Annotated in this window: 51 protein-coding genes and 1 pseudogene (1 of these 52 running past the window's edge); 23 read left to right on the top strand and 29 right to left on the bottom strand. The window is 54.3% G+C overall.

All coding sequences use genetic code 11. The features are described 5' to 3' along the window. Positions 1-3,131, bottom strand: partial view of a reductive dehalogenase gene (locus tag GOW93_RS17030; RefSeq protein ID WP_170386971.1) — the 5' portion only. 82 nt of this gene lie to the left of the window's left edge; only the first 3,131 of its 3,213 coding nucleotides appear in the window; it begins with the start codon at positions 3,129-3,131; its stop codon lies off the left edge, out of view. 75 nt (positions 3,132-3,206) lie between these two features. Between GOW93_RS17030 and GOW93_RS17025 the strand changes: the two genes are divergently transcribed. Further along, entirely contained in the window at positions 3,207-4,103 is an 897-nt protein-coding gene (locus GOW93_RS17025; protein ID WP_170386969.1) for a LysR family transcriptional regulator, read from the top strand. On the opposite strand, the gene GOW93_RS17020 is transcribed toward GOW93_RS17025, so the two are convergent. Further along, a complete protein-coding gene (locus tag GOW93_RS17020; protein WP_170386967.1) occupies positions 4,100-4,951 on the bottom strand; it encodes a LysR substrate-binding domain-containing protein in 852 nt (283 codons plus the stop codon). The genes GOW93_RS17025 and GOW93_RS17020 overlap by 4 nt on opposite strands. Before the next feature lie 103 nt (positions 4,952-5,054). Here GOW93_RS17020 and GOW93_RS17015 point away from each other — a divergent pair, with 103 nt between their 5' ends. Continuing rightward, the gene (locus tag GOW93_RS17015) at positions 5,055-5,756 is read left to right on the top strand and encodes an SDR family oxidoreductase (protein WP_170386965.1); all 702 of its coding nucleotides are present in this window, start codon (positions 5,055-5,057) and stop codon (positions 5,754-5,756) included. A gap of 3 nt (positions 5,757-5,759) precedes the next feature. On the opposite strand, the gene GOW93_RS17010 is transcribed toward GOW93_RS17015, so the two are convergent. The 3 genes from GOW93_RS17010 to GOW93_RS17000 are packed head-to-tail and all read right to left on the bottom strand — an operon-like array spanning position 5,760 to position 10,294. Beyond that, positions 5,760-7,031 carry an NAD(P)/FAD-dependent oxidoreductase gene (locus GOW93_RS17010; RefSeq protein WP_170386963.1) on the bottom strand — a complete coding sequence of 424 codons (1,272 nt, stop codon included), beginning with the start codon at positions 7,029-7,031 and terminating at the stop codon, positions 5,760-5,762. A gap of 39 nt (positions 7,032-7,070) precedes the next feature. Then, entirely contained in the window at positions 7,071-8,105 is a 1,035-nt protein-coding gene (locus GOW93_RS17005) for an ACP S-malonyltransferase (protein WP_170386961.1), read from the bottom strand. Then, on the bottom strand, positions 8,102-10,294 hold the full coding sequence (locus GOW93_RS17000) for a dehydrogenase E1 component subunit alpha/beta (RefSeq protein ID WP_170386959.1): 2,193 nt from the start codon (positions 10,292-10,294) through the stop codon (positions 8,102-8,104). The genes GOW93_RS17005 and GOW93_RS17000 overlap by 4 nt, the downstream gene beginning before the upstream one ends. A 188-nt stretch (positions 10,295-10,482) precedes the next feature. Between GOW93_RS17000 and GOW93_RS16995 the strand changes: the two genes are divergently transcribed. Next, entirely contained in the window at positions 10,483-11,364 is an 882-nt protein-coding gene (locus GOW93_RS16995) for a LysR substrate-binding domain-containing protein (protein ID WP_170386957.1), read from the top strand. 100 nt (positions 11,365-11,464) lie between these two features. Here GOW93_RS16995 and GOW93_RS16990 read toward each other — a convergent pair whose 3' ends face one another. Both GOW93_RS16990 and GOW93_RS16985 read right to left on the bottom strand, forming a co-directional pair. Continuing rightward, entirely contained in the window at positions 11,465-12,622 is a 1,158-nt protein-coding gene (locus GOW93_RS16990) for an acyl-CoA dehydrogenase family protein (RefSeq protein WP_170386955.1), read from the bottom strand. A 106-nt stretch (positions 12,623-12,728) separates the two neighbouring features. Then, on the bottom strand, positions 12,729-13,292 hold the full coding sequence (locus GOW93_RS16985; protein WP_170386953.1) for a TetR/AcrR family transcriptional regulator: 564 nt from the start codon (positions 13,290-13,292) through the stop codon (positions 12,729-12,731). Between the two features lie 258 nt (positions 13,293-13,550). Between GOW93_RS16985 and GOW93_RS16980 the strand changes: the two genes are divergently transcribed. The 6 genes from GOW93_RS16980 to GOW93_RS16955 all read left to right on the top strand — a co-directional run bounded on the left by GOW93_RS16980 (position 13,551) and on the right by GOW93_RS16955 (position 21,966). Further along, positions 13,551-14,015 (top strand): DUF1348 family protein, encoded by a 465-nt coding sequence (locus tag GOW93_RS16980; RefSeq protein WP_170386951.1) that lies wholly within the window; start codon positions 13,551-13,553, stop codon positions 14,013-14,015. 11 nt (positions 14,016-14,026) lie between these two features. Further along, a complete protein-coding gene (locus GOW93_RS16975) occupies positions 14,027-14,647 on the top strand; it encodes a pyridoxamine 5'-phosphate oxidase family protein (RefSeq protein WP_170386949.1) in 621 nt (206 codons plus the stop codon). A 310-nt stretch (positions 14,648-14,957) separates the two neighbouring features. Continuing rightward, on the top strand, positions 14,958-17,438 hold the full coding sequence (locus tag GOW93_RS16970; RefSeq protein WP_170386947.1) for a heavy metal translocating P-type ATPase: 2,481 nt from the start codon (positions 14,958-14,960) through the stop codon (positions 17,436-17,438). Then, on the top strand, positions 17,435-17,824 hold the full coding sequence (gene cueR, locus GOW93_RS16965) for a Cu(I)-responsive transcriptional regulator (RefSeq protein WP_170386945.1): 390 nt from the start codon (positions 17,435-17,437) through the stop codon (positions 17,822-17,824). Before GOW93_RS16970 ends, cueR begins: the two co-directional genes overlap by 4 nt. Positions 17,825-17,919: 95 nt before the next feature. Next, positions 17,920-18,792 (top strand): NAD(P)-dependent oxidoreductase, encoded by an 873-nt coding sequence (locus tag GOW93_RS16960; protein ID WP_170386943.1) that lies wholly within the window; start codon positions 17,920-17,922, stop codon positions 18,790-18,792. A gap of 108 nt (positions 18,793-18,900) precedes the next feature. After that, a complete protein-coding gene (locus GOW93_RS16955; protein WP_170386941.1) occupies positions 18,901-21,966 on the top strand; it encodes an aminotransferase class III-fold pyridoxal phosphate-dependent enzyme in 3,066 nt (1,021 codons plus the stop codon). A gap of 55 nt (positions 21,967-22,021) precedes the next feature. On the opposite strand, the gene GOW93_RS16950 is transcribed toward GOW93_RS16955, so the two are convergent. Both GOW93_RS16950 and hemP read right to left on the bottom strand, forming a co-directional pair. Beyond that, positions 22,022-22,498 (bottom strand): hypothetical protein, encoded by a 477-nt coding sequence (locus GOW93_RS16950; RefSeq protein WP_170386939.1) that lies wholly within the window; start codon positions 22,496-22,498, stop codon positions 22,022-22,024. Beyond that, positions 22,495-22,662, bottom strand: a complete 168-nt coding sequence (gene hemP, locus GOW93_RS16945; protein ID WP_170386936.1) for a hemin uptake protein HemP — start codon at positions 22,660-22,662, stop codon at positions 22,495-22,497. Before hemP ends, GOW93_RS16950 begins: the two co-directional genes overlap by 4 nt. Before the next feature lie 225 nt (positions 22,663-22,887). On the opposite strand from hemP, the gene gph reads away from it, so the two are divergent. Then, a complete protein-coding gene (gph, locus tag GOW93_RS16940) occupies positions 22,888-23,562 on the top strand; it encodes a phosphoglycolate phosphatase (protein WP_170386934.1) in 675 nt (224 codons plus the stop codon). A 418-nt stretch (positions 23,563-23,980) separates the two neighbouring features. Here gph and GOW93_RS16935 read toward each other — a convergent pair whose 3' ends face one another. Next, positions 23,981-24,808 (bottom strand): cysteine hydrolase, encoded by an 828-nt coding sequence (locus GOW93_RS16935; protein WP_170386932.1) that lies wholly within the window; start codon positions 24,806-24,808, stop codon positions 23,981-23,983. A 106-nt stretch (positions 24,809-24,914) separates the two neighbouring features. Between GOW93_RS16935 and GOW93_RS16930 the strand changes: the two genes are divergently transcribed. Beyond that, positions 24,915-25,820: an AraC family transcriptional regulator gene (locus tag GOW93_RS16930; RefSeq protein WP_170386930.1), complete on the top strand. Its 906-nt coding sequence runs from the start codon at positions 24,915-24,917 to the stop codon at positions 25,818-25,820. Positions 25,821-26,141: 321 nt separating this feature from the next. On the opposite strand, the gene GOW93_RS16925 is transcribed toward GOW93_RS16930, so the two are convergent. After that, positions 26,142-26,360: a hypothetical protein gene (locus GOW93_RS16925; protein ID WP_170386928.1), complete on the bottom strand. Its 219-nt coding sequence runs from the start codon at positions 26,358-26,360 to the stop codon at positions 26,142-26,144. On the opposite strand from GOW93_RS16925, the gene GOW93_RS20960 reads away from it, so the two are divergent. Next, entirely contained in the window at positions 26,349-26,621 is a 273-nt protein-coding gene (locus GOW93_RS20960; protein WP_368039683.1) for a lipocalin-like domain-containing protein, read from the top strand. The two genes, GOW93_RS16925 and GOW93_RS20960, sit on opposite strands and share 12 nt — an antisense overlap. Positions 26,622-27,136: 515 nt before the next feature. Here GOW93_RS20960 and GOW93_RS16915 read toward each other — a convergent pair. The 6 genes from GOW93_RS16915 to GOW93_RS16890 all read right to left on the bottom strand — a co-directional run bounded on the left by GOW93_RS16915 (position 27,137) and on the right by GOW93_RS16890 (position 33,948). Further along, positions 27,137-28,429, bottom strand: coding sequence for a TRAP transporter large permease (locus GOW93_RS16915; protein WP_170386926.1), 1,293 nt, complete (start codon positions 28,427-28,429; stop codon positions 27,137-27,139). After that, positions 28,426-29,040 carry a TRAP transporter small permease subunit gene (locus tag GOW93_RS16910; RefSeq protein ID WP_170386924.1) on the bottom strand — a complete coding sequence of 205 codons (615 nt, stop codon included), beginning with the start codon at positions 29,038-29,040 and terminating at the stop codon, positions 28,426-28,428. Before GOW93_RS16910 ends, GOW93_RS16915 begins: the two co-directional genes overlap by 4 nt. Positions 29,041-29,124: 84 nt before the next feature. Beyond that, entirely contained in the window at positions 29,125-30,129 is a 1,005-nt protein-coding gene (gene dctP, locus GOW93_RS16905; protein WP_170386922.1) for a TRAP transporter substrate-binding protein DctP, read from the bottom strand. A gap of 561 nt (positions 30,130-30,690) precedes the next feature. Further along, entirely contained in the window at positions 30,691-31,722 is a 1,032-nt protein-coding gene (locus tag GOW93_RS16900) for a histone deacetylase family protein (protein ID WP_170386920.1), read from the bottom strand. Between the two features lie 3 nt (positions 31,723-31,725). Continuing rightward, entirely contained in the window at positions 31,726-32,655 is a 930-nt protein-coding gene (locus GOW93_RS16895) for a 3-keto-5-aminohexanoate cleavage protein (protein WP_170386918.1), read from the bottom strand. A 3-nt stretch (positions 32,656-32,658) separates the two neighbouring features. Next, positions 32,659-33,948 (bottom strand): aminotransferase family protein, encoded by a 1,290-nt coding sequence (locus GOW93_RS16890; RefSeq protein ID WP_170387056.1) that lies wholly within the window; start codon positions 33,946-33,948, stop codon positions 32,659-32,661. Between the two features lie 154 nt (positions 33,949-34,102). Here GOW93_RS16890 and GOW93_RS16885 point away from each other — a divergent pair, with 154 nt between their 5' ends. Then, a complete protein-coding gene (locus tag GOW93_RS16885; protein WP_170386915.1) occupies positions 34,103-35,077 on the top strand; it encodes a LysR family transcriptional regulator in 975 nt (324 codons plus the stop codon). Positions 35,078-35,335: 258 nt separating this feature from the next. Further along, the gene (locus GOW93_RS16880) at positions 35,336-35,815 is read left to right on the top strand and encodes a GNAT family N-acetyltransferase (protein ID WP_170386913.1); all 480 of its coding nucleotides are present in this window, start codon (positions 35,336-35,338) and stop codon (positions 35,813-35,815) included. Positions 35,816-35,918: 103 nt separating this feature from the next. Here GOW93_RS16880 and GOW93_RS20955 read toward each other — a convergent pair whose 3' ends face one another. From GOW93_RS20955 to GOW93_RS16865, 5 genes and pseudogenes are all read right to left on the bottom strand, one after another. After that, complete coding sequence (locus tag GOW93_RS20955; RefSeq protein ID WP_438826200.1) at positions 35,919-36,149, bottom strand: transposase; 231 nt, start codon at positions 36,147-36,149, stop codon at positions 35,919-35,921. Then, positions 36,131-36,307 (bottom strand): annotated as a pseudogene (locus GOW93_RS20950) (IS5/IS1182 family transposase); the annotation flags it as partial. The pseudogene GOW93_RS20950 and the gene GOW93_RS20955, both read right to left, overlap by 19 nt. Continuing rightward, positions 36,304-36,450: a hypothetical protein gene (locus GOW93_RS20945; protein WP_368039682.1), complete on the bottom strand. Its 147-nt coding sequence runs from the start codon at positions 36,448-36,450 to the stop codon at positions 36,304-36,306. The pseudogene GOW93_RS20950 and the gene GOW93_RS20945, both read right to left, overlap by 4 nt. Positions 36,451-37,055: 605 nt before the next feature. Continuing rightward, positions 37,056-37,418 (bottom strand): DUF3299 domain-containing protein, encoded by a 363-nt coding sequence (locus tag GOW93_RS16870; protein ID WP_170386911.1) that lies wholly within the window; start codon positions 37,416-37,418, stop codon positions 37,056-37,058. A 160-nt stretch (positions 37,419-37,578) separates the two neighbouring features. After that, positions 37,579-38,847 carry an agmatinase family protein gene (locus GOW93_RS16865; RefSeq protein ID WP_217354811.1) on the bottom strand — a complete coding sequence of 423 codons (1,269 nt, stop codon included), beginning with the start codon at positions 38,845-38,847 and terminating at the stop codon, positions 37,579-37,581. Between the two features lie 345 nt (positions 38,848-39,192). Between GOW93_RS16865 and GOW93_RS16860 the strand changes: the two genes are divergently transcribed. Then, on the top strand, positions 39,193-39,858 hold the full coding sequence (locus GOW93_RS16860) for a YrbL family protein (protein WP_170386909.1): 666 nt from the start codon (positions 39,193-39,195) through the stop codon (positions 39,856-39,858). Positions 39,859-40,143: 285 nt separating this feature from the next. On the opposite strand, the gene GOW93_RS16855 is transcribed toward GOW93_RS16860, so the two are convergent. Together GOW93_RS16855 and GOW93_RS16850 are read right to left on the bottom strand one after the other, a co-directional pair. Further along, entirely contained in the window at positions 40,144-40,791 is a 648-nt protein-coding gene (locus GOW93_RS16855) for a sulfotransferase family 2 domain-containing protein (protein ID WP_170386907.1), read from the bottom strand. Positions 40,792-41,012: 221 nt separating this feature from the next. Further along, positions 41,013-41,603: an outer membrane protein gene (locus GOW93_RS16850; RefSeq protein ID WP_170386905.1), complete on the bottom strand. Its 591-nt coding sequence runs from the start codon at positions 41,601-41,603 to the stop codon at positions 41,013-41,015. A 543-nt stretch (positions 41,604-42,146) separates the two neighbouring features. Here GOW93_RS16850 and GOW93_RS16845 point away from each other — a divergent pair. Next, on the top strand, positions 42,147-43,694 hold the full coding sequence (locus GOW93_RS16845; protein ID WP_170386903.1) for a hypothetical protein: 1,548 nt from the start codon (positions 42,147-42,149) through the stop codon (positions 43,692-43,694). A gap of 188 nt (positions 43,695-43,882) precedes the next feature. Here the strand turns inward: GOW93_RS16845 and GOW93_RS16840 are convergent, their stop codons facing one another. Then, positions 43,883-45,553, bottom strand: a complete 1,671-nt coding sequence (locus GOW93_RS16840) for a phospholipase D family protein (protein WP_170386901.1) — start codon at positions 45,551-45,553, stop codon at positions 43,883-43,885. A gap of 142 nt (positions 45,554-45,695) precedes the next feature. Between GOW93_RS16840 and GOW93_RS16835 the strand changes: the two genes are divergently transcribed. From GOW93_RS16835 to GOW93_RS16820, 4 genes are all read left to right on the top strand, one after another. Then, positions 45,696-46,631 (top strand): DUF3794 domain-containing protein, encoded by a 936-nt coding sequence (locus GOW93_RS16835; RefSeq protein ID WP_170386899.1) that lies wholly within the window; start codon positions 45,696-45,698, stop codon positions 46,629-46,631. Next, positions 46,628-47,392, top strand: coding sequence for a hypothetical protein (locus GOW93_RS16830; protein ID WP_170386897.1), 765 nt, complete (start codon positions 46,628-46,630; stop codon positions 47,390-47,392). Before GOW93_RS16835 ends, GOW93_RS16830 begins: the two co-directional genes overlap by 4 nt. Before the next feature lie 404 nt (positions 47,393-47,796). Then, positions 47,797-49,137: a mechanosensitive ion channel family protein gene (locus tag GOW93_RS16825; RefSeq protein ID WP_170386895.1), complete on the top strand. Its 1,341-nt coding sequence runs from the start codon at positions 47,797-47,799 to the stop codon at positions 49,135-49,137. A 109-nt stretch (positions 49,138-49,246) separates the two neighbouring features. Continuing rightward, on the top strand, positions 49,247-49,690 hold the full coding sequence (locus tag GOW93_RS16820) for a hypothetical protein (protein WP_170386893.1): 444 nt from the start codon (positions 49,247-49,249) through the stop codon (positions 49,688-49,690). A gap of 171 nt (positions 49,691-49,861) precedes the next feature. On the opposite strand, the gene GOW93_RS16815 is transcribed toward GOW93_RS16820, so the two are convergent. Beyond that, positions 49,862-50,296, bottom strand: a complete 435-nt coding sequence (locus GOW93_RS16815; RefSeq protein WP_170386891.1) for a hypothetical protein — start codon at positions 50,294-50,296, stop codon at positions 49,862-49,864. 467 nt (positions 50,297-50,763) lie between these two features. Here GOW93_RS16815 and GOW93_RS16810 point away from each other — a divergent pair, with 467 nt between their 5' ends. The 3 genes from GOW93_RS16810 (at position 50,764) to GOW93_RS16800 (ending at position 53,331) form a co-directional block, all read left to right on the top strand. Further along, positions 50,764-51,462: a GAP family protein gene (locus GOW93_RS16810; protein WP_170386889.1), complete on the top strand. Its 699-nt coding sequence runs from the start codon at positions 50,764-50,766 to the stop codon at positions 51,460-51,462. A 189-nt stretch (positions 51,463-51,651) separates the two neighbouring features. Further along, positions 51,652-52,584, top strand: coding sequence for a hypothetical protein (locus GOW93_RS16805; RefSeq protein ID WP_170386887.1), 933 nt, complete (start codon positions 51,652-51,654; stop codon positions 52,582-52,584). 231 nt (positions 52,585-52,815) lie between these two features. Beyond that, entirely contained in the window at positions 52,816-53,331 is a 516-nt protein-coding gene (locus tag GOW93_RS16800; protein WP_170386883.1) for a hypothetical protein, read from the top strand. Positions 53,332-53,396: 65 nt separating this feature from the next. Here the strand turns inward: GOW93_RS16800 and GOW93_RS16795 are convergent, their stop codons facing one another. The 3 genes from GOW93_RS16795 to GOW93_RS16785 all read right to left on the bottom strand — a co-directional run bounded on the left by GOW93_RS16795 (position 53,397) and on the right by GOW93_RS16785 (position 57,068). Continuing rightward, positions 53,397-54,398, bottom strand: a complete 1,002-nt coding sequence (locus tag GOW93_RS16795; protein WP_170386880.1) for a helix-turn-helix domain-containing protein — start codon at positions 54,396-54,398, stop codon at positions 53,397-53,399. A 341-nt stretch (positions 54,399-54,739) separates the two neighbouring features. Then, on the bottom strand, positions 54,740-55,297 hold the full coding sequence (locus GOW93_RS16790; RefSeq protein WP_170386878.1) for a hypothetical protein: 558 nt from the start codon (positions 55,295-55,297) through the stop codon (positions 54,740-54,742). 43 nt (positions 55,298-55,340) lie between these two features. After that, positions 55,341-57,068: an amidohydrolase gene (locus GOW93_RS16785; RefSeq protein WP_170386876.1), complete on the bottom strand. Its 1,728-nt coding sequence runs from the start codon at positions 57,066-57,068 to the stop codon at positions 55,341-55,343. Positions 57,069-57,671 lie beyond the last annotated feature (603 nt).

Here is a 57,671-nt window from a genome sequence, read left to right as displayed (position 1 = left end):
GAAAGAACGAAATCGCGATGGTCGACTTCGCCTGATATCACGCCACATTTACAGACCCCACAGATACCATCGGAGCATTTCACATCCACCTGAATTCCGGCCTCTGTCAGCACCTGTGCAGCGTCCTTATCTGCAGGAACGGTCAACTCACGACCGGAGTTTGCCAGCCTTAACGTGAACGGATGGTTCTCATACTCGGGCTGCTCGGGAACCGAGAAATACTCCAGATGCCGCGCCTCTTCGGGGAATCCCTGCCGTAATGCGGCCTGCATCACGCCGTCCATATAACGATCCGGCCCGCAGGTATAAATGTGCCAGCCGTCCTGATAACCCTTTAGAATATTGTCCAAATCTGCTCGCGTGCCCTCGTCCGAGAAATGGTAGTGTACGTGATCCGTCCAAGGCGCTGACGCCAGATCGGCCAAATACCCAGCACTGGCGCGGGTGCTGGCAGAATAATGCAGCTCAAACTGTTTTCCCAGCGTGTGCAGGCGGTGGGCAAAAGCGATCATCGGAGTGATGCCGATCCCGCCACCCATCAAGAAGGTCTTGGTCGCAGTCTCATCCAGCTCGAAATGATTGATGGGTTTCGAGATGAATACCTTGCGCCCTTCATTAAAGATGCGGTGCAAAAGCGCCGAACCCCCGCGCCCCTCATCCTCGCGCAGTACCCCGATCTGATAGGTCGCCCGATCCGACGGATCGCCGGACATGGAATACTGACGCAGGAATTCCGGTGCGACCAGCACATCCAGATGGGCCCCTGCCGTCCAGTCCGGCAAAGGCGCACCGTCGAGGGCCGAGAATTCGTATTTGGTCACATCAGCCGCCATCTTATCTACTTTGGTCACCTCAACCCGTATCACTGGCGCATCGCCCGCGATGTAGTAACGGTGGATCACCGACATATCACCGGCAGTTTTGCGGGCCTTGTATTCCTCGGCCGTCACCATCGTCTGATAGGCCTCGATACCGGCCTCGCGGTCCATGGCAAAAGGATAGGGCCACGGATGCGGGGCCAGGTATGCAGGGTAGACCGCCAGTGTCTGGTCTTCGTATTTCAGATTCAGATCGGTTTGCAGGCCGCGCCGATTCAAAGGGTGTGCGGTGGGTCTGTAGGCTCCGTCCGCCTGCAACTCGAGATCCCACCACCATTTCTTGGTCTCGTTCAACCCACCATTCCCGACAGCATCATCCAGCCGGGCCAAAGCAGGTGCAGCGGACGGAATGTTCATCGCCGCCCAACGGAACGGGCGCTCCTTGAAGATACCTTCAAGGTTCCACGGGCAGGTTTTCATGCACCGCCCACACATTGCGCCTCCGGGTGTCGTTACCCGATACGTCGCGCATTTCTGGCTGTCCGATTTCCAAATCTCATAGCCGTTGAACATCAGCTTCGGCCCGGCTGTGATCGCCCCCGAGGGGCATTCGCGCGCGCATTTGTTGCAGCTTTCGCAAAAGCTCTGCAGACCAAAATCAATCGGCTTGTCGTGCGCAATCGGCATATCCGTCGTCACCGCACCGGATTTCAGACGCGGGCCGAGATAGGGGTTCAGGATCACCTCGCCGATCCGGCTGACCTCACCCAGCCCGGACAACAGCAACAGCGGGGGCTGCAGCACTTCGCCATCCATCACCGTATGCGCCTTGGCCTTGTAGCCGAGATTGCGGATCTGCTGCGCGATCACCCCGCCCAGTAGGGAAAAGCGCAGATAGGCGCGCATCGACTGGGCGACGCTGATCCAGTCGTCGCCGCTGGCGCCCTCCATCGTTTCATAACCCTGATCGATGATCATGCTGATGGCTTGGTCATGAGGCGGCGTGATCTCTTCTCCCGTCGCATCGTGAGAATACCATGCCCATTCAGGACAACGGCTGAGCCCCACCGCATCGACACCCAAAAAATAGCTCGCGGCCTTGATACTCGCGGCATTGCGCGCCGCATCGGACTGCGGCGCAACATTCGCACTCTCGCCATCCTGCAGCAGCACAAACGCGCCCAGCGCGCGACGCTGCGCACAGCTAGGGGCAGCCTTGCGCACGTAATACCCACCCTTGGCTGCGTCCTGCAGTGATTTACCCATGTCCCCGAACTGAGCCCGTGCAAACATATCTGCCCGCTTCGGAACCCGGGCGACGTTTTCTTCGTCGATATACGTGGTTGGATCCTCGACGCGCTTAAGCTTTTCGAACGGGTGCGCCCCATCCACGTAACGGCGCTTGGCATAGGGGTCGCGGTTCAGCGCATTTTTGGCAAAGCCCGTACCCAGCCACCATGCCGGGCCGCGCGTACGGAACCACGGTTGTTGCGCCATGGGGCGCAGGGGTCGGTCATGCGCGATTTCCAACTCGGTCGTCACTGCCGCCAGACCAAATCGTTTACCCAGCCACGGAGCCACCAAGTCGTCGCCCTCGACCGAGGCCAGCCCTGCAGCAACAGCCAGCCGCCCTAGATCAACTTCGGAAGACATCGCCGTATGTGCCCGCGCATCGAAACCCAACAAGCGGATATAGTTGGCAATTACCACCGCATTCTCTGTGGCCAGCAAACAGACGCGGTGATCCTGCGCGCCCATGATCCAATCCGCACCTGGTTCACCCGGCTCGGGGTCGCGGTTGTGTTCGTACAGAAAGACAATGGCATGGCGATGCGTGCCCATTGGTTTGGGCGCGGCCTCCATGCTTTCTTTCAGGTCGGCCATGATCAGGTCTATCCCCGAAGCCAACGTCTTGGTCTGGCGCGTTTTCAACGCGTGGGCCAGACGGTCGATATCGGGATTACGACGAGGCTCAGGCAACAGCGCCTCAATCGGTAAAGAGCCACAGCCCATCATCGACGCATCATTGAAATATCCAAATGCCTTCAGATGATTGGCGCGCTCCAAAGGGTCTGCAGGAATTTCCGAGACCGCAGGATTCACGAATCCATCGCGGATAGTGTCCATCATCGCCTGAAACTCACCCATCGCATTGACGATGCTTTCGGGGTGTTTGGGGCGTCGGAAACTTAGTTCAGGCATCGGCACGACCGAGGACAAGTCCGGCATATCGGGTTGCCGCGCCAACCGCTCCAGAGGATATCGGCCCATGTGAACCGGCCGGTTTTTGTCCGAGAAAAAGCGGATTCCCATCGCGTGCCTCCTGATGATGAATATCACCTAATGCGTCGTGGACAGTAAATCCATTCATGACTAGTCATAGTTGATATGAGAAAAACTGATTTCACTGACATGGACGGCAAAGTCCTGCGCACCTTTCTGACGATCCTCGAGGAAAACTCGGTCTCAAAGGCCGCCGACCGGCTGGGCGTGACCCAATCGGCGATCAGCCACACCCTTGCCAAGCTACGACAGGTGCTGGGTGACCCGTTGTTTGTGCGTTCGGGCCAGGGGCTAACACCGACCGAGCGCGCCTTGTCGCTAAAAGAACCGGTCCAGCGCGTTTTGGACGGGATGCGAGCGCTGACCGATGACCGCCCGTTTGACCCGCAAGCCGAAGAGATCAGCGTCCAGATCGCTACCAACGACATGCCGCGTGAATTGATCTTTCCACCGTTGCTGCATGCGCTGCGGAGCGAAGGCGTGCGATTGCGGCTGGGCTTTATTCCATCAGGTGTCCCAGACCCTGATCTGTTGCGCAGCGATCGGTGCCAGCTGATGCTGACCCCACTGCCACCGGACGGGCCGGACATCTTCCAGAAACGTATACTGGTCAGTCCGCTGATGATTTTTTACGACGCCGACCAGCGCAAGCCGCCGGACAGTTGGCAGAGCTATTGCCAGACCGAACATGTCGAGGTGCGTTTCACCGACGGGCGCAGCTCTCGTGCAGTGATGCGAGGGGTGGATCAGAACCAGATCCGGCCACCCACCGTCACCCTGCCGCATTTCAACGCCATCCCGTCCTTTGTGAAAGGAAGCGACTTGATCTCAACCGATACGGCGCTGATGAAACAAGGTCCGCTGGCGGCCCTGGATTGCACACCACTGCCATTCGAGTGTGAGCCGGTCTCAATCTACATGGTCTGGCATCAGCGTTCAGCAAACGACCCGGCCCATCGCTGGTTGCGCGAACGGATCGAAGGCATTGCTGCTACGCTTTAGACTTGAGACAGCAGCCAATCCCTCATCAGAGTTACAAGTTGCGGCTGGCGTGGAGGTTTCGGCATGACAACATAAAACCCGAGATCTTCGACCAAAACGTCGGAAAGCGGCTGAACCAATTTGCCTGACGCAAGTTCGGACGAAACCAAAGGCGCATTGGCCAAAGCAATCCCCTGCCCCGACACTGCGGCATCAATGGCAAGGCTGGTCTGGCTGAAGTTCATCATTCTCGGCTTGCCGGTGACACCCAAGCGTTCAAGGAATAACGGCCACAACCCGTGAGTATCGTTCAGAAGGGTTTGGCCAGACAGATCCGAAGGTCGTGAGATGCAGTGCGCAGTCCGCGGACAGCACACAAGAATAAATTCAGTTGAAAATAGAGGCTCTGCCACAAGGTTTGCGCCAAATGGCGCCCGCCCCTGCCGCACCGCAATATCCACACCGTCGCCTTCGAAATCCGCAAGACGCTCGCGCGCGTCCACCTGAACAGAGATGTCGGGATGCTGGGAGGTGAAATCATTCAAACGCGGAACCAACCATTTTGACGCAAAACTTGGTGTGACTGAAATCGTTATTTGCAGGTCGTCCGAAAGGTCATCGACCGCCTCTTCAATCAGGCGGAATGCCCGGCGCAACGGCGTGTGAAATCGCCGGCCGGCCTCGGTCAGCGCAAGGCCTCGCGGCAGTCGGTCGAACAGTTTCTTGGCCAATCGCGCTTCGAGCCCGCGCACCTGTTGGGCAACGGCGCCTTGTGTCACACCCAATTCTTCGGCTGCCAATCGGAAGTTCAGATGCCGAGCGGCAGCTTCAAAAGCCCGGAGGGCGTTTAAGGGGGGCAATGCAGCCATAGGTTTATCCTGTAGATTTTCTACAGCATAGAAACAGAAGAACTGATTAGTCAAACTCACCTGGCAAGCGCATCTTTTGGGGAGAGCAAAACGGAGATATCACATGACTAAAGTAGCGCTTATCACGGCAGGCGGCAGTGGCATGGGCGCAGATTCCGCCCGACGTCTGGCCGCTGACGGGTTCAAAGTTGGCATTCTTTCGTCCTCGGGCAAGGGCCAGATATTGGCACAAGAATTGGGCGGCGTCGGCGTAACCGGCTCAAACCAGTCGACCGACGATCTGCAGAAACTGGTCGATGTGGCGCTGGACCATTGGGGGCGCATTGATGTGCTGGTCAATTCGGCTGGGCATGGCCCTCGCGCACCGGTGCTGGAACTGACGGACGAAGACTGGCACACAGGCATGGATGTCTATTTCATGAATGTCGTGCGCCCCACCCGCCTGGTCACGCCGATCATGCAGGCGCAGGGCGGCGGTTCGATTATCAATATTTCTACCTTTGCCGCCTTCGAGCCTGACCCGGTCTTTCCGACCTCGGGCGTGTTCCGCGCCGGGCTGGCGGCATTCACCAAACTGTTCTCGGACCAGTATGCAGCAGACAACATTCGCATGAACAACGTCCTGCCCGGTTTTATCGACAGCCTACCCGAGAAAGAAGAATTCCGCGCACGCATCCCGATGGGCCGGTATGGACGCAGCTATGATGAGATCGCCTCGGTCGTCGCCATGCTGGCATCTGAGGGCGGCGGATATATCACTGGCCAGAACATCCGTGTCGATGGCGGCATCACCCGGTCTGTCTGAGGTTCAGAACCGCGCCTTGATAAGGTGCGTCAGCGCCGCGCCGGTTTCGAAATAGGCGCGGCGCAGGCTGGTCCAGCTCTCGCGATGCTCAGGCACTGCGGGCACCGGCAGCAGCGAGGGTTCGTTCTGCAACAGACTCTCGGCCATCAGACGGCCAAAAACGGTACCCGGTCCAATACCCCGGCCGGAAAACCCGTGCGCTGACAAAGCATTGGGGCCAATTTGCGTGATCTTTGGAAGGTGGTCCGAAGTCATGGCAATCCGCCCGTGCCATCCGTCGTTCAGCGACTGACCGGCAAGCTGCGGAAAAAGCTCGGTAAGTTTGCGCCTAATCCAGGCAGTGTGAGCAACGCGGCCTGCCTGCGCAAGATCACCCATTGCACCGATGACAAGCCGCCCCTCGGCATCCATCCGGAATGAGGTCATGATCAGCCCGGTATCCCAGCACCCCTCACCACCCGGTAGAATAGTTGCACGCAAATTGTCTGACAGCGGAGCGGTTGAAAACTGAAAGTAATAAACCGGCACATAAGCCGGAGCCGAAGCCTGAAGACCCTGATGGTAGGCGTTGGTGGCTTGTATCACCGACTTCGCGCGCACCACGCCCTGACGCGTTTCCAATGTCCATACGCCATTGGCGTGCTGCATTTTTTCAACGGGGCAATGAGAGATAATTCTCGCCCCGGCCTCAGCAGCGGCCCGGGCCAGACCCCGGACATAACCCAGCGGCTGGATCGTCCCCGCGCGCGGATCGAATAGAGCACCGTGGAACGCCGCGCTTCCGGTACGGCGCGCGGCCTGTTCGCCCGATAACATTTTAACCGGCGCCCCCGTGCCGGCCAACTGTTCGTGACGCGCCTGCAAATCGCGCAATCCCGACGCAGAATGCGCGCAATGCAATGTCCCGTTGCGCACTGGATCACAGTCGATACCGTGCCGCTCGATCAAATCGAACACATCTGCAGGCGCCTCTGCCAAAAGAGAGATCAGCCGGTCCCCCGCGTCTTGACCCAGACAGGCGCGGATTTCGTCGGGCGGCACCCAAAGCCCTGCATTCGCCAGTCCGACATTGCGGCCTGACCCTCCATGCCCGATCTCTTGCGCCTCGAGCAGGCAAACAGACGCCCCGGCCTGCGCCGCAGTCAACGCAGCGGAACACCCAGTATAGCCACCGCCAATCACCGCAAGATCAACGGTTGCCCCCTCGGTCAAAGGGCGAGTCTCGGCCTTTTCGCGACATGTTTTTAGCCAAAGGGTTTTGTTGTGGTCGCTCAATGGGGGCTCCTTGCAACTTCGCGGATCATCTGGGTTGGGTCAGCCAGTTGCAAGCGCCCTTTGATCCTCGCGACCCATGGCAATCAGGAAGGGCTCGGTCTCTTGCCGCGCTTGAAACGCCGCCTTGTCCTCCATGCCTTTCCAATCCGCCAGAACAAGTGATTGTGCCACAGCACCGCCCAACGTCGCGCCCGGGCCGGTAACGATGAACAGATCAGGCGCGAATTCGCGCGCGGCGGTCTGGACGGCGCGGGTAAAGTCGTAAGCCTCGGTCACCTGATGGCCCAGCGTGTAATCCCACAACGCTTGTGTATCCGTCGCCCCCGGCCACCAGATTTTACCGCGCCCGTCAATTAGCGGACACTCTGGCTGGCCAAACAGGTCTGGCCTCAGCCTCGCTTGCCCTTCTGCAGCGACCGGGGCCTGCAAGGCTGTGTGAAACGCCGCGTGGTTTGCCAGCCGCATCGGAAACCGATCTTGAACAACGGGTTGAGAGGCTTCAAACGCCGCCAACCCTGGCTCATTCCCGGCTAGGACCAGCATTCCCCCAAGATCGATAGACAGCGCCAGATCACAACCGTCCATCCCGTTGATGTGCGCAACGTCGGCCAGAAGGTCAGCTTTGCGTGTGGCGTCATAATTCCAGTTGTCATCGACAAACGGGTAAACCAGCTGACCACCAATAAGCTGCTCCTGCATCAATGTGCCCATCGTGTTCACCACACGAAACCCGTTTTGCGAGGACAACGCACCCCCAGCGGCCAGGGCAATGTACCAGCCCATCGAGTTCCCCGTGACAGCAACCACCTCAATATCTTCGGCCAGAGCCTGTGCATCCGCCAGCGCCGCAGCATAGATCAGCGGAGAGGCGACGTCGCCACGCGAATACTTGCTCATCGTATACCGGCTCGTTCCGTCCAGCGCGGTCACGGCCTCTTGCCCCATCTCGGCGCGGATTGCGTCGAAGCTGCGGAACAGGTCCATCTGCTGTCGGTGATGACGGTGCAGATACCCCAACTCAGGCTTATTGTACGTGCCCCGACCGGGGCAAATCAGAACGGCTGTGCGGGTCATGAACGACCTCCGGTCAGCTTCAACGCGGCCGCAACTATTCCGTCCTTGGACGGCAGCGGCGCTGCATAGGCCGGGCCGGTGGCAATAAAGCTGTCTTCGGCCACGACGCGCGCTGTTGGGGTTGAGGGGAGTTCTTCGGCAAAGAACGTCATCAGTGCCTCGGACTGGCTGCCTGTGCGGCGGCATTCGTCCACGACCAGAACATGCGCGCAGGGTTTAGTCGCCTCGCGCAGGGCATCGACTGGCAGAGGCGCCAGCCAGCGCATGTCGATGATACGGGTCTTCACGCCTGCGGCTGCCAACTCGGGCAGCGCCTGTTGCGACAGATAGTGTCCATTTCCATAAGTGACGATGGCCAGATCGGTGCCATCTCCGTCCATTCCGATCTCGCCCAGCGCGATACGCTGATCGGGTGAAGGATATGTTGTCATCCACCCACCGTCCTGCGCCTCATGCAAGTCTCGCATCGGATAGAGCGCGATAGGCTCCAGAAACACCACCACCCGCTGCTCTTCACGCGCGAGGCGCACACATTCGCGCATCATCTGCGCAGCATCCGACCCGTTCGACGGACAAGCAATGATAACGCCCGGAATGTCCCGAAGCACGGCCAGAGAATTGTCGTTGTGGAAGTGACCGCCGAACCCTTTCTGGTACCCCAAACCCGCAATCCGCAACACCATAGGGTTCGAGAATTGCCCATTCGAGAAAAACGGCAGGGTCGCGGCCTCACCCCTGATCTGGTCTTCGGCATTGTGCAGATAGGCGAGGAACTGAATCTCGGGGATCGGGATGAACCCGTTATGGCCCATGCCAATCGCCAAGCCCAAAATGGACTGCTCGTCCAGCAGGGTGTCGATTACGCGGTCGGGACCAAAACGCTGCTGGAGCTTCTGGGTCACGCCATAAACGCCGCCCTTACGGCCCACATCTTCGCCCATGCAGACGATCTCAGCATGTTCCAGCATCAGATCGGTCAGCGCCCAGTTGATCAAACGGCTCATGGGCTGGGGCTCACCCATCGCGCGCATATCGCCACCGAATGCCTTGGTTCGTGCCTCGGCGCCGGGGCCGTTGGTGGGTTTACAGCTGCGTTTCGGCGGGATCAGGCTCGCCATCACTTCGGACGCATTGGTCAAGTGGGGGCGTGTTGCCGCCTCAGCCGCAACGCGATCCGTACGGGCGCAGGTGTCGGTGTAGATTTTCAACGCCTGTTCCGGGGTCAGCGCACCCGCATGGTCCAGCAATCGCACTGTATGCAGCAGGGGATCGTTGGCCTCATCTGTCTCGACTTCGGCTTTCGACAGATAAGTGGTCGGAACATCCGCGCCTGCGTGACCGTAAAGGCGCACTGTCTTCAAATGTAGGAAAGCAGGTTTGCGACGGTTCCTCACATAATCGGCTGCTTCTTGTGCAACGGCATAAGTCTCGTAGATATCCAGCCCATTGGCTTGGAAATACTTGATACCCGGCCGATGTTCCATCGACATCTGTATCCAGCCCGTCGGCGTTTTAACCGATATGCCGATCCCGTTATCCTCACACACGAACAGCAGCGACAGCGGCATCGACTGCACACTGGTCCACCCGGCGGTGTTGATCGCCCCCTGCGCCGTGGAATGGTTGGCGGAAGCGTCCCCAAAAGAGCAGACCGCAATCCCGTCCATAGGCAATTCGCGATGCTCGGGATCATGTCGCCTTGCCGCTCCTAGACTGTAGGCAGCGCCGACTGCTTTGGGCAGGTGGCTGGCAATTGTCGAGGTTTGCGGAGGGATCATCAGCGCTTTGGAGCCCAGCACCTTGTGACGACCACCGGAAGTCGGGTCTTCTTTCGAACATGCAAAGCTCAGCAGCATGTCCCAGGTAATCTGCTGACCAGGCACCTGCTCGGCCCGGGCGATCTGAAACGCCGCGTCTCGGTAATGCAAGAATGCAATATCGGTTGGTCGCAACGCATGGGCAACGGCTGCCATCCCTTCATGCCCAGAGGACCCGATCGTATAGAACCCTTGCCCGGCTTTCTGCATCGCGCGGCTGGTACGGTCCAGCGCCCGGCTCAGAACCTGAGATCTGAACAGTGATACCGCATCGCTGTTGGTCAAACCCGAGCGCGGCGTCGCACCATCGGGAAAATCGCGCCGAGCCACGCGGGTCAGGAAATTTTCGTGAACGATCTGAGCGCGATCCATGGCCTGTTCCCTGATCCTTTCCAATTACATACCGGCGTAAACGCAAACCCGGTACGCCCCTTTTTTGCAGGCTTTAGCAAGCAGAGGCAAAACAAAGCTGCGCCCATCTTTAAAACCTAGATTTGTATCGGACTGGCGCCCGGTAAAAGCCAGTGATATTCCATTCGAAAGGTATGAGGATTAGTCATATGATTGCCCCGCGTCGGTTTTTGCCTTCGATCCCCTCATTGCTGGCACTTGAGGCGGTCGATCGCCTTGGCAGCGCCTCAGCCGCTGCGGAAGAGCTTTCGCTGACACAAAGTGCGATCAGTCGACAGCTCAAGGCGATGGAACAGCAATTGGGCGTCGACCTGATCCAACGCAGCCAGATGCGGCTGCACCTGACCCCTGCGGGGCAGGAATACGTTCAGGTCGCCCGCGCTGCGCTGAACCAACTGGCGCAGGCGTCGCTGAAGCTCAAGGCAAACCCGACGGGCGGTTCGCTGAACCTGTCCATCCTGCCCGCCTTTGGCATGCACTGGCTGGCCCCACGCCTGCAGGATTTCGCCCGCCGCCATCCGGAAGTTACCGTAAACCTGAACACGCGCTTACGCCCGTTCGATTTCGAAACCAATCATTTCGACGCCGCGATTCATTTCGGTCAACGGGATTGGGCGGGGGTTAACTATCTCTCCCTCATGCGCGAAGATGTCCTGCCTGTGTGCGCGCCTGGTCTATTGCCCGACAACGCAGATGATATCGGATGGCTGACACAGGCTCCGTTGTTGCAACTCGAAACACGACCCGACGCCTGGGAGAAATGGTTCGCCGCACAAGGCCGCGAGATCACCGGAATTCGCGGTATGTTGTTCGACCAGTTTTCGACCATGGGCCAGGCGACCATCCATGGCCTGGGTATCGCGTTGCTACCCAGCTACCTGATCGAAGAAGACCTCAAGGCCGGGCGGTTGGTTCTAGCCTGGCAAGGTCCCGGGGTAAGCCTTGGACAGTTCTTTCTTGTATGGCCACAATCCCGAGCGGAATCGGAACCGCTCAAATCATTCCGGGCATGGCTGAAAGAACAGATATAACCTGCACACGTCAAATTTTACCCAAGGCACCTGCCTGGCCCAACGGGAGGAGATGTTTCGCAAGAAACATTGACTACGGGCGGAAGAGGCTTTGATCTGATTATTTATCCAGCGAACGAGCGATGAGTTCCTTCATGATCTCATTGGTACCGCCATAGATCATCTGTACGCGCGCATCGGCGTAGAGGCGGGCAATTGGGTACTCCATCATGTACCCATAGCCACCAAACAGTTGCAGGCACTCATGCATGATCTCATTCTGCACTTCCGAGCCCCAGTATTTCACCATCGAGGCTGTCGCCGCATCCAGCGTTCCGGCCTCAAGCCGCGCTATGCAGTCATTGACGAAGCTGCGCAGAACCTCGGCTTTGGTCTTGCATTCTGCCAGCTTGAACCGCGTATTCTGAAAATCCATCACACGTTGACCGAACACTTTACGTTCCTGCGTGTATCTCACCGTTTCGGCAATGGCGAAGTCGATCGCGCCCAGCGCCCCGATGCCGATGGTCAGTCGCTCCCACGGTAGCTGGCTCATCATCTGATAGAACCCTTGCCCCTCTTCAGCGCCCAGAAGATTGGTCATCGGCACCTTGACGTCCTCAAAGAACAGCTCGGCCGTGTCATTGGCTTTCATCCCCAGCTTTTTGAGGTTGCGCCCTTTTCGAAAGCCCTCTGCGCCTTCGGTTTCGACGGCAATCAGAGAGACCCCCTTGGACCCTAGGGTTTTGTCTGTTTTGCACGCCACCAGGATCAGATCCGCCGACTGCCCATTGGTGATGAATATCTTGGAGCCATTCAACCGGTAGGAATTCCCGTCCTTTTCTGCAGCCGTGCGAATGGCTTGCACGTCCGACCCGGTTCCGGGCTCTGTCATCGCCAGCGCGCCAACCATCTCACCCGACGCCAGCTTTGGCAGCCACCTCTGCTTTTGGTCTTCGCTGCCATAGGCGTTGATGTAGTGAACCACGATGGATTGAATGGCATAGCCCCAGCCCGAATCTCCGTGCGAACACTGCGCGTACATCGTAACTGCATCGAAACCGATCCCGCCCCCTACACCACCATTGGCCTCAGGTATCGCACCGGCCATCAGCCCCATCTCACCAGCCTTGCGCCACATGTCGCGATCCACGACGCCGTTCTCGTTCCAGCGGTCGATATTGGGGACCAATTCATCTTCCATGAACCGGTTTGCCATTTCCGCGAACATATGGTGCTCGTCCGTCACCCAGCTCGCAGTCGAGGTAAACAACGACATACAAAACCCTTCCCTTATGTCTTGCCAATCAGGCTAGCGCGGGAGGTTTCGCTTTCCAATCTGTCAACAGGCTTGCAACGCAACGTCTTTTTCGCCCAATGCCCGATCAGGCCAGCGCAGCATCCAATAGAAGCTGAGCAGCAGCCTTGGCTTCTCGCGCGGGCTCACAGGATTTCAGAAACACTGCCGTCACGATTGCACCTTCCTGCAATAGCAGGATCTGACAAGCCAGATTTCCGGGGTCACGCGCGCCAGCCCGGCGAGCAAGATCGGCAAAGTGATCCAGCATGATCTGCTTATGCTCGGCCGATTGCTTATGAATCGGGTGATCCTTTTCCTGAAACTCCGCGCCAGCCTTGATGAACATGCAACCGCGATATTCTTCCTGCTGGAACCATTCGCCCAGCGCATCAAAGCTGGCGAGCAATTGTCCGGCTGGTGTATCTGACATCTCGCTGATGCGATGCAAAAAGTCTTCCCGAAAGCTTTCGTCACGCAATTTTAGAGCAGCGAGGATCAGGTCCTCTTTGGTGCGGAAGTGCTTGTACATTGAGGTTTTCGAGACACCCGTTTCGGCAACCAGCTTATCCATACCGGTCGCATGAAACCCATCGCGATAAAAAACCTGCAGGGCATTGCGGACCAGCTCATCTCGTTTGTTTGGGCGCATGTATCGGTTCCTAGGTGTACAGATCAGTACATAATGCTCAATGCGCCATACGACAACCGCAATGAAACCTCGGGTCAGATTTCAAAATAAGACTTGCAAAAGTTTACTGATCGGTACACATTGAGAACAGGATGTACCGATCAGTAAACCCTGGAGCCCTCAGATGAGACGCCATGCCAGCCTTTTCTCTCCGCAATACGTCCCTGTTTTGTTGACCCTCGCCATGATCGCTGCCGCACTGGTATGAAAGACCATGACATGAGCCGCCCGCCTTTGCCTCCGTTCACGCGAGACACTGCGATTCAGAAAGTGCGCATGGCGGAAAATGCTTGGAACAGCCGCGATGCAGATGTTGTGACCCCGGCCTATACAGATGATAGCCAATGGCGAAACCGGGCTGAATTCCTGAGCGGTCATACGGATATCCACGCCTTCCTGACCCGCAAGTGGAACAAGGAACTGGATTACCGGCTGATCAAGGAATTATGGGCCTATTCCGGCAACCGCATTGCGGTACGGTACGCCTATGAATGGCGCGATGATAGCGGGCAGTGGTTCCGGTCTTATGGCAATGAAAACTGGGAATTTGCCGAAGATGGTCGAATGGCCAAACGCCATGCCTCTCTGAATGATCTGCCTATTTCCGAAGAGGATCGACTGTTCCGCTGGCCCCAAGGCCCTCGCCCAGACAGTCACCCGGGCCTGTCTGAACTTGGGCTCTGAAAGGACCTGATATGCCGCGCGCCTTTTCCGAACTGACTTTCACCCCCGCTGTCCGGGCACATCAGGAAAGGATGGGTTCGGCAAAAACTTACGCGAAGTTCATTGAGGATGGCCCGCAACAAGGCCATCAGATCGGTCCGGCGGAAAAGGCGTTTATCGAGGCGCGCGATGGTTTTTATCAGTCAACCGTTTCAGAAACAGGCTGGCCCTATGTTCAGTATCGCGGCGGGCCTGTCGGGTTCCTGAAAGTTCTTGGCCCGCAGACAATTGGCTATGCCGATTTCACGGGCAACAAACAGTATATTTCGCGCGGGAACCTGGATGGCAACGACAGGACTGCACTGATCCTGATGGATTACGCCAACCAGCGGCGGCTCAAGGTTCTAGGGCGTGTCGAGTTTACCGAAGGTGAGGCCGCTGCAGCCAGCCTTTACCCTGAAAGTGCCCAAGCCCCTGCCGAACGTGCCGTCATTATTCAGGTGGAAGCACTGGACTGGAACTGCCCGCGCCACATTACCCCTCGGTTTACTGAAGCTGAACTGCGCCCGCATCTGAACGCACTGGGTCAGCAATTGGCGCAGCTTCAGGCTGAAAACGAAAAATTAAAGCAGGAACTGACAAAACACACCTGATCCTGCTGAGCGGGACAGCCAGTCCCATCAGAACTCAGAAGGCCCACCAATGCTGCGATCTACATTAAATATTGCCGGCCTATGCCTGATCGGGGCTGCACTTTTGATCTTGGCCCTTTTGGTTGCATTCTTTGCGTCGCCTCAATCTGTGCGCTCGTCTCCACCTGCTACACATGACTCACTTTTAATGAAGCAGCTTTCGAACAATTGACATTCAAGGGAATATTTCCAGAAAACCCACCATTCCCCTTGACCTTCCCGTGACTGGAACCCCCATTTGAAGGGTGAAGAACCACTAGGGATGAGTCGGATGGCAGCGCCACGAACAACTCAGTTGAAAATATCGGGCATGGGATGCGCGTCGTGCGTAGGGCGCGTAGAAACGGCGCTGCGCGATGTGCCGGGCGTGTCGGACGCCACCGTCAATTTCGCAACTGAGACCGCACAAGTCACCTATGACGGCAAGGTCAGCGCATTAACTGATGCTCTCACGCTTGCCGGATATCCGGCGAATGTCCGGCAAACGAGCTTGAGTATCGGCGGGATGAACTGCGCCTCGTGCGTATCAAAAATCGAGCGGGCGTTGGCAGCCGATCCGTCGGTGGTCGAGGCACAGGTTAATCTTGCGTCTGAGAGCGCACAGGTCAGCTATGTTGAAGGCGCGATAGACCCGCAAGCTCTGGCGCAGCTTTGCACTGATGCCGGATATCCAGCGCGCGTGACAGACGCGACGGCTGATACCTCCGCCGAGCGGGCTAAAACCAAGGAGGCTGCCGCCCTGACGCGCGCGACGATGTTGGCCGCTGTTTTAGCTCTGCCTGTGTTCGTTTTAGAGATGGGCGGCCATATGATCCCGGCCTTCCACCACTGGCTTCACGCGACCATCGGCATCCACACCAGTCATTTGATCCAATTCGCGCTGACCACAGTTCTTCTGCTGGGGCCGGGGCGGGTGTTCTATGCAAAAGGAATCCCGTCTCTGCTGCGCGGATCGCCGGACATGAATGCGCTCGTCGCTTTGGGAACGGGGGCGGCCTACCTGTTCTCGGTCACAGCCACCTTTGCTCCGCAGATTTTGCCGCAGGGCAGCGCCAATGTGTATTACGAGGCCGCCTCGGTCATCGTGATGCTGATCCTGCTGGGCAGAGTGCTGGAAGCCCGCGCGAAAGGTCGCACCGGAGCCGCGATCCGCAAGCTGGTAGGGTTGCAGCCCAAGACCGCCCGCGTTGAGGTGGATGGTAAGTTCGTTGATCGCCCGATCGCCGACATTGCGGTCGGGGACATCCTGCAAATCCGGCCGGGCGAAAGGGTGCCGGTGGATGGCGACGTGCTGGAAGGCACCTCATACGTTGATGAAAGCATGATCACGGGCGAACCGGTACCCGTTGGAAAATCGCCCGACGATCAGGTCGTCGGCGGTACAGTCAACGGCACCGGCGCGTTGCGCGTGCACGCCACACGGGTCGGCGCGGATACAGTGCTGGCGCAGGTCATTCGGATGGTTGAACAGGCGCAGGGGGCCAAACTGCCAATTCAGGGGCTGGTCGACCGGATCACCGCCTGGTTCGTGCCGCTTGTCATAGCTGTGGCACTGTTGACAATAGCGATATGGCTTGTTTTTGGCCCGGCGCCCGCGCTGCCGATGGCGCTGGTTACGGGCGTATCGGTTCTGATCATTGCCTGCCCCTGCGCCATGGGACTTGCGACACCAACGTCAATCATGGTCGGGACCGGGCGCGCGGCCGAGCTGGGCGTATTGTTCCGCAAAGGCGATGCGTTGCAGCAATTGCAACAGGCCAAGGTCATTGCATTTGACAAGACCGGGACTTTGACGCTGGGACGGCCGGAACTGGAGAGTGTCACGACTGTGAACGGCTTTGACCGCGACGTTGTTATTCGGCTGGCTGCAGCGGTTGAGGCGCGCTCGGAACACCCCATTGCGACTGCGATCACCCGCGCGGGCCCTGAAGAGGTTCCCGACTTATCAGAGTTTGAATCCCTCACCGGGTTGGGTGTGCGCGCGAAGGTCGAAGGCCACGATGTTCTGCTCGGCTCGCCCCGCTTGATGGCACAAAACGCTATCGAACTTGCGACGCTGTCAGCTGAGGCTGATCATCGCGCCAATCAAGGCGCGACACCTTTATTCGTTGCTATCGACGGTCGGGCGGCTGCGCTGCTTGCCGTCTCGGACCCAATAAAGCCGGGCACGCAACAAACACTGGAGCGGCTGCATGCGATGGGCCTGACACTGGCAATGGTGACCGGCGACAATGCCCGCACGGCGCAGGCGCTGGCCGACAAGCTGGGTATCGACCATGTCACAGCCGAAGTTCTGCCAGACGGTAAGCTGGCAGCGATCAGCGGGCTGCGCGACCAGTTCGGCACGCTGGCTTTTGTCGGGGATGGCATTAATGACGCTCCGGCGCTGGCGGCGGCGGATATCGGCGTGGCCATTGGCACCGGGACGGATGTGGCGATCGAAACGGCGGATGTGGTGTTGATGTCCGGCGATCTGCGCGGTGTCGCCAATGCGGTCGAGATCAGCCGCCGCACCATGCGCAACATCCGCCAGAACCTCGGTTGGGCTTTTGGCTATAACATCCTACTGATCCCGGTCGCTGCAGGTGCGCTGTACCCGATCAGCGGGCATCTTCTGTCCCCGGCTCTTGCCGCCGGGGCGATGGCCTTATCCAGCGTCTTTGTGGTGTCGAACGCGCTGCGCCTGCGCCGCGTGCGCGCCAGCCTGCCTGAGGCACCTCAAGGCCACGAAACACAGGAGGTCACGCCGTGAATATCGGAGACGTTGCGACCCAAACCGGCCTGCCCGCCAAGACGATCCGGTATTACGAGGATATCGGCCTGATCAAACCGATGCGCGACGACAATGGCTATCGCCGATTTCGCAACAGCGATGTACACAAGCTGAACTTTCTGGGACGCGCTCGCGCCTTGGGCTTCACGATCGAAGATTGCCGCACACTGATGGCGTTATATGAGGACGAAACCCGCGCCAGTGCCGATGTCAAAAAAGTCGCCCGCGCACATCTGGCACAGATCGAGGCCAAGATTTCTGATCTGAATGCCATGCGGGACACGTTGGGCCATCTCATCGACGCCTGTGCCGGGGATGACCGGCCCGATTGTCCGATCCTGCAGGATTTGGGTGGCAAGCCCTGACGCGGGGTTGCTCTTTGCGCGTGGCTTTGCTTTGTCTCTGCCTGACAATCCGTTCTTCCAAATGAAATGGGTCGGATAACAGAGAGGATCACCATATGGCAAAAGTTGCGTTTCTGGGCCTGGGCGTCATGGGCTATCCAATGGCTGGTCACCTGCAGGCGGCAGGTCATGAGGTGACCGTTTACAATCGCACCGCGGCGAAGGCCGAAACCTGGGTTGCTCAGTACGGCGGCGCGATGGCGACCACCCCGCAAGAGGCCGCGCAAGGCGCTGAATTCGTTATGGCCTGTGTCGGCAATGATGATGATTTGCGAATGGTCTGCACGGGCGAAAGCGGAGCCTTTCACGGGATGGCCGAAGGTGCAACCTTCGTCGATCACACCACTGTCTCCGCCAAGGTGACCCGAGAACTTTTTGCAGCTGGTCAAAGCATGGGCATCGCATTTGTAGATGCCCCGATCTCGGGCGGCCAGGCTGGTGCCGAGAATGGGGTTCTTTCGATCATGTGCGGCGGTGAGCAGGCCGCCTATGATGCGGCTGAACCGATCATGCAGGTCTATTCCAAAATCTGCCGCCGGATCGGAGACAGCGGCGCGGGCCAGATGACCAAGATGTGCAACCAGATCGCTATTGCAGGTCTGGTTCAGGGCCTCAGCGAAGCGCTGCATTTTGCCGAGAAAGCCGGGCTGGATGGCCGATCTGTTGTTGAGGTGATCAGTCAGGGTGCGGCGGGCAGTTGGCAAATGGCGAACCGTTATGAAACCATGTTGGACGATCACTTCGAGCATGGTTTTGCAGTTGACTGGATGCGCAAGGATCTGGGGATTTGTCTTGAGACGGCGAACGAAACCGGTGCGTCTCTGCCGGTAACGGCGCTGGTCGATCAATTCTATAAAGAAGTGCAAAAGCTGGGTGGCGGTCGGTGGGATACGTCCTCGCTGATCAAAAGGCTGCGCGCAGTGGATTGATACAAGAGGGGGCTGTCTGCCCCCTCTTGGCCCGTTGGGCCATTTCACCCCCGAAGATTTTTTTGGCCAGATGAAGGGGATCCCGGTGGGAAAAGGACAGGGAATCAGATGAGCGACATGATTGCATTCTGGGCGGATGCTGTGCGGACGCATTGGGGCTTGGATGCCAAGCTGACGAGGTTGGATGGGGAATATGACCTGAACTTCATGGTCAGGGCCACCAATGGTCAGGACTATGTTTTGAAGGTCATGCGCGCGGGCTGTGAGGCAGAATTCATCGATCTGCAAGTAAAGGCACTGGCGCATATTGCGAGCGAAGCACCTGGATTGCCATTTCCGCAGGTCTACCCGGACCTCACCGGCGCGCTGCTGCCGGAGATTGCCGATCTGGAAGGGAATGGGCGGTTAGTCTGGCTGCTGGAATGCCTGCCGGGGCAGTGCTATGCGATGGCTGCACCAAAGTCTGAAGAGTTGATCCTGAAACTAGGTCGCGTACTGGGTGCGACAGACAAGGCGCTGGAACGTTTTACGCATGACGGGCTGCATCGCGCAGATTTCAAGTGGGACTTGGCACAGGCAGATTGGATCGCGGATCAGTTGGATGTGGTAGCCGACCCTGCGCGCCGGAACTTGCTTTCGGAAATCTGCGACGGCTTCCGGGTGATTTCGGGAACGCTGGCGGGAATGCCCAAGCAGGCGATCCACAATGATGCCAATGATTACAACATTCTGGTCGAAGGTGAATTGGGACAGCGCCAAAGCATCTCGGGCCTGATTGATCTGGGCGATATGTGCGCTGCTCCGCGCATCTGTGATCTGGCGATTGCCGGGGCATATGTCGTTTTGGATCACCCCAAACCTGAACGCGCATTGACTGCTTTGGTACGCGGTTATCATGCAGCCAACCGGCTGCGCGCAGATGAGATCGATTTGATCTGGCCGCTTTTGCGGATGCGCCTGGCGGTGTCTGTCGTGAACTCGACCCTGATGGTGGCGGAGAACCCGGATGACCCCTATATAACCATCAGTCAGGCCCCAGCCTGGCGCTTCCTTGAGAATACGGGTGTGAATGGTGATCTGATGGCAGCCCGGCTGCGTTCAGCCTGCAGATTACCGGTGACGGATGGAGCCGAGCGGATCCATGCCTACCTGTCCGAGCATCGCGGCCAGTTCGCCCAGATGTTCGATCAGGATCTCAGCGATGTCCCCATGGGTTCGCTATCGGTTGAAAACTCGACATGGCCCCAAAACCCATTTCACATGCCGCTGGAAGAAGCCGCGCGCGTGGGTGAGGAATTCGGTGAGGGGCTCTGGCTCGGTTATTACAACGAACCCCGCCTGATTTATGCCGAGCCCGGATTCCGCAAGGGGCCTTGGAAAGCCTCGGACCGGCGCACGGTTCATCTGGCGGTGGATGTGTTTGCCCCCGCAGGCTCTGTGCTGCACGCACCGATGAGTGGCCGGGTTGAGGCGGTGGAAAACCGCGATGCGCATCTGGATTATGGCGGCGTGGTGATCCTGCACCATGAAACGCCCGAGGGTGATCCGTTCTATACGCTCTACGGTCATCTGGACCCGGAGGTCTGCGAGCGGCTTAATCCGGGTGACCCCGTGGCGCAGGGCGCGGCCTTTGCGCGGTTGGGCGATGCCAGCCAAAACGGCGGCTGGGCACCCCATGTGCATTTCCAACTGGCCTTGACGACGGACGGGATGCAGACCGACTGGCCCGGTGTTGGCGACCCGGACGAGATGGAATTATGGCACGCCGTCTGCCCCAACCCTGCGGCAATGCTGAATTTGCCGGATGAGAAGGTGTTCTACCGCCCGACCGACAAGCAGGCGATCCTGAAGGGGAGGCATGACCATTTTGGCGGCAATCTCAGCCTGACCTATGACGACCCGGTCATGTTGGTACGCGGTTGGAAGCACCACTTGTTCGACGAATGGGGCCGTCCCTATCTGGATGCCTATAACAACGTCCCGCACGTGGGCCACGCGCATCCGCGCATTCAGGCAGTGGCGGCGGATCAGCTGAAGCGGATGAACTCGAACACCCGCTATCTGCATCCGGCGCAAACGGCATTTGCCGATAAGGTACTGTCAAAATTGCCGGACCACTTCGAGGTCTGTTTCTTCGTCAACTCGGGCACAGAGGCCAATGAGCTAGCCCTGCGGCTGGCCCGCGCCCATACCGGGGCCAAGGGAATTGTCACGCCGGATCATGGCTATCACGGCAACACCAACGCGGCTGTTGCGATCTCGGCCTATAAGTTCAATAAGCCCGGCGGTGTCGGGCAGGCGGATTGGGTAGAATTGGTTGAGGTCGCGGACGACTATAGGGGGGCGTTCAAACGCGATGATCCCGACCGCGCCCGGAAATACGCCGATCTGGTGGACCCGGCGATTGCGGCCCTACAGGAAAAAGGCCAAGGCGTGGCTGGATTTTTCGCCGAGACCTTTCCCTCAGTCGGTGGTCAAATCATTCCACACAAGGGTTACCTGCCTGCGGTCTATGAGAAAATCCGCGCTGCAGGCGGTGTCTGCATCGCTGATGAGGTGCAAACCGGACTGGGACGCTTGGGCGAGTATTACTTCGGCTTTGAACATCAGGGCGCGCTGCCGGATATTGTCGTCATGGGTAAACCCATCGGCAATGGTCACCCGCTGGGTGTGCTGGTGACAACCAAAGAAATCGCACGCAGCTTTGACAACGGGATCGAGTTCTTCTCGACCTTCGGCGGATCGACCCTGTCCTGCCGGATCGGCAAAGAGGTTCTGGACATCGTCGACGACGAAGGCCTACAGGAGAACGCCCGCGCCATGGGGGCGCGCCTGATGGATGGCCTGCGCAAAGTCGAATCCGATTTCGCGTGCGTTGGCGATGTGCGCGGCATGGGCCTGTTTCTGGGGGTCGAATTGATAAACCCGGACGGGTCCGAAAACACCGAGATCTGCAAGTACGTCAAGAACCGGATGCGTGACCACCGCATTCTGATCGGCAGCGAAGGGCCGAAGGACAACATCCTGAAAATTCGCCCTCCTCTGACGATCGAGGCCGAGGACGTGGACATGATCCTTTGGGCTTTGCGGGACGTGCTGGCCGAGGTTGGCGACTATGCCCCTGCCCCCGTCTGCGACCATGACCACCATCACGCAGGGTGCGGGTGTCGCTGACAAAGACAAAACCCCGACGCGAGGTGAGCGCCGGGGTTTTTCGCGGACCAGCTGCTTAGTGCAGCACGGCTGCGGGGGGTTGATGCCCTGTCGTGGGCAGTGGGATGGACGCCGTCATACGACGCAAGGCCAGCCCAAGCTCTTCGGACAATGAGGCCAGAGCGGGGGCAAAATCCGGCCTTACGATCAGTGACGCCATCATCATAGCATCTTCACGAGCTCCTTCGGATGCGGCTGCGATCATCTGAGCAAAACAATTCTCGTCCGCACCTAGGCAAGAACAACCCAGCCCGTGGCGGACCAGCGGGCGGCGTCCGTGATGCGCACAAAGCGAACATAGATGATCCAGCGTCATCATCGCAGCGCCACCGCATTCGGCACCCAATGCCATCTCAAAGTCGCTGGCAGCGTCGGCGCGCCCCTGTGTCCCGTCCCCCCACAGCCGCAAATACATCACAGCCCCAGCTTCTATCGGATCAAGATCGGTCAGTCGACCAACGGTCGCCCCACCACGAGGGTTAAGCGTGCTCATTTGGTCAGGATCAGCTTGCCCGCGCGGGTGATGCGCAGCGTATATAACTGGTCGCCCAGTTCGATATGGGCCAGATTGCCACCTTGGGTCAGGTCTTCGGCCTTGTGGGCCGGAAGCATGGATACGGCGTAGGATTGAGTGGGATTCGGGGTCTGCATATTCATCAGGACAACTCCAGAGGGTCTCAGGCAAAATGCCTTGATCTATTTGCGGTTTTCGATGTTCTGGCTGACCCCAATAAGGGCTGGCTGATGATCTTTCGCATAATCTGATTATTTTAGTCAGGTATGTCAAGGCCCGTTCTTTCAATTCCCCCAAACTTACATGATTGCACCAGAAATTCAGGCGCGTTACGCCTGGCGTAACGTATCACTCCAAAGGGAAAACCGATGAGCGCAACAATCATGTTCGATCTGGACGGAACGCTGGTGGACAGCCTTCCTGATATTGTTGCGGCGACCAACAAAATGCTGGACGGCGTCGGCGTCGCACCCTTGCCGCAGGATCAAATCAAACAGTTTGTCGGTAACGGTCTACCCAAACTGGTCGAGCGTGTAATCCATCATCACGACCTGCCGATGGACCTTCATTCAGAGCTGACCCAGATAACTCTGAACCACTACAACGCAGCCTCAAGCGATAAGACAGTCGTCTATCCGGGCGTCCTGCAGGCTCTGAATGAATTGCGCGACATGGGCTGCGTTCTGGGGGTCTGCACCAACAAACCCGAAGCCCCGGCGCGCCATGTGCTAGAGGCGCTTGCACTGGCGCCGCATTTCGATGCCGTTCTTGGCGGTGACAGCCTGAAGACCCGCAAGCCCGACCCCGCCCATCTTGAGGCCAGCTTTGCCGCTGTCACCCCTGTTGGTCCGCAACTGTTTGTCGGCGACAGTGAGGTAGATGCCGAAACCGCCCAACGCGCACAGGTGCCGTTTTTCCTGTATACCGAAGGCTATCGCAAATCTCCGGTCGACGAGATACTGAACACCGTCAGTTTTGGCGACTTCGCGGCGTTGCCTGGGCTTGTCGCACAGGTTCTTTCCGCGATGGAACAAAGCGCTTGAACACCTTTTCCAGTGGGATCGAAACGGGTCACGGTCGGTGGCTGAGGGGCCGGCCGAGGGGGTAAGTAGCCAGCCCCTCACAGGGGAAAAGTGGTATCGTCCGTGTAACCCGTTCGATAAAGCACAGTTAACGAAACAACCTGGCATTCGATATTGGGGGTTTCCCGTAGCCCGAAGAAAAAATAAAATTTGCGCGATTTTTTGCCCTGAATCGCAAATGCTAGCGTGATTCAATTTCCCCGCGGGCCGCGCGGCCATAGCCAGATGTACAAGACGCCCGGCTTTTTGGCTTTTGTCGCCCGTTCAGCCTTTTGCAATCAATGTGGGTTCAGCGTGAATGCTTCTCCCACTCTGGGGAGAAGCATTGAACGCACTGAAACTTTAAGCGTCGCTGCTTACTCTGAGATCCGACCTTACATCAGGATGCAGCCTGAATTTTTTCAACTGCTTCGTCGGTGGTCCAAAGTCCATTGGCAACATAACGGAAGTTAATTAGGGCAGCCAAATACCCATCCCCTTCGGGAAGTTTCGCCGCCGCAGTGGCATCGCGAACAACAGCCACTTGATACCCCTGCTCAAGCAACTCGTATAGATGGGCCTGCAGGCACAGGTTGGCGGACATGCCAGCCAAAATAACCTTCGACACGCCATGTTTACGCAATTGTAAACTCAGGTCGTTGTTTTCAGGCCCATAGACTTTGTGAGGGCTGGCGACAATCGTTTCTCCGTCCAGAATGTACTCTTTGTACTGAGGCATGAAATCAGCACCCGAGCCATCGAAACCGTCCAGCGTCAACGGCCCTTTCCGATCGAACATTCCGATTTTGTGCATGAGTTTTTCAAGCGGACCACCGAAGGTCCAGCCATGATCGGACGGGTAATAGTAATGAGGCGAAATGGCGACAGTCATTCCCTGTGCCTTTGCAGCCTCAAACAGGCGACCGATGTTTTCGACAGTATTATGTTCCTGAACAGATGCCCCAACAACGCCCCAGGTGACACCGTCTTCGCTCAGAAAATCCACCTGCGGGTCGGTTACGACCAAGGCTGTATCAGACAATCCAACTTCCACGTCCGTCGGAGGCAGTGCTGGCTCACTTGGATCGGAATAGGAACCGTCTTGATCTGAAGCTGCAAGTGATTGCCCGGAAAGCAAAGCACCACCAGCCGCCAGGGCAACAGTGCTTGTCAATAACTGACGGCGGCCAATATCGGTTTCATTGTCGCAATTTGGGTTAGTGCACATAACACTTTCTCCTTGAATGGACAAAAACTGCGGACATAATAAAAAAAAGGCCGTGCCTTATCGTCTGAAAGGCGTCTTCTGGTGCTGGAAGTGGCCGCGGCCAGGCATGTCGATCGAACGCGTTCTGGAGACCCTAGAAATCAGAATGAGCCCCTTCGCCTTATGCGAACTGCGTGGGGATTGTCGTGTTGATTTCGGCGTTCGTCCTTTTGCCATATTGCACTATGTATTGGATGGCTCGGCAACTGTTAACATTGGGAATAATGTTGATGTTCAGCTAAGCCCGGGAACAGTTCTGCTGGCACCGGCATATTTGACCTACGCCTTTCATGTGACCAACGCGGGTGGGAGCACAAGGCCACGTAATCTGCCACCAATCGAAGGAATGACCAATGTTGTTGTCGGCGACAAATCGGTTGGGTCGCCTCTGTTTGCAATATGTGGACGTCTCGAAATCGCGTATCGGGGCAGTGGCGGTGCACTGAGCTTGCTTCGCTATCCGATTGTCGAGCACCTATCGCCAACAGACCGCGTGAGGATGGCGTTAGATCAATTCGTCTATGAAGTCAGCCACCCGGACATAGGAACCCGAGCACTGGCGGAATCCCTTTTGGAGCAATGCGTCATTCGATTATTCCGGCGGCGGCACAATGCTGGTGATCCGTCGTTGTGGTGGATTGACGGTGCAACAGATGAAAAACTCTGGCCTGCCATGGAAGCTATGCTCGAAAACCCGGAATTTGGTCACAATCTCGAAAGCCTGGCAGAAAGATGCGCGCTGAGCAGATCGGTTTTTGCGTCGCGATTTGGCAAGGCATACAAGATCGGACCTATCGAAGTACTTAGAAATATACGCTTGCGCAGGGCAGCCGACCTGTTAACCCGAAGTGATCTGCCCATAAAGCGGATTTCGGCAATGGCAGGATATCAAAGTCGAACCTACTTTTCGCGGGCGTTTAAAGAGGAGTTCGGTGTTTCGCCAAGCGATTTTAAAAAAATCGCAGCGGATTAGCCAACATTGGGTCAACAACAATTTTCTTACAACGTCGAATAAGGCTGCAAACTGACTGACTCAAAATAAACCTGCAGTATTTTACGATAGCTTAAAGCGAAAGAATGCATTGAAAGGCCTAGTCAGTTAGTTTGCGACAGCCGGGCACGGCTACCTCGCCCGCTCGCCGCTCGCAGGCCCGGTATCTCTACGCACAAGCAATCCATTCGCCGTAATGTTCTGGAAGGTGCGGTTCTGGATTTGCTGCGCAAGCGTTTGATGTAGTCCGGCACCGTGGCCGTATTTGTCAAATCTTTTGGGGCGGCGAGCTGCCAATCTTGCTCATCTCAGCAAACAGCGGTTCTGGGTCCAACCCAGTCGTTGCCGAGCAACCATTTGCTGGGTTAGCCTTGTCAGAATGAAGACGACCATCTCGTTAATCGGAACATGGGTATTGAAGAGTTTCGTCACCGAGTTTGAAGACGGTCCGCTCTGCTGCCCTATGGCAACAACCCGCAAGGCCGGATCGTCTACGCTGGCGATGGGTTCATGTCGGCTCATCTTTGGAACCCAGACACGCACGTCGAGGGAACCAAGTTAAGTGAAGACCCCAGCTACTTCTCATATTGCGGCGATTGGTCAATTGAAGGTGCAGTCATTCGGCACCGGGTTCATGCTGCGACCGAGGCTTCTTGGGCCGGGCAGGACAAATTGCGAATTATGGCACCAATCGGCGAACTTTTGGAGTTGACGGCGGAAGGGGTCGTTTTTGGTGGAAAGCAAGGACGGGGTATTTTGGTTTGGGAACGCCTTAAAAGATAGGCGGCAGCGGCAATTACTCATCAGCGGTCATTGCGGCAAAAGCGCAGTTCATATCGATGCGAAATTACCCAGAAAAGTACGCTCGTTCAGCTTGAAATGACCAACATCTTCTCTCAGGTTGCGGATGTTTGGTTACAGCTAGATATCAAGCCGCTAATTTGACCCTATGAATAGCCTTAATTGGTATGCAGAATTTGCAAAGCGAGTATGCGAGAATTCTTGGTAGTCAGAACTAGAATGGCCCCATATGTGCGTCAGGTAAATGAAGCTCCTGATGAGGATCAAGGCAATGGCAAAAGATTTTAGAGACGCGCTCAGCCTCTTGAGTTTGGTCGTTGTAACCGCGTCGCTGATCGGTCTGCATTCATGGATGTATGTTCAGTAAGTCAAACGCGGCCGCGTTTGATCTGAACAAAGCAGATTGATTGAATTGGAACAGGTTGTTCACACGGCCATCCGCAAACGCAAAAGGCGCCTGGAATTCAGGCGCCTTTTACTGTTTGTGGTTGGTCCTCTTACCGGCTGAGCAGCAAATCCGGAAGCCACAGGGCCAGTTCCGGAATGAATGTCGTAAGCATCAGCGTCGGCAGCCAGGCGAACACGATGAAGATCAATGTCGGCCACAACATCTTGGAGACCGGCGTATCGCAAATCTGAGCCCCGAGATAAAGCAACGGAGCCGTCGGCGGCGTGATATTGGCCATCCCAAGATTGACACCGATGATCGCGGCAAAATGGATCGGATCAACCCCGACACTTTGGGCGATCGGCAACAGGATCGGCGTTGCCAACAACAGGCCCGAGATGTCGTCCATCAGCATTCCGATCAGGATCATTACCACGTTGATCATCAAGAGGATGACGATAGGGTTGTCCGAAACAGAATATACCATGTCCTTGGCCAGCTGCGGAGCGCCCTGCGAGATCAGATTGTCCGACACGATCAGAACCATAAAGATCATGACCATGACCACACCAATGGTCACGCCTGAGTTCTGGATCGTTTGCGCCAGGGATTTCCAGGTCAGGCCACGATAGAAGTAGATCGCAACCGGGATCGCATAGCAAACCGCGATGCCTGCGGCCTCGGTCGGGGTCATGATACCGCCATAAATACCACCCAGAATGATAAGCGGCATCATCAGCGCGGGCCCGGCCAGGCGGCCTTGACCCAAGAGAGCAGGCATGAACGGGCTTGGACGTTCTGTCAGTTGGATATCGTCATACTTCCGCAACATGAACTGGTTAGTAATGATCAGAAGCGTGATCAGGATGATCGCCGGGATGACCGTAGACAGGAAGCATTTCAGCACGTGTTGTTGTGCCACCCAGCCATAAAGAATGTGTGATGAGCTGGGCGGGATCAAAAGACCCAATGGGCTTGCCGACACGATCAGTGCTGCGGACTGCCCTTTAGGATAATTGGCCTTTTTCAAGTGCGGCATCATGATGCCACCGATGCAAGTTAGTGTTGCATTCGCACTGCCCGAGATTGAGCCGAACACACCGCAGGCCAACACGGATGCCGCGTTCAGACCGCCTTTTATGTGGCCGATGAACATCTCGGCCAGCGCCACCAGAGGTGCTGCAATCCGGCCTTTCTCCATGATGCCGCCGGCTATCATGAAGAGAGGAATTGCCAAAAGCACCAGAGAGCGGATCCCGGTTGCTCCGGTCGGCAGATAGCCCGTAATGGACTGATCCCCAACCAGCGCAATAAAGATCAGAACAGCTCCAAACGCCACATAGACGCTGACGCCCAGCAAGAGCATCAGGCAGACAATAATAAGACTTCCGCCGATAATCATTTCGCGGCTCCTTTAAGGGTTTCGGACCGCAAAGGAAGCCCGAGCCCCTTTCGGATATGCACGTATAGATACGCAGCGGTGAACATCGCCATGAAGCCAAAACAACACATGATCGCGATACGCCATGAGACAAACGGAATTCGTAATACCGGAGTGGCCCTTAGGCGTGGGAACGAGAAGTCGTCCAGCAGCGATACGTAGCAAGCCCAAACCAGGAAGAGAATCACGAGAAGCTCAACCAACAACACTATGAACCCGCGCCACCAGACCAGCCGGGGGTTATGGATCACAATACCAAGAATATCGGCGTTGATGTGAAGATTGCGTGCCGAGGCCAGAACTGCCCCGGCAAAAAAGCCCACTATCGAGAAGGCCAAAAGCCATTCTTCATAGGCAAATAGGTCGCCGCCAAATCCATATCTGATCACGACGACTGCACCAAAGGTGAAGGCCATCAGGAAGCCACAGAACATAACGATTTGTCTGCAAACGAACGCGATCACCTTCATTGGGTATCCGATGATAGGCGGCAATTCGTCGGTAACTTTCTGCGGTTTCTCTGCGTCGGCGTCGCCGACATACGTCGTCATGTCATCTTTCTCAATCGACATGCCTGTCCCCCCGCTTTTCTCTTTTTTGTGAGTATATAGCGAAAGGGCCGGCAGTTTTGCCGGCCCGATTGGTTGTGCTGACTATCAGTTTTTGCTGGACAGCAAACGGTCGATCACATCCTGGCCGACGCTCTGGGCCATCATGGGCCAGATGTTTTCCTGGATATGGGCGGCCATCGCGGCCTGCTCTTCGTCGTTCAGGCTCAGGATGGTGTAGCCTTTGTCGATCAGCTTCTGTCCGAAGGCCGCGTCATTGTCGCGGTTATACTGGAAGAAGTCGTCGGACGCCTTGGTCATGGCGGCCTGCAGGGCGGCGCGCTGCTCGTCGTTCAACTTGTCCAGAGTGCGCTGCGACGCGTAGAACGTGGTCAGTTCTGAGATCGAGTTGTACTCGACAAAATGAGTGCCAACGTCGGACTGAGCGAAGATCGAGTAGGTTGCCGTCTTGGTGCAGCAAATCGCGCCATCAACGATACCGGACTGAATTGCAGGGAAGATATCACCCCATGCCATGGTCGTGGCTTTGTAACCAAGCGCTTCCACCATGGCTTTCACAGCGGGCGACGACCAAACACGAATGTTCATACCTTTGTCGTCAAAGTTGTTCCAGTTGGCCGGTTCCTGCGTGGCCACGATGCCAACAAACCCTTCGGGGTTTTGGGCCATTACGTGCACACCGTACTCGTCGGTGATTTCCTGCAAGATCTGGTTATACTCGGAATCCATGTTGCGCATGATGTTGTTCATGTCGTCCCAGCCACCCACGAGGAACGGCATCGACAGGAATTCCAGACGCGGGTCGGTGTCGGCATAGATAAATGCCGCCGCCAGGTCGATGTTACCCCGTGCCACATCTTCAAAGAGCGCCTCGCCCGAGCCAAGCTGGTTGGCCGGGAAAACTTCGATTGTCAGACCGACATCTGCCGCTGCAACATCTGCTGCGACCTGTTCCATCATCTTGGTGCCCTGATGATCAATCGGGAACACACCGGCAAAGCGCAGTTTCATGTCTTCTGCCATTGCGGCGGTTGACATCAGCGCGCTCACGGCGCCAAGCATCAGGCCCTTGGTAACATTTCTGAATTTCATCTAATTTTCTCCCAGTTTGCGGTCATTCTTTCGTCTGGTATGCTTTCCTGACCGCTGCAAATAGTTGCGTTTGGTCACATTATGCGAACACATATCGCAGTGCAATTCGATTCAAGGCTAGTTTTGCTTGGCTCGGTTTGTGTTCAGCCATAAGTGCGGCGATGCGGTTCTGAATGTCTGTCGGATAGGGGCGGCGAAGCGCCGTGTGCAGTGATCGACATTCATGGGTACCTGCTCCATCACGCAGGCGGTTGTTTGATCTTTCAGCTTTATCATCGATCCCGCAATATGCAGGCGATTAGCGTGGGCATCCAATCTAAGAAACCGGCAGAAAAACTCATCGCTTGCCAACGGCTCACCCGGGCAGAGGACGTGGTTCAGGAGTGCAATTGGCCCGGCATTGAAATGCCTTCACGTCACTTGGGTCAACGCCAAGCGCTTGATCCAGCATAACGTCCCGAGCTTCGTCAAAGGCCATGACGTAGTAAGTCGGATTCATTTGGCCGTTATAGTCAATTCATGTGTCTGGTACTCGACGGGTTTCTGATGTGACCCCGTTCGTCATTCCACGCCGCCCTCGAAGCCCTGCAAGAACGCATGCAAATTGTCGCCCAACTCATCACAAAGATACCCACCTTCCTGAACTATCACGGTGGGCAGATTGAGCGCCGCGAGCATCCTTGCCATTTCTGAAAAACCGGGCGTTGAGACGGCAAGACCTCCGAACGGGTCTCCTTCGAAAGCATCGAGACCGAGCGCGATCACGATGGCACCAGGCGCAAAACTCCTGACGTGGGCCAGACCGTCCGACAGCCCTTTCATGAAGCCGTCATCGCCGGTGCCGCGCGGAAGCGGAATGTTCAGGTTATACCCATGCCCTGCGCCTTCACCGACCTCATGAGCGTGGCCCCAGAAGAATGGATAGAATCGCGCCGGGTCCGCGTGGATGGAGAGGGTGAACACATCATTACGTTCGTAAAAGATGCCTTGCGTTCCGTTGCCGTGGTGCAGGTCAACATCGATAATCGCCACGCGGTCGTGGGTTTGCCGCAAGTATTGAGCAGCGATGGCGCTGTTGTTGAGATAACAGAATCCGCCGGCTAGATCGCTAAAGCAATGATGGCCCGGCGGTCGGCAGAGCGCATAGGCCACGTTGTCCCCGTCCATTACTGCCAGGGTTGCGCTCACGGCGCAGTTTGCGGACCAACGCGCGGCCTCCCAGGTATGCGCGCCGATGGGGCAGGACATGTCGGTGATGTGAAATCCCGCTTGACCGACAGCCGACAAGGGATAGCTGGCCGTGCGGCGATCCGGGTGGATATTCGGAAATATCTCAGGCGTGGCATCGGGAATGCGGGTCCACCTTTCATAAACCGTCGACAGGAACTTCAGGTAGGTCGGGGTGTGTACCGCCGCGATCGGAGCAAGGCCATGATCAGTCGGGGTATGCACCGTGTGACCGCCTGCCGCGACGCCTGCAAGCAGGCGCTCCATGCGCTCAGGTTTTTCGGGGTTGGGTTGCATGACGCCGTTCACCAGAAACCCGCTGGGATTATGCTGGTATTGCCGTTCCTGGTCAGAAAAGACTTTCATGTGTCAGAACCCTACCTTATCTGCCCCTTTAAGACCCAGCATCGCGCGTGTCTCATCAGGTGTTGCGATCTCGTATCCCAACTCTTCCAGAACCGTTCGGATCTTAGTGACCTGTTGGGCATTGCTGGTTGCAAGCTGTCCGCGCCCGATCATCAGGCTGTCTTCAAGACCGACGCGCACATGCCCGCCCAGAATGGCGCTCATCGTGCCCAATGGCATCTGCTGTCGCCCGGCGGCAAGCGCCGAAAACTCATAGGCGTCGCCCAACAGGCGGTCAGCGGTTTCCTTCAAATACATCAGGCTGTGCGGGCTAGCATCAATCCCGCCCAGCACACCCATGACAAATTGCAGAAAGACTGGTGGCACAATGCGGTTTTGCTTCAGATAGAAAGCCAGCGTCTGAATGTGTCCCACATCGTAACATTCACATTCAAACCGCGCGCCACCAGCATCGCCCAGCATTCGAAACACAGTTTCTATGTCTTGGAACGTATTCTTGAACACAGTGTCGCGCGTGTTCTCCAGGAAGGTCTCTTCCCAATCATGGGTCCAATCGGAATAGCGGTCCTTCATCGGGAAGAGGCCGAAATTGATGGACCCCATGTTGAGCGAACACATCTCGGGCGCCAGTTCGACCGGGGCCGAAAGCCGTTGTTCCACACTCATCTGGGAACTGCCCCCCGTGGTCAGGTTGATGACCGCATCACTCGCGTCCTTGATCCGTGGCAGAAACTGGCGAAAGACGTTGATATCCGCGCTTGGGCGACCGGTATCCGGGTCGCGCGCATGCAGATGTAAGACAGATGCGCCAGCTTCTGCTGCCTCAATTGCAGATTTGGCAATTTCGTCTGGCGAAACAGGCAGATGTGGGCTCATGCTCGGCGTGTGGATCGAGCCTGTCACGGCGCAAGTCAAGATAATCTTTTGCGCCATGGGTCAGACCTCCAATGCACACTCGCGGGCGAAGACCCGGAGACTATCGTCAAGTATATTCAGGATCTCGTTGACCTGTGGTTCGGTCACTATCAACGGCGGGCAAACCAGGAAATGATCGCCCTCTACACCGCCGCGGGTGCGGCGCGAATAGGTGATCAGGTTGCGCTCGTAGCAGATTTCCACGAACCGCTCATAGGCATTCAGGTCTTTGGGTAACGGTGACATGGTGTCCCGATCCGAAACCATTTCAAAGGCGGTTAGCAGGCCTTTTCCCCGTACATCTCCGATAAACGGGTATCGCGCCATGAGGTCCATGAGCCCAGTCATCAGCATATCGCCCATGATCTGTGCATTGGTCATCAAGTCCAGCCGGTCAATCTCGTTCAGAACCGCCAACCCGGCGCTACATGCAAGCGGGTTGCCAGCATATGTGTGGCCGTGCGCAAATCCACCGCTGCCCAGCACGGTTTCGACCATCTCTCCATCAGCGATCATGGCCCCCAACGGCGCATAGCCCGCTCCAAACCCCTTGGACAGGGCCACAAGGTCGGGCCGGATGTTCCAGTGTTCCGACGCCAGGAACGTACCAGTGCGCCCGACACCCGACATGACCTCATCCATGATCAGCATGACGCCAAACTCGTCGCAGATCTCGCGCACCCGACCGTGGTAGCTGTCGGGCGCAACCAGCGCTCCGGTAGATGCACCGCCCACCGGTTCCATGACAAAGGCCAGAACTGTGTCAGGCCCCTGGGCAATGATCTCATCCCTTAACATCTCGGCATACTTTAGACCGCGATCGCAGTCGGAAAGGTTGTCGCGATCGAGATAGCAGGTAGGCGCGGGAATTTTCGGCATTTCCTTGAAAAGCGGCCCAAACGCGTCCGTCAGCGGCCCGTATCCGGTAATCGCCAGCGCGCCCAAGGTTGATCCGTGATAGGAAGGAAAGCGTGAGATGACTTTCCACCGGCTGAACTGCCCCTCAGCAACAGCCCATTGTCGCGCGAACTTAACGCAGGATTCTACGGCTTCGGATCCGCCGGATACAAAAAAGACCTTGTCTAGACCTTCCGGTGTACGATCCGCGATGGCTGAGGCAAGGTCTTCTGCCGGAGCGCTTTCAAAATGTAGACGATAGGCAAAGGTGGCGCTGTCCATCTGCGCCTTCATCGCGGCCAAAACATTGGGATTTGAATGGCCGATATTGCTGACCATCGCCCCGGACGATCCATCGATATATCGCTGGCCGTTCTGGCCCCATATATAAATTCCTTCTGCGCGATCGACCATGGGGCGGCGCGCGCGACTTTGATAGAAAAGGTTCGATGCCTTCACGATGTATCTTCTTTGACAGGTGTGACAATGCCGGAGCAGTGCCCAACCTTGTGTTGGATTCTTTTATAGGGCAAATAGATAATGCAAATTAAGCATATTGACCAAATCAATGAAGAACGCCGCTGAACAGGACAAGTTGATCCGGGAACTGGATTGGAATCTGCTGCGCACCTTTATGGTCATTGTTCAGGAAGGCAGCATCACCCTTGCCGCCAAGCGCCTGATGCGGCGGCAACCTTCTGTCAGCCAGGCCCTGAAACGTCTTGAGACACGGCTTGGAATTCCGCTGATTGATCGCAGCCCTTCCCACTTTCGCATCACATCGGCCGGGCAGACACTGTATCAGGAATGCCTGGATATGTTTGGCAGTCTGGCGAGAGCGATCCAGAGCGCGCAGGGCACCGAAGATATAGTGACGGGCACAGTCAAACTCGCCCTTCTCAGCAGGATTGAAAGCGCGTTTTTCGATACAGTACTGGCAGATTTTCACCGGCAATTCCCCGAAGTCAGCTTTGATATCGAGGTTATGTCCAGCAAAGACGTCAGGCAGGCGGTTCTGGAAAAATCCGCAACGCTTGGCGTTTGCCTTGTCCATGAAACCCACCCTTGTCTGCAGCATGAGGTTCTCTATCGGTCCTACTTTGGGTTTTACTGCGGTCCGAGTCACCCATTGTTCAGGCAACGCGATCTGAAACTCGACGACCTGCGCAACCACTCGTCGGTCTCATTCCGGACAGACCAGCTTTGGGATGCGTTGCGTCCGGTCGCGTTGCTTCGCGCGCAACACAAGCTCGACAACAAGGTGATCGGTTACACCTCTGATCTGGGCGAGGCACAGCGGATGATCCGCGCGGGGCTCGGGTTTGGCCCGCTGCCTGTTCACGTCGCCGAAAGCTTCGTCAATCGCGGCGAGCTGTGGCGCTTACCGCCTTACGAAAACGCTTTGGCGATTGATATCCATCTAGTGCACCACGCGAACGCACGCCTGAATCGGGCGGAAAAAGCCCTGCTCAATATGTTTCGAAGCCGACTTGCATCGGTACCCTTCGAACAGCGCAGCTACAAACCAGTCGAAACAAACTAGCCAAAGGCCTAAGAGGGGAAGGTCAAAACATGATGTCAAATAACGCCCTTTCCCTGCTGGTTTGCCAGATGGAAACCCCCACCGGTAGGGTCTGCGGAAACGGCCGAGGATTTTCGCCACGTTGCCATCAACAAGAGCCAACTCATACAAGCAAGGAAGAACGACACATTCCTCGACGACCGACTAGCTGATTACGATGCGCTCTAGCGGATCATTTGCTCTGCAATTGGCGGGATCGAAACATGGGTAAAGTCCAGAATGATGCAGATTGATATTGCTCCGGTAGCTCCAGACAAAATAACCGATTTGGATTTTGCGCTAAAGGCGTTGTCGTCTGAAATGGGCGACAGACATGTTGCGAATGTGGACACGCTGAAAGCGGCCTTCGCAGGTGACCATCCGGCCTTCAACGCCCTGCTCGCGCACAGTGATACCGAAGTCGTCGGTGCAATCGTTTGGACGCCAGTGTTTTCAACGACCAGAGGGGGTGGCGGCATATTTGTAAGTGATCTTTGGGTCTCTTCATCTGCGAGAGGGCAAGGTATTGGAAACAAACTACTGTCTCGTGCAGTTTCTGATGCGGACAAATCATCTGGCGCGCGTTTTCTGAAGCTAGCAGTCCATCGCACCAACCCTTCTGCCTTTTCCTATTACACCCATATTGGATTTAAGGAAGAATCCGATATGACGACCATGATCCTCGAAGGCGCTTCTTTACAGAGCTTCAAGAAGCTCTAAACGCCAATTGCGGCAAAACCGTCTTCGCGCTCAAGTGTTGGAGCTTTCTCAACGCGGAAATTGACACCATTTGAAGCGAGAATAGCGCATTTAGGGTCAGGATTCATAACCAATAGATGACGGTTGCTGCTAGCGCGATGCCAGAAAAGAATACTTTGGGGCAGCGGTCATAACGGGTTGCGACGCGCCGCCAGTCCTTGAGCCTGCCGAACATGATCTCGATCCTGTAACGGCGTTTGGATCTGCGCTTATCATATTTGACTGGGGTTTTCGTTGCTTGCTGCCGGGGATGCAGGCGCGTATCCCTTTGTCTTTTAACGCTTCTCGGAACCAGTTGGCGTCATAGCCGCGTTCCCCGAGCAACCAGTCGACTTTTGGGAGGCTGCTGAGCAACGCCGGCACGCCAATGTAGTTGCTGACTTGCCCAGCGGTCACGAACAGGTCGAGCGGGCGCCCCTGGCTGTCGCAGATGGCTTGCAATTTGGTGTTCATGCCGCCTTTGGCGCGGCCGAGCAGACAACCGCGCCCCCTTTTTGGGCGGCTATGCTGGTCGCCGTTCGATGTGCCTTCAGCTGGGTCGCGTCGATCATCACGGTTTTCTGCTCTCCGTGCTCGGCGGCCAGACCAGCCATCATCCGTGCGAAGTTGCCTTTCTCGCTCCAGCACTTTCAGCGGCTGTAGAGCGTTTTGTGCGGGCCAGGGGCATCGCGCCACCTTAACCCAGTGCGGTTGATGCTGATAATCCCGCTCAAAATCCACTTGTCATCAACCCGAGGCTTGCCGTGCGATTTCGGAAAGAAGGGTTTAGACGCTCCATCTGCGCGTCAGTCAGCCAGAAAAGATCGCTCATGTCACCGCTCCGTTTTCGGAGCCGTGAACCACGCGGCGCGGCGGAAATCGATGCATCCAATCTTCTAGGGTGCATGTTTTTTGTTGCACCGGGTAGCACCGTAGTAGCGCTGGGTATTGGAACTACAAACGCAGAAAGCCCTGCGAGTTGCGAGGCTAAGTGTTTGATATATGACTTGTAATTTTGGTTGCGGGAGCAGGATTTGACCTATTTCGAACGTCAACGAAACTACCGTTCTAGGAAAGCCTGTCGGCGCGGTCTTTTGCTGCATTATGGCAAGACAATTTTTCGGCGAATGACCGCTGTAACCGGTATAACGAGCGATTGTTAAACCAGATCCAATATCCGCGACGAGTACGTAGCAGTAACTGATCCCATCGGCGGAAGACCTTACTCGCCAGCTGAGACGTCAGGAATGGTTGCGGTGACTATTTCCGAAGCTTCGATCCTATAGATAGAAGGCGCGAGTTCCCTCTGAGTTGGGTGGATGAAAATTTTACCAGTAACCCAAACCGGATCCGCTGTAATGTCGATGCCTTCTGGAAACTCAACAGAAATAACCTGATCAGGAAGAGGTGCGAGTGGATGTCGGCACTTCTGAGACAGCAGAGGAACCAACAAAAAGCTTTTCACATCTCTAAATTCGAACTCAATGGGATGGGCGTAACCAGCAATTTGAACAATACTGCCTTCCAAGCCAAAGTTCCCAGGTACACAATCGGCTATCTGCATTGAAAGCATGCGATCACTCAAGTCTCTTGGCGAACAACTTGGATTTGACAGGTAGCCATCTAAAAACTCAGAGCACTCAACAAGGCGACCTTCTCGAAGATCAGACCACGAAATTTCCAGTGGTTCGGAGTGCGCCGCCAAACCTGTCAGAGAAACCAAACAGACCGAACAGACAATTAGCCTAATTGTCATTCTGACCGTGCGAAACAGTAAGCGGGCTTTTGTAATCCGGTTCGGTCAAACCTTGTTTACGCATGGCAATGCCCGTCAGGCATTCCCTGATGGTTCGGTTAGCATTCAAAGCAGAAACATAGGTAGGGTCCATCAAAGGAGCGAGCTCAACAATTTCGAACCCGATCACGTTTGACTCGGCGCAGAGGCGGCGAATTATCGGGAAAACCTCTCGGGGCATCAGGCCGCCAGGCTCAGGTGTTCCCGTTCCCGGTACGAATGCCGGGTCAAAAGTGTCGATGTCGAAAGAGATATAGATATACTCCGGCCCTTCATTCGCCTCGGCAATGACGTCCTCCATAACAGCGTCCCAGCCGCGATCTGCGATCTCAGCCATGGTATGATAGCGAAACCCGTTCATACGCATCCATTCAAATGCTTTTTCGTCTGGATAGTATCCGCGCAAAGCGACTTGAATGAAGTTTTTACCCTCAACCAAGTCTTCTTCGATTAACCTGAAGACAGGCATGCCATGATTGATCAGGTGTCCAAAGCCATATTTTCCGGCATCGTAATGAGCGTCGAAATGAACGACACCCACGTTGCCCTTTCCATAAACGTCCGTCATCGCAGCAACATTTGGGTACATCAATGAATGATCGCCACCAACGATAAAGGGTATCACATGGCTACCGTCAGCGTGTTTCACCGCTGCTGCCTGTCCAACAAATGAACGGATCGCATGAATTGTGCGCTCAGTGCTCATTAAGTCATTGGGGGCATTTCCGTAGTCGACGACTGTCATGTCCTGCAGCGGGTCAACCATGACGTGCATATGCGGCTGCCGCGCTCCATAGCCGAGATACATTGAGGAGTTACGAACCGCATTCGGACCACGCGACGCCCCGCGTGCGCCGGTCCCCATGTCGGTAAAGGCACCCATGATGGCGACGTCAACTTCAGCGGCGGCCAGATCGCCGGGCGTGAATGCTAACGGTTGGTGTAAAAACGTTGGGAGTTGCATATAGCCTTGACCAGGGAAACGCTGAGGATCAACAATTCCAGGCTCGCGTCCTTCACGCCCTCCTTCAAAACTTGGCAAAGGTGTGCGCCACGCATTGTAAGTGGGGTCTTCAGTGTCCAAAGGAATAACGGGTTGTTCCCCCTCACGGATCGGGGACTGAGTACCCTCAAATTCATGGCCATAAAGCTGAGCGTTTGCGGCGCCAGCAAAAGGAACGCACAGAATGGCGAGTGCGGTACGGAGACTTTGAAACACCGGAAGTCCCTCCTCGAATTTTGGCTATCCCAAAACTATTGCCGAAATTGCAGTTTAAAGCAAACTTTGGCTCATTTGTGTTTGCCGCTGAATAGAAAGGGGCTTGTCAGGTTATTGGCCTACCCGCGTATCCATACTTTGACGATTTTGTCCGCACAGCTATCACGCAGGCAGAGTGAAGCGAGTGTCGTCCCGGAAACCGAAGCGGACGCAATCATTGTTTAAAACGAGCAGATGAGGCGCTAATATCGATGCAACACAGATTGTGCCATCCAGGCCCACCCACTTTTTTTGTTTCGAAGATACGATATCATGCTCCTTATCCACAGCCCAATGAGATGAAATATGCTAAGGTTGAGCGCCGAGCCCGTGCTTGCAAAGGGTAACCGTCAGTATGTCTATGCTCATCCGAGCGACCCGGCTCTTATTGTGAAAGTGCCGCAGCCGGGTACTTTCGACGATCATGGCCATATCCCAAACACAAACCGGATCGAGCGCCGATTTCGCCGAGCAACCATGTACAAGGGCTTTGTGCGGGAGTTCCGCGAGTACCTCGAGCTAAAGGCCCGTGTGCAGCAGCCTGGAGTACAATTGCCGATCTGCGAGGTTCACGGAACGGTTCCAACCGACCTCGGGTTGGGATTGGTCTACGAGCGCATCTCGGACCCCGATGGAAATCTGCCTCCGACGCTGAGGCAGATGATCGATGAAGGTCACCTCGCGTCCTGGCACTTGACGTTATTGCACACTTTCTTCGATACGCTGATCGATAACCATGTCGTGGTTAGCAACAAGAACCTAAGCAACATCGTGTTCCAGACTCAGGGAGCCCGCCTGGGCAGGTTCGTCTGGGTGGACAGCTTTGGGTGTAAGCAGGCTTTGCCCCTGCGGAAGTGCTCGAGCCTGATAAACGCCTATGGCCTGAACCGGGTGCGCAAGGTGATAGTCGGTCGAGCCGAGGAGGCGCTGGCGCAGGCCAATCAGGTCAGAAGACCCGCGTTCTCAGGCTGACCTTCGAAATATTGCAGATTAATAACTGAAGTGCGGGCTAATGGCCCTTGATTGGACCAGTTCTCTTCAATCTAAACATTCAACGAGCTGGAACTAGATTTCTGTTTGCCTGCCTGAGCGACATATAGAGCAAATGGAGAGCGTGTCTTCTCCGCGCCGAAAATCGGCATAAAGTTGGAAGCGAAACGACAATTTGCAAGTACCTTACCCGCACGGCACTCGAAGAAGATCCAATGTCAGAACGGAACCAAGTCCGCACTTTGTCCGCAATTGCCGCCCCCAAGACTACAGTTTTCGAAGACCAAAGTTTTTTTTGCGAATTAAGCCGTCATTGAAAACATACCCGAAATTCTCAGCATCACGGATGTATACCTCACCGACTGCTTTGCTGCTTTCAGCGGAATAATAGTCTCGATAGTCTCGCCTCTTCGACTTTTTTCGATGCTTGAAGAACATACGCCGACCGCCGATCTCCCGAAGAACAACGCTCAGGTCTTTCTCGAAGGTTTCAAAGCGACCCAGGAAATCCAACGGCATTTCTCCACTGTCATCCACGAGAAAATCAGATTGGGGTTTGAAATATGGTATTTCAAGGTACTGCGACGGCTCTTCAATGAATGAAGACAAGAAGCTCTCAAACGTGTCGTTATTTGTCACCAATTCCAATTTCTCGCGCCGCGCTATGATATAGTGATAGGCGGAGACTAAACGGTCCCAAGGGTTCCGAACAAAACTGAACTTAAAGAAACCCGCCGCCTCCGGTCCCAAGTGCTGAAGATTCACAAAAACTGACGAGTGTTTGTCGATCGCGGGAATAGGATCATGTTTGGTTAGACTAAAGTGACTAGGACGGCGCAAAATTGTAGAGACTGTTGATCCCCCAGTTTTTGGAATATGAACGAAGACAGTCTTTAGCTCAGGATAAATTGGCACCGATTTGCTACGCCTCCTTGCCGATAACGCGTGCTGAGCGGTGCGCCGAAGGTCTGGCGCGATATACGCTGATGCGTTGAAACACCTCGGTGGAAGGCAGAAAAGCGCATCGGCAAAATGTCGGCACCATCGCCCACCCCCATCTCATTGGTAGTTTACGCAGCCCTGATATTACCCAACTCGAACCGGAGTTGTGAATAGGGGAAGCAACCCGCATGGGTTCAGAACCGGTAGTTCACTGAAAATGCAAGCGCAGTCAGATCCACGTCTCTAAACTCGCGATTAAAATCTGAAAACTCAGAATACATCAACTCGGCCCCAACCGTGAGCTTTTCCCGAATGAAGCGTTCATAGCCAAGGCTCACGAAATAACCGCTGCCGTCGCCAGGGTTCGTATTGCCGGCGGCGTGCGTGTCGATTTCAGCGTAGCCAGCGCTGGCGTAGAACAAGTTCAGACCTCTGTCGATGCCACCACGCGCACCAAGACGAGTGTATGAAACGAGTTCGAACCCAGCGTCAATGTCCTGCTCTAGTCGAGTGTATTGAAAGATGTAACCAATTGTAAAACTGCCGAAATCGTAATCGTAGGCCAGCTTCGCCCCGTAAATCGGGCTGCTGGTGCCTTCAACATCAAGAGCATAGCCAAGCTCCAAACCGAAGGAGAAACCCGTCCAGTCAACGCCCAATGCAGGCAGTTCAGCCGGCTTTTTAAACGACGATGAGGCTTTAGAAACTTCAGCATTGCCCGCCATTGAAACTGTCGGGCAAATCGCAGCAACGATTAGAGCTATAGCAGGGGTGTTCATTGTCATGATAATCAATTCCGTAACAACTTAACTCATTCTCAATACTAGCGCAGGTTCACTCCATTGCTATAGGTTGGGAGACCCGCAACCTTAAAATGCGGCAGCCAGCGTGTCGAAGCAGCAATGCTTTATACTAGTTTCGAGAAGTTTAGGTCGCTGTGAGCTTCAAATAGTTCTGAGTTTCATAGGCTGGTGCCTACTACTGACGTGAGAACTCACTGAGAACGAGTAGAATCCCCGGGACAAAGCCTTTAGATCGGGGGTTACAACACTCCAGGTATTGCCGAAGCCCCGCTAATCGACTGATGCTGAGGTTCTTGCCCTAGTTCATCATTGTGAACTTTTGAAACAACCGTCACGAGCACCGCAAGCGTCACAATTCCCGTAATCATCCATCGGTGTGTCATAGGTAGCCTCCTTCGATCCAACGTACACATCTTCTTTGGCTCCAAGATGGGATGGAGGAGGGATTGACGGTAGGAAATTACATGTTGCTATACAGTAGTTGTTGTTAACACACTTTGCTTCGTGAAAGTGCAGGGGATAGTCGTGGCGGAAAATGTCGATAAGGCGGATATTCTGAAACAACTGGAACGCATCACAACGTCCGAGGATTTCCCATGCAGCACGCGAACAAGGACGTTTCTGGAGCACCTTGTTCATCGAGAACTTGAAGGCCGCGGTGACGAGTTACGGGGCACTGCATTGGCAATGGATGTTTTCGGAAGAGGCGCTGAATTTGATCCTAACACTGATCCGGTCGTTAGGATTGAAGCCGTCAAACTGCGAAAAGCATTGGACCTTTATTATCTGACAACAGGGAACAACGACCCGGTTTTAATATCTGTCCCTAAGGGGCAGTACCGCCCACTTTTTGAAACAAACACCCAAAAAGCCGAACCGCAAAAGTCGTCTGCAGTGCTCCATGAAGGGGGGCCTGTTCTCGGGATCACTTCCTTTGACGGTTCAGATACGTCTCGCGCGAAGCTTTTCCGAGAGGGATTTCCTGAGGAACTGGCTATGGAACTTGCGCGTTTCGCTCATATCCGCGTCATAACCGGGTATTCAGACAGATACCCAGATGGTTTGAAGGCGGAAACCTTACCCTCTTGCGATTATATTCTGAATGGTTCTGTGCGGGACGATCAGGTCAACCTGCGCTTGATTGTGCAACTAAGACGACCCGTTGACGGCTCTGTTTTGTGGGCCGACCGGCGTGATATTAATCTAGACGCCCCTGATCCTTTCAAAGCCCAAGAAGAAATTGCGAAACAATGCGCGACAAAGCTGGTCGATGCTTATGGGGTTGTCGCAGCCGACGCCGCGGGTCATTTAGCAAGACGCTCACTGGCCTGGAGTAACACCTATCAAGCTCTTTTGGCTTTTCATGCCCACGTTCGCACTTCTAGATCGGGCAGCTTACAGCGAATGATGGATCTGGCGCGCTCAGCCATTCAGAGCGATGATGCTAGTGGACTGGCCCACGCGCTTATGGCGCTAGGATATGTGGAGGAAGTGGCATTAGGCCAAAAACGCCTGAGCGACATTCTGGAACAGGGGCAATCACATGCTGAAAAGGCAGTGGCTCTGGATCCTCAATGTCAGGAGGCTTTATTTGCAGCCGCAATATATGCGCTACTTACCAAAGACACTCAAAGGTTCAATCGTTTGATTGAAGCTGCAATTCGGGCCAATCCCAACAGTGCATTGCTGATTGCGCTGGCTGGTGCTTGGATTGCGCTGGTTGGTGATATCAAGCTAGGCGGGAAAATGGTAAGGCAGGCTTTGGACATCAATCCATTGTTGCCGATCTGGACAAATATCACACTTTGCTTGGGGGACGTTGAGGACGGAAACTATGCCAGAGCCTCGGAAAAGGTGGAGCAGATTGATGCTCGTGAAATTGCTAGCGATTGGTTGTTGATCGCAGCAATTCACGGCTTGGCGGGTGAGACGGAATTGGCGAAGAACGCGCTGTCGAACTTCCCTACGACGCAGTTTTCTCTCGAAGAGTATCTTGATGATCTTCCTTATGAATCTGGTGTGGTAGAGCTGCTGCGGGAAGGCACGAAACGAGTGCGTTCCGTCGAGACCTGATCTTTCTTTGGCAACTTTGCAGCCGAACAATCACAGCCCATGCTCCACTTGTTGTCCATTACTTATAAGCACCGTGATTTCTTCACCAAAAGAAGATCGGCTCGGGTTGAAAAACTGCACTGTGAGAATGGGCCCGGCGGGAAAATCTTCATGGATAAGGTTGGAAACGCGGCGGCTTGCAGTCCGCATCACAATTGTTGTTCAATCGGCAACCAACTAGAAACCTTAGCTACCAATTTGCGCCAAAATCCCGCAGATGGCTCTGGGGATAGCGGCGGGTTATTTTTGGTAGTTGTATCTTCCCATTGCAATTTTCCAGCGTCATTAAGCGATACCGAATAAGTGTAGATCGGTACTGCCGCATCCAACTGCGTTTTGATTTGTTTCGCTAGACTTGGGCTGCGTACCAACATTCCGATTTCCGAGTTCTGCCGGATGGACCTAGGATCAACATTTGCAGAACCCACAAAAACGTAAGTTTCATCAATCAAGGCGATCTTGGTGTGTAGAGTCAGCGGTGTTTCGACGCCTTCCGTCGAAGGCGGTGCGCTCGCGCGAACTTCAGCGAAGTTAGCGCCGGCACGCAACAGTCGTTTACGATAGCGCGCATAGTGACCGTGAGTGTAAGGGTGGTTGGTTGAGGCAAGAGAATTGGTAACGATCGAAACATCAATGCCTTTTTTAACCAGCCGCTCAAGATACTCCGCGCCGTACTCCTCTGGAATAAAGTAGGGTGTAACCACTATGACGCTGTTTTCGGCGCGCCCTAGGCTATTATAAAATGCGTCCCCTACAGCGAAGGGACCGGTTCCAGAGGGCGTGCGAAGTTTCTGCAGATCATCCGCAACGATTTTTACACGGCCATAGTAGACAGGTACCTCACCATTCCTGAGCTGTCTTATGTATTCAGATCCCAGAGCCCGATCGTAAATAGCAACTTCCTGCTCAAGAGCGCGGTTCTGAAACTGTTTATACGCCTCGCTCAGAGGAACAATATCGCCATCGTCTATGGCATCAAAAGGCAAAGACCAGGCATCATTCCAATACGTATCAAAGCTCTTTGACAATGTTTGAACAGGCTTGCCTGCCACAAAGAGATCAAAGTCCGCAAAGTCATATTGTGTTCCAATACTGAAATATTCGTCCGCAATGTTTCTTCCGCCTAAAATTGCAAAACTGCCGTCTGTGATCGTGACTTTGTTGTGCATGCGGCGGTTCACTCGGGAAAAGTCCAACAGGAAATTTACGGCCACAGTGCTATTTCGGGAGAGCGGGTTGAAAACGCGAATTTCCACGTTCGGGTGGGCATTCAATGTCGCGATTTGATCATCACCTGCCGTCGTGAAAACGTCATCGAACAATAGCCTGATTTTCACCCCACGCTCTGCTGCGGAATACAGGGCCAACCACATTAATGAACCGGCTAGATCGGGTTTGATCAGAAACGTTTGCAAGTCTATCGAACTTTCCGCCGTTTCTATCATTCGCAGCCGCGCCCCGAGCGCGTCGTTGCCGTCGAACAAGGGTGCCATTGCCAGTATTTGGCTATCGTGACCTGTGAGGTCAGAAACTAGACGCCCGGCGCGGGTACCTTCAGCAGAGATAGCACGCGAGCTTTCCTTAGGAGTATCGAACGGAACATAGGTGCAGCTGCTTACAAACAGAAGCAGGCCGCAAACGACAAAGAGGTTTATTGCGGTCCTCATTGGTCCTCCGGTTCGGTTAAAGCTGATCACTTTATGCGTCCATGATGCATTCGCCATTTTTCGAAAACAACTCAACTCGATGTCCAGCGCTCTTGTGTCAATCGCCGCTACACGAGTGCACTGAAAGACAAGTGTATGTTCAAGGACTTGCATAGGACTACTGGATTTCCGCATTCAAGTTAACCGGCCGCGACCGTTACCTGGCTTGAAGCGATCACTCTGAACTCTGTATTGCCTGCCCTTGTTTCAACAGTTCCAAGTATTTGTTAGACTTTCAAATTTCCTCGACTAAACAATGGTTTCATACTATCTCTATAGCTTAATTGTTACAGGCACGATCGGACGTCTTGTGTTGTTCAATTCGGTCATGTTCACCAAAGTGAAGCGATCGCTTCTGATCGTTTTGTTCATGTTTTTGCTGTTTGGCATTCTTGTCGCTTGTGAGCGTGACAGACCAAAGCCTACAAGCGAGTTGAACCCTCAAGTTCTATTGGCAGCTGCCGAAAACGGCGAAGGTATTGATCCCTCCAAATACAAAGGCGACATCGAACTGCTTCTGCCCAGCAAAGTACCGATCGGCGAGGAGACGTTTAATGTCGCGTTTTACGCGGGATTAAACCCGGCAACAGAGACCCGTTTGCAAGTGAAACTCGTGGCTGACCTCAGAGCGATCCAAGCACGGTTCCCAGAACTGGCATCTGGTATCTATGAGAATAGTTGTTCACGAGAAGTTTCAGTCAAAATTCTTGAAACCGAAGCGATTGAAGATCACGTCGAACTGCGCGGATCACTGTTTGTTCGAATTTTTTCTTGTCGAAACAACGAGTCGGGCGAAGAGCGGGGTGGGCATTGGTTGACGCAAGAAATTGACGCCAATGCTAAGGTGGAAGCTTTTGTCGAAGACCAATGTGTGCGCTTTTCCATGGTTGAGCTTGACCTCAACCCACGCGGGTTTACGGGCGCTATCGCAAGATTATTCGGTGTCATTGATGGAGCGCGTACCGAAATACTGGAACAAGCAGAGATCTACTTTGATGATAATCCAATCTGTCTGACAGTACCGGAGGAACTTAAGCCGGTGTCACCGCAGGCCACGCTCGTCAAAGCGCTTGAAATTGGCGAAGGTGGCATCGGCGCCGAAATTCAAGGATTAATCGACACAGACGCAACGACACTTGTCAAGCTGCTCAGCGTCATGGAATTGAGCGACATCATCGAGGGGCAACAATGAGACACGCCTATTTCGTGGTGTTTCTGTTCGGCGGCATCGGTTTCGTATCCCCTTCGGTAGCACAAGTAGCGGAGTTCGACATAGAGGATACGCTGGTCGTCGGCACAACAGAAATTGACTACGGTCTCAATGTAGTTATGACGGCGGTCTCTCCAACACGTATAGGCATTGAAGCCGTGCTTGACTTTAGTGATTTGCAGGCTCGCTTACCCGAGTTGCTTGCTGAAGAACCAATTTTAGATTCATGTGGAAGCCGCACCAATCTCAGTGAGTTTGTGGTTGAGGCACAAGATGAAGTTGTTTCTCTCAGCGGAAAACTCGATACACAGTTCTTTGAATGCACCAAGACCAGAGAAAACATCTTTGTACGCGGCGAGCCCACGGACAGATGGATTTTCGACTTTTCCGGTTCAGCTACAGCTCGGTTCAGCGAAAAATGCGTAACCTACGAGTTGGTAGACGCAGTCGTTCAACCCCTTGAGCAATTGCGGGACATTGAGGGGTTCGTTGAAGATGTCGAAGCACTGCGTGCCATCCTACTAGAAGTTGCTGGACGTTTCTTGAACGAACGCCCTTTTTGCCCGGCCTTCCCTGAGGAATTTGAACCTTTAGACCCAGTTTATGAAACCGGCGGTCCCCGCGAAATTGGTGATGGCGGTCTGGGGGCCTATCTTAGAGGATCAGTCGATACCAGTACCGCGACGATCATAGGGGTACTACGCGTATTGCAAGAGGAAGGGGTTATTCCAGGCCCTCCGTAAATGATTTCATATACGTCCAATAGACGTGGTAATTTCCACGCAATCTGTTCTGGTCTGAACCGACCACTTCAGTCACTAATACTGTGCCTTGACGACCGTTCATCGATTGAGTTTTTGCTATGCAAACTACGATGAGCACGGTGAAAGCTGACCTTCTTAGGATTTGATCGCAGTCCAATATGCGAATCCCTAGTCATTAGCGTAATTCGAACGGCCCACACGCTCCCGGCGATCTATGCTACTCTAACTTTGATGGAACAAAACAAAGAGCCGTTTGTCGCTGGCGGCTGAAGAAATGATAAACGTCATCTGAACCGCAAAGGCATTGACTGTTTAAACAGTAATTCTTGCAGAAACCATACCATTGTGTGCCACAATAGACTGGAATTTGTACGAGTAGATACATGAAGCATTTCCGTTTTCACAATATCACCAGAGCAGCTGCTTCTATTGGTGCTACGGTATTGTCTGTCGCGTTAATTCTGCTGCTGATTTTGGGAACAGCCAAAGCACAGCAACTCGCTCACTCGGACCCGTACCAAAACTCAGTTGCGATCGCGAGCGAGGCAAATGTGGGCGAAGACGTACTCTCTCGGCACGTAGTTGCCTTAGGAGTAGACGATCTTACAGAGATAGCAGATATCTGGCAGCGCCGGGTTCAAACGAACCTCGCTAGAATAGCCGAGGGTTTAACGCAGCTGGAAACTGTCGCCGATGAACAGGTTCCTGAACTCGTTGACGAGATAAAGGCGACGAACCAAAAAAACATCGGCGACCTTCAGAACTACATCATTGTTGTTTACGCTCTGGGACGAAAAGGCGGCCCTGAAGAAGAATTGAAAAAGCACGAAGGGTTTATCAAGGGCTTTATAGGTGAGCTTTTGCTTTCATACCAGTGGTCAGCCATTGCCCATCTGTCATGGGACTGGGTGGTGTCAGGCAGGGGCGGGATCAGGGCGTTAAGCGGACTTTTTCAAGCTATCATAGTTTTGGTCTTTGCTTTCCTTCTCAGCGGGATTTTTAAAAGAGTATCGAGCAGATGGCTTCACGGCCGTAACGAAGAAAATGAAATCGCGGCAGTTGTCATACCGAACGTCATTCGCTGGAGCATTCTTGTTCTTGGCTTGTTTTTCGCCTTGTGGGGGCTTGGTGTAAATATTGGCGTCACAACTGCCATTGTCGGTGGTCTTGGGTTCCTTATTGCATTCATGCTGCAGAATTTATTTCAAAGCGTGATTGGCGGTTTTTTACTCCAAGCAACAAACCCTTATTCAAAGGGTGATATTATATCGATCAATCAAACGATTGGAACGGTCGTCGACGTAAACATAATTTCAACAAAGCTCAGAACTTTTGACAATCGGTTGGTACAGATCCCAAACCAGTCCATCTGGCAGGGGTCGATGGAGAACCTTACCAAGTACCGAGTGCGGCGCGTCGATCTTGTTTTTGGAATTGGATACGCAGATGATATTGAGCGTGCCAAAGCCACCCTTGCTGAGATGGTGAAAGCAGACAAACGTTGCCTGAAGAATCCGGAAACGCGGATATTTGTCGGTGAATTGGGTCCGTCGTCAGTAAACATTTATTGCAGACCATGGGTTCGAACCGATGATTACTGGGATGTTCTGTGGGACTTGACAGAGATTGGCAAAACCCGCTTGCAGAAAGAGGGCATCAATATCGCGTTTCCGCAAATGGACGTGCATGTCCACACCAAAGAAGCAGCTTCGCCGGACGAATGAAATACACTGGACCATTTTTTGATCTAATGCGTGTACGCTCTCGAAATGGATTATTTTAATGCCTACCGCTCATTCAAAAAATAAGACCCCAAGATTGGTATCAACACTCATGATGGCACTGATCGGTGGAAGCTTATTTCTGCTGTTTCTGTCCCGAGACCTCCCACAGGGTTTGCAAGATGACTGGGCAAAAGAAAACTTAGGCCTTGTCGTTCGCTACGTTATCGCAATGACACTGGGTGGTGCGATAATGGGTTATTTGCTTGCTTCAATGTTCGGTCGTAATGGTTTTGGTGGATGGGTTTTAGCTCTCTTAGGGGGGCTGATTTCAACTCTGGTTGCGGGTGCCTGCGGAAGCCTACTAGGTTTGCTTCCCGATATCCTTGACGACGGATGGCAGGCGAGCGACTTGGTGTCAATTCTGTTTGGGTTTCTGGTATTACCAATTGCGGCCGTCGATAAACTTGGCTCATCCGCGATTTGGCTGGCAGCAATAGCAGTGACGCATATGATGTCTAAGTACGACCGTGCAAGGAATGCGTACCGCTCGTAAGTTGCTTCGAAGTATTGTGCTGAACCTTCGCAACAATGGTTGCTACAGCAAAATCCAGCATGTTGGACTGAAAACGCCCGACAGACTCATGCAATCTCGTTGCATAGAATTCCTGCCGGACGGCAATATGGTTTAGCTCGACACTGGTTTCGTCGTCCAAAGTCTGGATAATCAAGCCTGGAGTGAAAGCCCAAGCTCTGGTCGACCAACGCCTCTAACTACCAAATGCTCTCCTTTAACCTGAGCAAGCGCGTCGACCAGCATGGACGCCTCTTTTTCACTGGCCTCAAGCAAATAGTCCGTTACCTTAGGCAACGCGCTATTCCAGCTAGGGCAAGCCAGTGCAAACTGAGCGAAAAAATTGGCCATGAATTTGAACAATCGCTCTGGGCTCGTTTCTCTGGATTCCCGAGCTGCCCAAAGTAAGGCTTCCCACATTGCGTTTTCGAACGCGACTTGTGCTTTGTTGGAGCCTTGAAAGGCAATCCAGATTTGGTTTTCACGGGCAAGCCTCAGTTCTGATGCCTTCAGCACAAGATTATGAGCAGCAGCAGTGGTTGAAGGATATTGATCCCTTAAGATCTCCAGAAGTTTGAATTGAGACATTTTTCGCTCCTGTTTCCGTTTTCACAAAACAGAAGTGGGAAAGAGCGACTGCAAACAGCAGGTTTCCTACTGTAGCGTAACTGTAAATTACAACAATTTGCTTGCGGGAAAACCGGACAGCTTGACTTGCCACCCACCACCATATTTTCGAATACCCTGTTTCATTCTGAATTGGGGCTGCATCGCCTTGAGGGTGCCACTGCAGGATAGCTACACAAAAAGGAAACTACGTCCGTGTTCGGAGACTTAGGACGCTGAGAATTTGCAGAGAAAAGAAAGATGGATAAACTGGCCATCTAAGGTCATCAAATTAGACTGAAAGCTTTGCGGAGGGAGGAGGGAACGTGGGATTAGGCCAATGTCCACAATGTCTTTCCGCCTTAATCTTTCGCGGAAGTGGAAACAGGCAAAGGAATAAACGTCGAGGTTTCCAAGTTAGACAAAAGACCGATTGAACGGGACAGAGAATGAGTGACATTTGGGTGGTTGGAATACCTATTCTGTTGGTTGACGTAGTCAGTCCGGTCCTTCTGGCTGCGACGGCTTTTGCCCTGACAGGGCGCCGACCGATTGCAAATAGTTACGCGCTTATCTTAGGTCATACGATCGCGTACTTTGTGATGGGGGTTCTTATAGTCTACGGGCTTGCGGAACTGCTCGCTCCAGTAGTGGACTTTGTCGTCGAGGGGTTCGTGAATCCGACGCGTATCAATTTCATCATTGGCTTACTTCTCGGCTTAGTTCTGCTCGGCCTCGCTTTTAGGGTGAGCACAAGTGCCGAAATGGACAAACAATCGGCCCGATCCCAGGCGAGCCAGCAGAAGGACGGTGTGCTGCCATCCTTCCTAATGGGCGCGACACTATGTGTTGTAGGGATGCCATTTGCCGTACCTTACTTCGGATTCATCAATGAGATGTTCCGATTTAACGTTCAATCCAAACCCCTAGGTTTGCTGATCTATAACCTTCTGTATGCGCTTCCGTTTGCGCTGATTCCACTTGCATATGCTCTTGCGGGAAATTCAATTTTGGACAAATTGAAAGCGCTCAACCAGTTTATAAGCACCACAGCGTCGTGGCTTGTCCCGCTTTTGTTCGGCCTCTTGGGATTGGCGTTCATAATTGATGCCGTCAAATATTTTCTGACTGGATCCGGTTTGATTTGATGCCAATTTTTCTGCCAGGAAACCATTTTCTACTTCTTAGTCTCGTTTTTCATGTCGAGATATTACTCGTGAATAAAAACAGCCTTTTGGCTCCGATCAGGACACTCTTTACAGGTACCGAAACTCGTGCCTACACATTCTAGAAAGAGCACGTGGAAGTGTGCCGTGCGCCAAGTATGTGATCACCTAATGCTGAAAGCGACACAGGTTTGCTTGTCGATTGGGATTGTAGGTTTTACATCTTCTTCGACCGCGCAAACTGTTGATCCGGATGCGTCTGAGGCAGCGGCACGTGCAGCACTTTCGGTCTTGAGCATTGCCGCAACGCCGAATGAGACACTGTCTTCGTTCTCTTTTCTAAGGGCATCAGGCGACACCAACAGCCTGCGATCAACTCAACTTCGGGGTGGCTTTCATCCTCTGGAAAACGGCCTCTATCTTGAAGGGCTGGTGGCTTATCAAGTGTACAACCCAGTTGTATTCTTCCCAGAAATCGCACCTGGCGTTGACGTGGACGTTACTTGGGCGAGCGTTGCAGCCACCCTTGGAATAGGCTGGGAGTTTCCTTTGGGTAATGACTGGCACTTTCGTCCCGTCGGACATGTGTCGCTCGGCCATGTTACGGCAGACGCTTCGATAATTGACTTTCCAATTTTGCCAGTCAGTTCAGGGTCAACTGACCCAATCGATGGTGATTTGAATGCATTTGGCGTAGGTGCGTCTGTCGGAGTCTATCGGGAAGCCAGATACGGTCCTTGGCAAGCTGAATATCGATTTCGCCAAACATTCCTTGAATTTCATCCAATCGATGAACCACAGGCTGGGGACGCCAAAGCAAATTCCAACCAGACAACGTTTTTTTCACGCCACCGCTATCCATTGAAGAATGTGAAAGTCTTCAATCTCTCGACCCAACTCGTGCTGGATGCGGGGTTAGTGTATTACCACGGGGACGCCGCTGAGGTTCTGGATACGGATTGGCTTGCAACCGCAGGCGTTGGTGTCGAGTTAGACACGAGCCAAATTGGCCTTCCTGCCATCAAAGCTGGGCGAATAATGCTGAACGGTGTTATTGCAGAAAACTTCGACGGCTTTTCTATAGGACTTGGTCTCAGATTTTAGTGCTGCTGTCAGAGTTTTCTGAACAAACCAAAAGTCGCTGTCGCAAGTGAAGATCACTGCGATCCAACCTTGATCAATCATGGATGCGCGCCGCTTCACCTCGCTTTGGCCGAAAAAGAAAAACTTTTGGCTGGAATTCAAATGAGTGAATGAATGATCGCCACCAATATTGGATGACAGCGCCACACAAGGTGCTTTGCAAGTTACAGAGATAGAATTGGAGCGTCAGTCATGAAGACCGAAGCAGTCAGTGCCGTCGAAGTAATCAACATGCATTTGAACAGACACTATGAAGCCGATCAGCGCGCAGATGCTGTTGTCGAAATGTTGCTTGAAAATGAAATCTCCAGCGCAGATTTCTGGCCCTTGTTGCAGGGTTTATGGGGTGGGTTCGAAAAAATTGACCACACCATGTTCGTTCACGCAATGGACGCCGAGAAACGAAGGTCATGCTGGAGTCCAACGGCGGAGTGGCATCAGCTACCCAGAGAAATTTCGGTTTTTCGCGGTCAAAAGCTGGGGAAAGAAGTTGGGTTGTCCTGGACGACAAACTTTGATGCAGCATTGGACTATGCAATTGGATGTCATGGTTTAACAGCCAAAACTCCGATCATCCTTGCGACCAGCATCCCCAAAAGCGCTGTCGCAATGGTTATCGAAAAAGGTGAACCAAATGAACTTGTCCTGTGGAAAGCGCCACAAATTTCGGACTGTGTAATCACCCAGGTATCGTCAGTCGCGCACTAGTGAAATAGAAGCGTATCTCAGGCGTGGTTCAACTGAAAAGGCAAAAGGCGGGGCGTCACATTGGCTTAGTTTTGTCTTTGAAATTCACGCGGTGTTAAATCGGTCCAACGCTTGAATGCGGTGGAGAATGCGGGCTGGTCGGCAAAACCCAGATAGAACGCAACTTCTCCGATGCCGAACCCGTCCTTGAGATACGTCTTCGCAAGATCACACCTGATATTGCTTACAATACCACGAAAACTCAAACCTTCTTCATTTAGGCGACGCGACAGCGATCGTGTGCTGAGCCCGAGACTTGCGGCCACTTCTTGAGCGCTGGGAATTTGTCCAGGCAACGAGTTCAATAGCAGTGATTCAACCTTGCTACGAGTACTTGGCGTACACCCGCCCCTTTCCTTCAAAAGTTTGTCGCCGTAGTCAATCAAGTGTTCTTTGAGAGCTGGATCATAGCTTGGAATGGGAAGATCGAGAGATGATAACGACAGGATGAGTTCAGTCTTTTCGGAATCAAAGGCAACCCTGCATCCCGCCAACCTTTGAATTTCGGGTCCTGCTGATTTGACCATGTGTTGGAACCGAACTTCCAGTGGTTGGAGAGGAGCATTCACAACCAAACGCATCAACGAGATTACCGAGAAAACAAGAAACTCAGTCCGACGATGGTACTTGACCAGCCCCCCGTCAGTAATGTGCATCTGGAGCGAAGCATGATTTCCTGACAAAACCAGACTGTAGTCAATAGTATCATCAACCAACGCACCATAATGCGACGCGTTTTCAATAGCTTCTTTTAGGTTTCGTGAATATTTTGCGATGTACCAAACGATGTCGCGCGGTGAGTTAAATGCTAAACCTGCCATTGTGGCAAACGCCGGGTTCTTCAACTGGTCGCAAGCCAAACGAACAAATTGGCCTTCTTTATAGGGGTCAATCTGATCAGCAGCCTCCTTTAGATCGTTGCGCGTTAAGCCACAGCCCTTCAGCACAGCATTAAATACAAGGGCATCTGACGCGCATTTTTCAAACATTCGGGCAAAGTGCCTAAGCCACGTGTTGTCGACACCCATAAGTTGTTCCTATAAAAGCTAAGTAGTTATAATACCAGGCATTATTTGAGCTACGAGTTCCGGCAACCCAACGCCAATTGCAAAATACGCAATAGTAGGTTCCAGCGTTGGTACGAGGCGTTTTGATGCTGGCCTATTTCTTTCTGGCGCAAAGGCAGTTGTTGCCACAAGAATTGTACCAGTCAATTCAACCAGCAAGTTCGGCATTGAAACGATCAGAACTCAACCAATTCTGCGAAGCTTCGGGACAGGCGAGGCCTTTCCGAATGGGCGAGCATTTATCGCGACATTGACAACGGTGGTCCAAATCAAAGGGGGCGCTCCACTTCTCCAAAAGATTTTCAGGGGCGCAGCGAAGCATTGGGCATTGTGTCGAAAAGACTGGCAACCGTTTCCCCTGCCTCAGGAGTGGCCAAAACTAAGAGATCGTTTTCGACCATTGCTTCATAAGCGAGAGAATGCCGCCAGCCTGAATGTAGCACATTCACTGTAGTCGTGACGTCGTAGTCGGAGATGGTCTTAATCTCGGAAGCTGAAATGATCTCTGGTGCCTTATCACCAGCGTAAAAGCGTATGGCAGCAACCTCGATGGCCAAAAGTACAGTAAATGTCTCTCCTTTTTGCAAATTTGCAGAGATTGCAGGAGCCATTTCTTGCGCAAGCTTATTCAATGACTTGATGGACCACGAATGGTACGAAACGCCTGGCCTTCTCAAGAATGGTCTTGCTTGAACAATTCCGGCTTTCCTAGCGTCTAAGTCCGCCTGAAAAGCAACCTTGGCCGCCGGATGGTGTTCAAAAAGAAGAGCCCAAAGCATCGGGTTACCGCAGGCCAAGGATTGTCCTGCCGCGCCAAACAGCAAAAACACAGCCAGAAAAGCTTTATAAACATGCTTCATTTCTATTCTCCTTTCGGAGGCTGAATTCCAGAATAGAGGCTTTTTATTGTTTTGTATGATCCCACGTCAGATTGCCGTCCATGATAGTGTAGAGCACTTCGACATCGTGGATCGTGCTTGGGTCGATTTCGTAGAGGTTCTCTGAAAGCACCACCAAATCCGCGAGTTTGCCAACTTCGATGCTGCCAATTTCGTGGTCTTTACCCATCCCGTAGGCCGCGTTGATCGTGTTCGCGCGAATTGCGAGGTCTATCGGCACACGCGCCTCTTCGCCACCCAGCGGTGGGACATCGTCGCGACCAGGAAGCTGACGCATCACCGCAGTGCGGATCGCCACCAGTGGGCGGTATTCCGAGATGTAGCCAGCGGCCGGCCAGTCCGAGCCCAAGGACACGTTTCCACCCGCCTTTGCAATCGCACGCATTGGGGAATACTGCTTCACCCGCTCATCGCCAAGGCGCTGCACGGTTACACTTTGCAGAGCTGGATCAAGACTCATCCAGGCACCGGTGGAATCCCACGTGACATCAAGTTCCGCAAAACGCGGAATATCATCGGGATGAACGAGCATCGCATGGCTAATTACGTTGCGCCGGTCGCGCGGCGGGTTTTGCGAGATCGCCAGTTCGATCGCATCCAAGACCGCTCGAACTGCGGCATCCCCGAAACAATGGCACACTACATTAATGCCAGCAGCATCCGCGCGCAGCACCGTCTCGTTCAGGGTGTCAAACGGGATGATTGGGTTGGGGGAGGCATCCGGGTTGTCACTGTAAGGCTCAGTGTAGAGGGCGCTATAGGCATCATCCCCACCGTCCATATTTATCTTGAGACCTCGCGCGGACACAAGATCGGTGTCGAATTGCTCTCGCATCGCCTCAAGCGGCGGGATCGGGTCGAGGTTCGGGTCATTCCAATAGAAATTGCCCTGAACCCGGATCGGAAGCTCTCCGGACGCTGCTAAGTCTGTCATGAGCTGAAAGCCTTCGTCTTGCCCGAGGCCCTGAATGCCGTAGTCATGTGCTGTAGTGATCCCTGCCGCAGCGAACCGGGGCAACCATTCACGAACCCCCGTCTTGGTGTAATCAATATTTAGATCTATCAGTTTCGAGAGCACCTGCATCTGTGCTGGAACTTCGACAATCCAACCGGCGGGCGTGCCGTCCTCGTTTCTGCGGAAGAACGAAAAACCTGGTACCGTTTCGGGTGTGTTTTCGTCGATCCCGGCGATTTCGAAGGCTTTGGAGTTTACCCAGGCTTGGTGTCCGTCCACTCCCCAGAGGAAGATCGGCCGGTCGGCGTCAATCTCATCAAGCATCTCTTTCGTGCCGTAGCCGTCATCCCAAAGGTGAAGCCGCACACCGTATCCATGGATAATTGGCAGTTCCGGGTTTTCTTCGGCATAGGTGCGCACGCGCTCAAGGATCCCGTCGATGCTGTCGATCTGGAGGTCCACACCACGCATAATCAGCGCTCCGGCCGTGGGGTGCATATGCCCCTCCACAAAGCCTGGCAGCACCATATTGCCTTCCAGATCGATTACCTCAGTGCCGATCCCAATAACATTCGCAAGACCCGCCGCGTCGCCGACATAAACGATCTCGTTTCCTGTAATCCCGATGGCTTCGGCAACGGTTCCAGCCTCATCCATAGTGTGGATTGCGCCATTAATGAGCGCATAGTCCGTTGTAGGGTTTAGGCGAGCCGTTTGAGCAACTGAGTTTGAGGCGAAAGCTGTTAGCAAACCGATTGTTATCGTCATCCACTTCATTACTCACACTCCCAACCAAAAAAATTTATTAGATAAAAATGAAACATAATATATGCATGTCAAATAAATTTCTTCGCTTAGCTTCCTATGCGTTTTTCAAAGAGCTCAGTCGCAAACCAACTTTAGACTCAGGTAAACAGTGTGGATCGGCCGATTTTCCCACCAATCGGCGAACTGCTTTAGTGCAGATGGTGCCGGTGTGAACTGAGGTACGCAGGTGTTTTATCAAAGTAGAAGTTTCACCTGGGTGCAAAGCAGATGCGTCACAAAATGCGCTGAGGGGAGCAGAGCCTGACGGCGCAGAAATCTCAAACTCACCGGATAGTACCCGGTCCAGCTCCTTCGTCCAGCCATACGGAAGAAGGCCCTTTGCCGTCAGGTTCGTATCCGCGCCATGCTTTTAGGTGACCCGCCGCTTCCCGCAGTCTTCTCGCCTATGCGCGTGCGTTTCGTTCGCTGTAGCACAGGGGTAAGCGTCCAAAACGCGGAAAGCGCCTGTTGGGGCGCTAGCGTGTTGTAATAATGTAGTTTATTTTGGTTGCGGGGAGAGGATTTGAACCTCTGACCTTCAGGTTATGAGCCTGACGAGCTACCGGGCTGCTC

Source organism: Ruegeria atlantica, from assembly GCF_013032455.1.
Classification (GTDB): Bacteria; Pseudomonadota; Alphaproteobacteria; order Rhodobacterales; family Rhodobacteraceae; genus Ruegeria; species Ruegeria atlantica_B.
Note: the sequence above shows the minus strand (reverse complement) of the source record. Positions and strands in the feature narration are given on the sequence as shown.

Bases quoted from the DNA above. Each gene is read 5' to 3' on its own strand.
- GOW93_RS17015 (WP_170386965.1), top strand. From the start codon at position 5,055: ATGACTAAAGTAGCGCTTATCACGGCAGGCGGCAGTGGCATGGGCGCA.
- GOW93_RS16835 (WP_170386899.1), top strand. From the start codon at position 45,696: ATGGTTTCATACTATCTCTATAGCTTAATTGTTACAGGCACGATCGGA.
- GOW93_RS16810 (WP_170386889.1), top strand. From the start codon at position 50,764: ATGAGTGACATTTGGGTGGTTGGAATACCTATTCTGTTGGTTGACGTA.
- GOW93_RS17000 (WP_170386959.1), bottom strand. From the start codon at position 10,294: ATGGATCGCGCTCAGATCGTTCACGAAAATTTCCTGACCCGCGTGGCT.
- GOW93_RS16880 (WP_170386913.1), top strand. From the start codon at position 35,336: ATGATGCAGATTGATATTGCTCCGGTAGCTCCAGACAAAATAACCGAT.
- GOW93_RS16825 (WP_170386895.1), top strand. From the start codon at position 47,797: ATGAAGCATTTCCGTTTTCACAATATCACCAGAGCAGCTGCTTCTATT.
- GOW93_RS16885 (WP_170386915.1), top strand. From the start codon at position 34,103: ATGAAGAACGCCGCTGAACAGGACAAGTTGATCCGGGAACTGGATTGG.
- GOW93_RS17025 (WP_170386969.1), top strand. From the start codon at position 3,207: ATGAGAAAAACTGATTTCACTGACATGGACGGCAAAGTCCTGCGCACC.
- GOW93_RS16785 (WP_170386876.1), bottom strand. From the start codon at position 57,068: ATGAAGTGGATGACGATAACAATCGGTTTGCTAACAGCTTTCGCCTCA.
- GOW93_RS20945 (WP_368039682.1), bottom strand. From the start codon at position 36,450: ATGATGGCTGGTCTGGCCGCCGAGCACGGAGAGCAGAAAACCGTGATG.
- dctP (WP_170386922.1), bottom strand. From the start codon at position 30,129: ATGAAATTCAGAAATGTTACCAAGGGCCTGATGCTTGGCGCCGTGAGC.
- GOW93_RS16815 (WP_170386891.1), bottom strand. From the start codon at position 50,296: ATGTCTCAATTCAAACTTCTGGAGATCTTAAGGGATCAATATCCTTCA.
- GOW93_RS16990 (WP_170386955.1), bottom strand. From the start codon at position 12,622: ATGTCGTTGTTTACCTCGACTGCGAGCTGGGTGACGGACGAGCACCAT.
- GOW93_RS16970 (WP_170386947.1), top strand. From the start codon at position 14,958: ATGGCAGCGCCACGAACAACTCAGTTGAAAATATCGGGCATGGGATGC.
- GOW93_RS16800 (WP_170386883.1), top strand. From the start codon at position 52,816: ATGAAGACCGAAGCAGTCAGTGCCGTCGAAGTAATCAACATGCATTTG.
- GOW93_RS16985 (WP_170386953.1), bottom strand. From the start codon at position 13,292: ATGCGCCCAAACAAACGAGATGAGCTGGTCCGCAATGCCCTGCAGGTT.
- GOW93_RS16950 (WP_170386939.1), bottom strand. From the start codon at position 22,498: ATGAGCACGCTTAACCCTCGTGGTGGGGCGACCGTTGGTCGACTGACC.
- GOW93_RS16915 (WP_170386926.1), bottom strand. From the start codon at position 28,429: ATGATTATCGGCGGAAGTCTTATTATTGTCTGCCTGATGCTCTTGCTG.
- GOW93_RS16790 (WP_170386878.1), bottom strand. From the start codon at position 55,297: ATGAAGCATGTTTATAAAGCTTTTCTGGCTGTGTTTTTGCTGTTTGGC.
- GOW93_RS16830 (WP_170386897.1), top strand. From the start codon at position 46,628: ATGAGACACGCCTATTTCGTGGTGTTTCTGTTCGGCGGCATCGGTTTC.
- GOW93_RS16930 (WP_170386930.1), top strand. From the start codon at position 24,915: ATGTCGATCGAACGCGTTCTGGAGACCCTAGAAATCAGAATGAGCCCC.
- GOW93_RS20960 (WP_368039683.1), top strand. From the start codon at position 26,349: ATGTCGGCTCATCTTTGGAACCCAGACACGCACGTCGAGGGAACCAAG.
- GOW93_RS16895 (WP_170386918.1), bottom strand. From the start codon at position 32,655: ATGGCGCAAAAGATTATCTTGACTTGCGCCGTGACAGGCTCGATCCAC.
- GOW93_RS16960 (WP_170386943.1), top strand. From the start codon at position 17,920: ATGGCAAAAGTTGCGTTTCTGGGCCTGGGCGTCATGGGCTATCCAATG.
- GOW93_RS17020 (WP_170386967.1), bottom strand. From the start codon at position 4,951: ATGGCTGCATTGCCCCCCTTAAACGCCCTCCGGGCTTTTGAAGCTGCC.
- gph (WP_170386934.1), top strand. From the start codon at position 22,888: ATGAGCGCAACAATCATGTTCGATCTGGACGGAACGCTGGTGGACAGC.
- GOW93_RS16980 (WP_170386951.1), top strand. From the start codon at position 13,551: ATGAGCCGCCCGCCTTTGCCTCCGTTCACGCGAGACACTGCGATTCAG.
- GOW93_RS16860 (WP_170386909.1), top strand. From the start codon at position 39,193: ATGCTAAGGTTGAGCGCCGAGCCCGTGCTTGCAAAGGGTAACCGTCAG.
- GOW93_RS16955 (WP_170386941.1), top strand. From the start codon at position 18,901: ATGAGCGACATGATTGCATTCTGGGCGGATGCTGTGCGGACGCATTGG.
- GOW93_RS17005 (WP_170386961.1), bottom strand. From the start codon at position 8,105: ATGACCCGCACAGCCGTTCTGATTTGCCCCGGTCGGGGCACGTACAAT.
- GOW93_RS16975 (WP_170386949.1), top strand. From the start codon at position 14,027: ATGCCGCGCGCCTTTTCCGAACTGACTTTCACCCCCGCTGTCCGGGCA.
- hemP (WP_170386936.1), bottom strand. From the start codon at position 22,662: ATGAATATGCAGACCCCGAATCCCACTCAATCCTACGCCGTATCCATG.
- GOW93_RS16795 (WP_170386880.1), bottom strand. From the start codon at position 54,398: ATGGGTGTCGACAACACGTGGCTTAGGCACTTTGCCCGAATGTTTGAA.
- GOW93_RS16820 (WP_170386893.1), top strand. From the start codon at position 49,247: ATGATGGCACTGATCGGTGGAAGCTTATTTCTGCTGTTTCTGTCCCGA.
- GOW93_RS16925 (WP_170386928.1), bottom strand. From the start codon at position 26,360: ATGAGCCGACATGAACCCATCGCCAGCGTAGACGATCCGGCCTTGCGG.
- GOW93_RS16850 (WP_170386905.1), bottom strand. From the start codon at position 41,603: ATGACAATGAACACCCCTGCTATAGCTCTAATCGTTGCTGCGATTTGC.
- GOW93_RS16805 (WP_170386887.1), top strand. From the start codon at position 51,652: ATGCTGAAAGCGACACAGGTTTGCTTGTCGATTGGGATTGTAGGTTTT.
- GOW93_RS16840 (WP_170386901.1), bottom strand. From the start codon at position 45,553: ATGCAAGTCCTTGAACATACACTTGTCTTTCAGTGCACTCGTGTAGCG.
- GOW93_RS16890 (WP_170387056.1), bottom strand. From the start codon at position 33,948: ATGGTCGATCGCGCAGAAGGAATTTATATATGGGGCCAGAACGGCCAG.
- GOW93_RS16995 (WP_170386957.1), top strand. From the start codon at position 10,483: ATGATTGCCCCGCGTCGGTTTTTGCCTTCGATCCCCTCATTGCTGGCA.
- GOW93_RS16900 (WP_170386920.1), bottom strand. From the start codon at position 31,722: ATGAAAGTCTTTTCTGACCAGGAACGGCAATACCAGCATAATCCCAGC.
- GOW93_RS16935 (WP_170386932.1), bottom strand. From the start codon at position 24,808: ATGTGCACTAACCCAAATTGCGACAATGAAACCGATATTGGCCGCCGT.
- GOW93_RS16910 (WP_170386924.1), bottom strand. From the start codon at position 29,040: ATGTCGATTGAGAAAGATGACATGACGACGTATGTCGGCGACGCCGAC.